Genomic DNA, 56,467 nt, shown 5'->3' with positions numbered 1-56,467 from the left:
TCGGCGGCAGCGACGCGCTCGAGAGGCACTTTCGTGCGGCTGAACCAAGCCTTTCCGCCCGCGATCCCCAATCAGGAGCATGACGATGCTGGCGATGGATTATCGCGGGCCCTATCGGGTTCGCCTCACCGAAAAGCCGATGCCCGAGATACTGCACCCCCAGGATGCGATCGTGCGCGTGACTCGATCCTGCATCTGCGGATCGGACCTCCATCTCTATCACGGGCTGGTGCCCGACACGCGCGTGGGCATGACTTTCGGCCATGAATTCTGCGGGATCATCGAACAGGTCGGGCCCGAGGTCGAAAATCTGAAGCCCGGCGATCATGTGCTGGTGCCGTTCAACATCGCCTGCGGGCAGTGCCATTTTTGCAAACAGGGGCTCTTCGGCAATTGCCATGAGTCGAACGCCCAGGCGACGGCGGTGGGCGCCATCTTCGGCTATTCGCATACGGCAGGTGGCTATGACGGCGGCCAGGCCGAATATGTGCGCGTGCCCTATGCAGATGTGGGGCCGACGATCATCCCAGACTGGATGGATCCCGACGATGCGGTGCTGCTGACGGACGTAGTGCCCACCGGATATCAGGCGGCGGAAATGGGGGGCATCCAGAAAGGCGACACGGTTGTCGTGTTCGGTGCGGGGCCGGTCGGGATCATGTCTGCGCGCTGCGCCTGGCTGTTTGGCGCGGGGCGCGTGATCGTGTTCGACATGCACGATTACCGGCTGGAGTTCGTCCGCAAATACGCGCCGGCGGAGGTCTATAACTTCAAGGAGATCGACGATGTGGTCGTCTTCATGAAGAAGACCACCGACGGCTTGGGCGCCGATGTAGTGATCGATGCGGTCGGCGGGGACGCCAAGGGCAATTTCTTCCAGACGGTGCTCGGTGTGAAGCTCAAGCTGGTGGCGGGCTCGGCGACCCCGCTGCACTGGGCAATCAACTCGGTGAAGAAGGGCGGCGTCGTCTCGATCGTCGGCGTCTATGGGCCGACCGGCAACATCGTGCCCATCGGCAATGTCGTGAACAAGGGGCTGACGATCCGGGCCAATCAGGCATCGGTAAAGCGGCTCTTGCCGCGACTGATCGAGCATGTCCGCGCGGGCCATATCGATCCCAAGGCGATGATCACGCACCGGATCCCCCTGGAGGACGTGGCGGACGCTTATCATATGTTCGCCGCCAAGCTGGATGGCTGCATCAAGCCGGTGCTGGTGCCCCATGGCGCATGATCAGGAGCGGACGATGAACCTGCCCGTGAAGACCCGGAGCCCGCATCTGGTGGACACCTCCACGATCCCCGGCTGGGGTGTCGATGCCGACCCTGAAAACGATCCGACCTATCCGATCAGGGATCAGTCGCAGGATCGCGGGCTGACGCGGAACTGGGACCGCCCGCTGGTGCAAAACCTGGACGTCGAGGTTCTCCAATCGGTCGAGCATGTCCGCCAGCCCGCGGTCGTCGGGACCTCGACTCCGCCCAGCGGCGTCAGCGGGCTGATGCGGCGCGCGGCGTTCCGGTGGAGTGAGTCCAACTGGCTGCACTGGCTGATCCTGATGGGCGCGGATCGCGTCAATGTAGTCGAGGGGGTGGTCGATGATCTGGCGCATGCCCGAATCCCAAACATCCCGGGCGAGATGGGTATCCGGTCCGAGCTGAAGTTCAACAAGCGCGGTTTCGCCAGGAAGGCCGCGGTTGTGGGGCTGGTCTCCGCGATTGCGGTCGGGCTGGCCGCTCGCCGGCGCGCCGCCAAGCCGGGCCGGATCGAAGGGCAACGCTAGTGCGTACTCATAATCCGGCGTACACACACTAAAATCGTCGCAACCTGTGTTAGCCGGCGCAACCTTGGCCAGCGCGACACATTCAGGCAGCATGGCCCGGTATTTCTTCCATCTTTACAATGACGAAGTCACGCTCGACGAGGAAGGTTCCGAGCTTCCGGACGACAGCGCGGCGATCGAATGGGCGAAGCGGGAAGTTCGTTTCGAGGCGAGCGAATCTATCAAGCGCCATGCGCACCTCGTCCGCAGCCATCATATCGTCGTGGAAGACCAGACGCGACGGGAAGTCGGCACGGTTGGATTCGGCGACGTCATCAGCGTGCGGGACTGAGCCATGCCCACTATCTTCTATGTCCTGATCGCCCTCGTGCTGGTGCTGATGATCATCGGAGGCATCGCCGCCGCGCGCCGCCGGGCAGCGGCGGAGGCTGTGCAGCAGGGGCCGCTGCAGCCGCCACCGCCCGAGGACCGGCCGGATCTTTGAGCGCCGCCAGGCTCAACAGATTTTCTGCACGAGCGGCTCGATCCGCAGCGTGACGACATCCACCCCAGGTCCGCGCGTCGCGGCGAACAGGATGGCTTCGGCGACTTCGACGGGGGGCAGCATCCTATAGGCTTGGACCTCGCGTTCGCGCTCATCGGCCGAATAGGGCTGCATCGCCGATCCGATCGCACCCGGTTCGATCAGCGTGAGGCGGATGCTCTCGGGAATCAGTTCCTTGCGCAGCGTCTCGGCGAAGGAGGCGACGCCGCCCTTCGAGGCATTGTAAACGCTTTCGCCTACTGCCTTGATGTGTACGCTGATCGAGCCGACCAGGATGATCATGCCGTCCTTCACGCCCGCCGCCTTGATGCGATCGATCGCGCCCTTGGTGCATGCGACATAGCTGACGAGATTGCTCTCGATCACATAGCGCCAGTCCGTATCGTCCATTTCCATAAGGGGGCCCGAGCCTACGCCCGCGCAAGCGACGAGGATATCCAGCCCGCCGAGCCAGCTATCGACTCGCTCGAACATCCGTTCGAGTCCTCGGGCGCCGGAGAGATCGGCGGTGACAGCCTCGATAGCGCCGGTCGAGCCGAGGCTCTCGACAACGCTGCGCAATTCCAGCTCGCCGCGATCGGCGATCAGCACGCGCGCGCCGTTCGCCACCATCCGCTCGGCGACCGCACGGCCGACGCCGCCCGCGCCACCGGTGATCAATACGCGTTTTCCGGCGAGATTGGACATGGCCGCTCCTTTGTCTTTTTATCAATGCGTGAAGAGGAATGCAGGTCCCGGAACGGTCACCTCGGCGCATTGCGACGGCACGCCATTCGCCTCGACCTTAAAGATCGTGACGCTGTTTCCTTCCTCATTGGCGACGAGCATGCGGCCCTGGCCCTCCAGCAACAGGAAGAAGCGCGGAGACGCGCCGCCGGAAGGCGTGTGGCTTAGCAAGGACGGGCTTCCGGTCTGGTCCAGCGCGAAGGTGGCGATGCTATCGTGCCCGCGGTTCGTGACGTAAAGACGTTTGCCCGCCGCGTTGATGCCGATATGGCCGCCCAGGCTCTCCCCGTCGAACTCCGGAGGCAGCGTGGATACCGACCGCACCGGCGAGAGAGCGCCGTCCGCCGCATCCAGGACCGTCAGTGTGCTCGCCAATTCGCTGATCAAATAGGCAAGCGGGAGATGCGGGTGGAAGATCAAGTGGCGTGGGCCCGAACCGGCGGGCGCGGCAAACGCTACTTCGGGATCGCGCGCCAACCCTCGCAGAGAGTCCAACGCGAAGGCCAGCACTTGATCGGTGCCCAGGTCGGCCTGGTAGAGCCACTGCCCGTCCGGGCTGAACGCGGCGCAATGGGCGTGCGGTCCTTCCTGCCGGTCCGTGACTGGGCCATGGCCCTTGTTCGTGCGGATTAGCGACTCGCCGGGCAGCCCCGTTTCCCCATCGAGCGGGAACAGGGCCAAGCTGCCGGAGCCGTAATTGGCGATCGCAAGCCACGCCTCGCCGGGGCTCAATGCTACATAGCAGGGGTGGGCACCCCGCGTCGGCAAACGCGCCAGCGCCTCCCAGCCTGTCTTTTGCCGGCGGAGGACGCGGAGCATGCCCTGATCGCGCTCATCGACAAGGTAATGGAGATCGAAGCGCGGCGAATAAGCCCCGAAAGAGGCATTCGGCGCGGCCTCATACGCCTCCCCAACAAGCCAGTGATCAGGCATCTGGTGATACAGTGCGTATAGCCCCGCGCCCCCGGCTTCGGAGTAAGTGCCGACATGGACCAGCGCGGATTGCTCCGCCATCAGATCGATATCGCCACGAAGGTTGCGCCGGTCTCTTCCTTCGCCGCCGCGGCTTCGAAGGCTTCGTTGATCTGGCCCAGGCCGAAACGGTGGGTAATCAGCTTGCTGGCGTTGATCTTGCCCTTCGAAAGCAATTCGAGCGCCATTCCCTGTTCGGCGTCGAGCCCGTGGAACGAGAAGCTGGCGCTGGGGATCAGCTGGATTTCGGACATCTGGATGCGCTGCCACTCCAGGCCGATATCGATGACGCCCTTGTCGAAGCCGCCGACGATCACGACCTTGCCGCCGCGCCGCGCCATCCCTGTGGCCTGGGGCAAGGTTGTCGGCATGTTCTCGCCGCCGCAACATTCGAAGGCTATATCGACGCCGCGCCCGCCGGTGAACGCCTTGGCCGCGGCCACGGAATCCTCGCGGTGGCTGTTGAGCACCACATCGGCGCCGAGCTCCAGCGCGAGTTCGAGTGCGCTATCCACAACGTCGGTGATCAGCACGTCGGCGCCGCTCGCCTTGGCGAGCATCAGCTGGCCCAGGCCGATCGGACCTGCGCCGATGATCGCAACCTTGTCGTTGATCGACAGCCCGGATTTATGCTGGGCATGCAGGCATACCGAAAAAGTGTCGATCAGCGCCGCTTCCTCGAAGCTGACATGATCGGGCAATTTGTAGAATTTCCTGGCCGGCCCGGTGACGAATTCGCCATAAGCGCGCGACACGCATTTGGTGCGCACTTCATACAGGTTCGGGCAGAGATTATATTGCTGAACGCGGCACCATTCGCACTCGCCGTCTCCCATCACGCTCTCGATCACGACGCGGTCGCCCGGCGCGACGTTCGCGACCGCCGCGCCAACCTCGACGACTTCGCCAGCTAGCTCGTGCCCGGTGATGTGATGCTCCAGATCCGGTTCGTGCTTGCCCCAGTGCCGGACATCGGTGCCGCAAATCCCCGCGACGCGGACGCGCGCCAAGACCCAATCGGCATTCGGGATCTGCGGCTGGGGGACCTGGGTGATTTCGAACCTGCCCTCGGCCGTCTTCAACGCCGCTTTCATCAGCATTTCGATGCGACCCTCCTGTCAGCTAGTCTTCTGGATCAGCGGCTCGATGCGCAGGTTGACCACGTCGCTCGCGGCGGAACGGGTGAGCACGAACAGGATCGCCTCGGCGATTTCTTCGGCATGGAGCATCTTCTGCTCTTCCACTGCCTCGCGCTTCTCGTCCGCGGTGCATTCCTGCATGTCGGTATCGACCGATCCGGGCTGGACCACGCTCACCTTGATGTTCTTGTCGGCGATTTCCTTGCGCAGCGTCTCGGCAAAGGCCTGGATGCCCGCCTTGGTCGCGGCATAGACGCTCTCCCCCTCAGCCTTGATCTCGGTGCTGATCGACCCGACGAACAGCAGGTGTCCGCCGCCACTGCGTTCCATGCGCTTGATCGATGCGCGGGCGCAGGCGAGCGTGCCGATCAGATTGGTCTCGATGACATAGCGCCATCCATCATCGTCCATCTCGTGGATGGGATCGGCGCCCAGCGCCGCGCAGGTCACCAGCATGTCGATGCCGCCCAGCTTGTGGTCCACTTCGTCGAAGACCCGCGCAATGCCTTCGCGGGTGGCGACGTCGGTCGTCACGCCGATCGCACCCTTTGCATAATCGAGCGCGGTATCCAGCGCCTCCCGGTCACGCCCGAAAGTGAGCACCCGTGCGCCTTCTTCTACGAGCAGTTTGATCGTCTCGCGCCCGATGCCGGTGGTGCCGCCGCTTACGAGGATGCGCTTGCCGCGCAATTCGGTTCGGTTAGGCATGGTCATTCCCAGCTCAGCACGACGCGGCCGCTGGCGGGCACGCGGAAATCGATTCGGTCGTCGGAGGTGGCGGACGCGCGCAACACGTCGCCATCGGTGGTGGTGACGCGCGGCTTGGTAAGCTTGCGGCGTTTCAGGCGGACCAGGCTAAGCCCCGCGCTGCAGGTCTCGCCGCCGTCGAAGGTGATCGTCAGCGCGCGATCGCCGGTGCGCTCCATCGCCCGCACGAAGTGATCGCAGTAAAGCCGGAACGGAGCGCCTTCGACATGATGAAAAGCCCGCGTCGCGAAGATGAAGGCCGCGCCTGCGCCATATACTTCCTGCCCGACCTGGCCCGCCTGCTGGCCATCCGGATAGAGATCCTCCACCGGAAAGGAGAGCTTGCGGTCGATGTGCCCGTTGGTCTCGCGCTGTTCGGGGGAAAGCGCCTCGGGGGGCAGCGTATCGGGATAATAATACCAGGCGCGATCGAGCGCATATTTGCAATATTCGGAAATGAGCATTCGAGCCGCCGGCTCCAGGTCCGGCCCGCTATCGTTCATATAGCGCTCGAACGCCGTAAAGGAATCGAAGCATTCGTAGATCGCCATATAAGGCGCATCCTGAAGGCAAGTGACCCCCAGGAAATTCCTGTAATGTGCCGCAAGCTCGATCTCGCTCTCCCAGATTTCGCAATTGTGGAAGAAGCTGCCGAGATAGACGTAGCTCTGGTCGAGATAGACCTTCTCGTTGGTGATCCGCCACAGCCGCATGCACGCCGCCGCACCCCAGGCAGTCAGGTTGGCCTGATAGTTGATGTCGAAACGCAGCCCCATCGCTGCGTCGATCGCCGCGCGCGCCTCATCGAGGAAGCGCTTGTCGCCGGTCAACTCGAACGCCTGGAGCATCACCCAGGCATAAATCCCGCCGACATCGGTCTGGCCTCGGCCGTCTGCTCCCGCAGTTTCGGTGATGACCGAAAAGTCGGTGACCTTGTACTGGATCGGCCATTTATACTCGAAATGGCGCGCGGCCTTGATGCCGTAATCGACGGACTTGAGCAGCAGTTCGCGAGCCTGCTTGTCACCGTCGAGCGCGAGCAGCCCCAGATTGAGCATCGGATGGTAAAGATACCAGCTATCGACTGCGTCCGCGTCCTTGTCTTCGCCGACATTCGGCAGATAGCGGCGCAGCGTCTTAAGCTTGGGGTCGTAGAATTTCTCCAGGCCCGCCTTGAATTCGGCTTCGAGCGGATGCGGCTGGCCCAGCCATTTGCCCCAGTCATGGATCGCCGCGATCAGCGACATCTGTACCATGATGTCCGGATATTCGGCGTTGGTGTAGGGGTGGACATAGCGATGGCCGTAATGCTCGATCGTCGCTTCGGGCGCTTTATCGAGATCGCGCAGCGTCCATTCCGACCGCCGCACCCAGTCGCGATACTCGGTGCGCGGCAGCTCGATGAGCTTATAGGCCACGCCGAGCATCTGGAGGAACTGCCGCGCCGATTCACGTTCGTCCGGGCGCGCGTCATGACGAAAGACCAGGATAGCGTCGGATAGCGTGACTTCGACCCCAGCCTGAAGCGCGCCGGTCTCCGGCGTGCCGGTTTGCTCGGGCGTCGGCAGCAGATGCCCGAGCTCGGGCCACGTGCCGCCCACCGCCTCCTCAGGCTTGGTCTGGGTCGCCCGATAATAATCGTTCATCGCGGTCAAGTTCTGGAAATAAAGCACATTGCCGAAGCTCGGCTCGTCGAGGCGGAAATAAAGGATCCCGGCGTTCAGCCCGCGTTGGGCCGCCTCGATCGTGCCCTTGGCCGCAAGCGGATCGTCATTGGCGTCGAGCGGATACAGGTCGCGCGGCATGAACGGGATGAGCATCGGAGCGCGCGGCGTGAAACGGACGGTCATCCGCAAATGCTCGAGCGCCTCGCCGCCCACCTGGAAAACTACCACATGTTCACCAAGCGCACTCGAAACCCCCAGGCGGGCGGCCTCGCCTGGTTTCGGCTTGAGCTTGGTGCATTCGAACTGGCCGGCGAGATAGACCGCGCGCAAGGCAAGTCCGCCTTCACCATCGCGCCGGATCAGCGCCCAGAGCGAGTCCGCTCCCGCGCGCACCTCCACGCGTAAGTCCCCAGTCTGGAAAGTGGCAATCGCCTTGCCCGCGCCGTCCTGGAGCGCCTGGCGCAACGTCAGGACATAGGGACTGACGCCGGCAAGTTCGCGATTCAGTGCTAATGTTTCCATCCGGCTCCCTCCGGGGGTGGCGATATCGAAGCGCAAACAGGCCTAAGGCGAGTGAGGTTCCCGACGCGAGGAGCTGGATTCACCTAGGTTATGATGAATTCGGGAAGATTGAGGGAGGGCCTTCGCGGTGCCAGACGGCCCACGGCCGCGCCCCGGGGCTGCGTAGGGCCGAGGCCCGCCCAACCTGAATAATCGAGATGCTGGTGCTGCCGGTGAGGATTGAACTCACGACCTCAGCCTTACCAAGGTGCTTTTTACTTGCGCCATACTATCCATTCCTACGATTTCTGCCATTTTCACTTGACGTAACTTGCCTTCAATACGACAATCCGACCCATAGTTTTCATCCGTTAGCTTCCGTGGCGCTTCCAGTTTCCCGGGCCGCGGAGCAAGGCTGAGGTCGCAGACGATGACGGAAGCACGTGTACGCTTAACCAAGCGCCTAGTGGACAAGCTTGGGCCGGACGGCAGGGATCGCGTCGTCTGGGACCTCGATGTCCATGGTTTTGGCCTACGAATCTCCCCCGGCGGGGCGCTCACATATGTCCTCCAGTACCGCTTCGAAGGCAGGCAGCGCAGGTTCAAGATCGGTTCGCACGGATCGCCCTGGACGCCCGAAGCGGCTCGGCAGGAAGCTCAAGTACTCCTAGGTAAAATAATCGCCGGAGCCGATCCGCAGCAGGAAAAGATAGAAGAACGCAAGCAACTTGCCGTTGCAGAACTTTGCGACCTGTATCTCGCGGAAGCACTTTTTGCAGCGAAACCGACATCAATCAAGGCGGCCACCAACAATATCGAGAACCACATCAAGCCGCTTATCGGCATGCGCAGGGCGTCGAAAATTTTGCGTTCGGATGTCGAGCAGATGCTGCGCGACATTGCTGCTGGCAAAACTGCCGCGAAGAGGAAGACCGGGCATCGTGGCCTCTCGCGTGTACGCGGCGGCAAGGGAGCCGCGAACCAGGCAGTAACGACGCTGAGCGCGGTACTGGGCTTTGGGGTCGAGAGGGGTATCAGGCTCGCCAATCCAGCGATCGGTGCACGCAAGTTTCCGGCGAGGAAGCTGGAGCGCTTCCTGTCTCCCGCCGAGCTCGCTCGGCTCGGGGAAACCCTCTCTGCGGCGGCGTCGCTTGGCGTCGAGAGTCCGTACGCGATCGCGGCGCTTCGCTTGCTCGTGCTCACCGGGTGCCGGAAGAGCGAGATCCTCACACTCAAGCGGGTCCATATCGACACGTTTCACCGGTGCCTGCGTCTTCCCGACAGCAAGACTGGCGCGAAGGTCGTGCACCTAGGCGCCCCGGCGATCCGCGTCATCGCGACGATTCCGGAAGTGGTCGGCAATCCCTATCTGCTGCCCGGCAAGAAGGAAGGCACCCATGTTACCGACCTGCAGGCATGCTGGGTACGTATCCGCAAGGCGGCAGGGCTGGAGGACGTTCGCATTCACGACCTGAGGCACAGCTTCGCCTCGATCGGGGCCTCGACCGGCGACAGCATGCTGATTATCGGCGCACTCCTCGGGCACCGCAGCGCCAAGACCACCGAGCGCTACACTCACCTTTCGGATCATCCGCTCAAGTCGGCAGCGGAACGCATCTCGGATGCAATCGCGAGGCACCTTGGCGAGACGTTGGCACTGCCTGCCGCCAATGACACCATGGAAGCCGATCCCTTCGAAACCTTCTGGGCCGCCGAGCCGGAAGCGGAGGCTCCTCCCTCCGATCCGGTGCTCGGCGCGATCATTCGCACCGAGTGGCTCGACACACGAGCGGCCGCCACAAGGCTGGGGTTCACGGTCGGCACGATGCAGACCTATCGCTGGATGGGCACCGGGCCGGCATTTCGAAAGGTCGGGCGGCGGGTGGTATATTCGACGCAGGCGCTCAACGCCTGGCAGGCCGCGCAGAGCGGCGGTCAGGAGCCATCCTCGAAGGCCGCGTGATCCGCCAAGAACCCTGAGTGGCACTACGAGCGGCTTGCAAAATCTACCTCTAAGGTGTATTTGACGATGGCGATCAAGCGGCGTGCGCATCACGATCTGGCGATGGTCCGGGCAAAGTTTGCCCGGCCCGATGACCTGGAGATCACGCGCAGCGCCGTCGAGAGTGCCCGGGCCTTGGGGTACGGGTTGGAGGACGTGGTTGAGGCGGTACAGGCACTGGAGCCCGGCGATTTCATCAAGTCGGAGACGGCGCACAGTCCGCCCAAATCCAAAGTGTGGCACGATACCTACAATATGCCGTGGGATGATCGGTGGCTGTATCTGAAGTTCGCGGGCGAGACATTGATCGATGTCCGCCTCACATCGTTCAAAGAGGTTGGCAGTGACTGAGACGCGCGTTCACCCCGAGACCGGCAAGACGCTTCGCCGTGGCGTTCGCGCGCAGACGGTCACGTTCGGGTCGCTAAGTCGATCGGTCGAGGTGCCCGGCTGGTATCCGGACGATGACAGCGACTCCATCCATAGCGGTGCAGAGTTGGCCGAGTCCGATCGCGTGTTCAGCGAACTGAAGGCGGAATATGGTGCGCACGTGCGCAAGGTGCGCAAGCAGCTGAGGCTGACTCAAAAAGAGGCCGGCCGCGTTATCGGTGGCGGCCCCAGTGCTTTCCAGAAATATGAAAGCGGCGCGACGCCGCCTAGCGAAGCGGCAATCGGTCTGATCGAGATACTGCGCCGACATCCCGAGGAGGTGGAGTTCCTCAAGTCGATCCGGGCGGGCGCCTAGTTGTCCACGGGGTAATCTGCGTCTTTAGATCTGACGTATACATCGCCGCTTCGCCGGGCGTCCAACAAGGAGCTTCTTCGTCGGCCTAGGGGCCCGCGATCACGTGAAGCTTGAAAACACTGCCGTTGTCAGTACCCAAGACGGCCGCCGGGGGGCGTGTCGGAGCTTTAGCGTGCCTGAAGATCGCAACCTCGGCCCCCATGAAGGACACGCTTCCGGAGCTGGAACGGGAAAAGACAAACCCGGCGCGGCAAGCGAGGCGCTGTATCAGTTCCTGGACCGGCTCGGGCAGGAGGCGGCTCGGTCGTCAGATGCCGAGGAGGTCATGTCCATCACAACGCGGCTGACCGCGGAACATCTGGCGCTGTCGAACTGTGCCTATGCGGACATGGATGACGACGAAGACGGCTTCACCATCCGGGGCAACTGGCATGCACCCGGGTCGCCTTCGATCGTGGGCCATTACAGCCTGGCGGACTTCGGATCGCTCGCGGTCCGGGAGCTCAAGGCCGGCCGGCCCCTGATCATCAACGACAACATCCAGGAGATCGAGCCGCAGGAAGCAAAGACGTTCCAGGATATCGGCATCGCTGCGACGATCTGCATGCCCCTCGTCCAAGACGGCCGGCTGCGCGCCCTGATGGCGATCCACGACCGGGTTCCGCACTATTGGAGCGAGTATGAGCTGAAGGTCATTCGCGAGGTAACCGATCGCTCCTGGGCGCATGTCCAGCGCGTGCGCGCGCAATCCGAGCTTCTGACGAGCACGGAGCGCTTCCGTGCGGCAGTTCGCGCGACCCGCGGCGTGCTTTGGACCAATGATGCCCATGGGCGAATGGCCGGCGAACAACCGGCATGGGCGGCGCTCACCGGCCAAAGCTACGACGAATATCAGGGCTATGGATGGGCGAGGGCAGTCCACGCGGAGGACGCACAACCCACGCTCGACGCATGGAATCGCGCGGTGGAAGCACGCAAGACGTTCATTTTCGAACATCGAGTCCGTCGGTTCGACGGCGATTGGCGGCTCTGTTCGATTCGCGCGGTCCCGGTGATCGGCTCAGGCGGCGAGGTCGTCGAATGGGTCGGCGTCCATACCGACATCACGGAGGAGCGCGCCGCCGACGAGGCGCTACGAGAGAGCGAAGCCCGGTTTCGCCTCGTACTCGATGCGTCGCCGGGTGGTCTCTACGCCGTCGATCTTGAAGGAAACACGACGCTCGTCAGCCGTGGTTTCCTCAAGATGATGGGCTTCGCCGATGAATCGGAGGTCCTCGGCAGAAAGCTGCACGACGTCATCCACCACACCCGCCCCGACCGCTCATCCTATCCGGTCCAGGAATGCCCCATCTACCTCTGCTCCTCGACCGGGGCGGCCGCTCATGTCGAGGACGAGGTCTTCTTTCGCACCGACGGCCAGGCGCTGCCGGTCGAATATTGGGCTTCGCCGATCATCCTGAACGGTGAGCGGATCGGCGCCAGTTGCACCATCGTCGAACTGACCGAGCGCAAGACCGCCGAAGCGGCGCTGCTCGAAGAATCCCGGACGCTCGAAACGCTCAACCGGACCGGTGCGGCGCTCGCCGCGGAGCTCGATCATGAGCGGCTGGTCCAAATGGTGACGGACGCCGGGGTTGAGCTGACCGGGGCGCAGTTCGGCGCGTTTTTTTACAATGTCCTGACCGAGGAGGGCGGCAGCTACATGCTCTATGCGCTGTCCGGAGCGAAGCCGTCGCAATTCGATTTCGGCATGCCGCGGGCAACGGCCATCTTCCACCCTACCTTCGCCGGCGAAGGCGTAATCCGGTCGGATGACATCACCCAGGACGTGCGATACGGGAAAAGCGAGCCGCATTTCGGGATGCCCAAGGGCCATCTACCGGTGGTGTCCTATCTCGCCGTCCCGGTGATCAGCCGAAACGGCGAAGTCCTCGGCGGGCTATTCTTCGGCCATCCCAAGCCCGGGAGATTCTCCGAGCGGCACGAGCGCCTGATGCTGGGGATCGCTGCCCAGGCAGCGGTCGGGATCGACAATGCCCGGCTCTACCAGGCGGCGCAAAAGGAACTCGCCGAGCGCATGCGCGCCGAGGCTGCGCTCCGCGAATTCAACGAGACGCTCGAGGCCCGGGTTCAAGAGGAGATCGATCGTCGGTCCGAAGCCGAGGAGGCGCTCCGGCAATCCCAGAAGATGGAGACGGTCGGACAACTGACCGGCGGGATCGCGCACGACTTCAACAATCTGCTGCAGATCGTCAGCGGCAATCTGGGCCTCCTACGCCAGAAGATCCCCGATGGGTCGGCACAGTTGCGGCGATATGCGGATCGGGCCATCGTGGGGGCCGAGCGGGCAACGACGCTGACACAGCGCTTGCTTGCGTTTTCGCGCCGGCAGCCGCTGGCCCCCAAGCCGATCGACGTCAACAAGCTCGTCGCCGGCATGTCCGAGCTGCTTCACCGCACGCTCGGCGAGACCATCGAGCTGGAGGCAGTTCTGGGTTCGCGCCTGTGGCCGGTGGAAGCCGATCCCAACCAGCTGGAGAATGCGATCCTCAACCTCGCCATCAACGCGCGCGATGCGATGGCCGACGGCGGGAAGCTCACGATCGAGACCCAGAACACGTATCTAGACGACAGCTATGCTGCGCAACATCCGGAAGTCGCGCGCGGTCAATATGTGGTGATGTGCGTCTCCGACACGGGAGCCGGGATGGACGCCGACACCATCGGCCGCGCGATCGAGCCCTTCTTCACCACCAAGGAGGTGGGAAAGGGCACCGGGCTCGGCCTGTCGATGGTCTACGGCTACCTCAAGCAGAGCGGCGGCCACCTGAAAATCTATTCGGAGCCGGGCGAAGGCACGACTGTGAAGATCTATTTGCCGAGGCTTGTCGGCGAAATCGTCGACGAAGCCTCGCATTCACCGCCCCCGGTCGCCGAAGCGACGGGACAGGAGACGATCCTGGTGTGCGAGGACGATGAGGACGTCCGCGCTTTTTCGGTCGAGGTGCTCACCGACCTTGGATATCGGGTCCTGGAGGCAGGGGACGGTCCTTCGGCGTTACGCTTGCTTCGCGAGCATGCGGACACGGTGGACCTCCTCTTCACCGATGTTGTCCTCCCCGGCGGTATGACCGGCGCGGTGCTGGCCAAAGAGGCGCTGGCGATCCGGCCCGGGCTGAAGACTCTGTTCACGACCGGCTATGCGCGCAATGCGATCGTGCACCACGGCCGGTTGGACCAGGGGGTCGAGCTGCTGACCAAGCCTTTCAGCTTCGGTGATCTCGCCGTTCGTGTGCGCGACATTCTGGATCTCGTGAGGAAAGAGCCGCCGCCGGGATAACGGCCAGTCGGGCCGCATGGGAGGTCGCTGCATTCGCTACGTCGCTGAGCCTCAGCTCGAGCCAGAGCCAGAAATGGTCAGCGGCGGAGCTTGGCCGCGTTCAACTCTATCCTGATCTCGAGGCCGGTCGGTTTCCAGTCATAGAAGATCGAACCGCCAAACTGCCGCTCTACCGTCATGGCGATAAGTGATGTTCCGAACCCGCTCTGGGAAGGCTCGCTGGATATCCACGGGCCATCGCGCTCCAGCCATTGGAGCGTCATTTGAGTTCCATCGAGCTCCCAGGAGATATCGACCCGTCCGCCGGGTACGCTGAGTGCCCCGTACTTGGCCGCGTTCGTCGCGAGTTCGTGAACGACCAGTGCCACTGCGTTGGTCGCGTGATCGCCGCAGGGAATGGCTGGACCGCGCGTCGCTATCCGGTTGGGTGCGTCGACTGCGCGTTCATGCACCTTTACGACTGCCGATATCAGCTCGGCCAGATCGAAGCTTCGGTCGGAGCCGATGGCGACCACCTGCCGCTGAACCAGCGAATGCGCGTCAGCCAAAGCATGCAGCCGCCCGGACAGGGCGGTCGCGAAATCCCCCACGGTTTCGGCAGTGCGCGCGCTCCCGTGAATCATGCCGTCGGTCATCGCGAACAGATTCTTCAGCCGGTGGCTCATCTCCCTGGCGAGCAATTCCTGTTCGGTAAGCGCGGTGCGGAGGCGCTCCTCCTCGCGGATCATCTTCAGCGCGAGTCCCGCGAAGCTCGCGAGTTCGGCCGCCGTGTCGGCATGCCCGCGGTGAAAATGCCCTTCCCGTTCCGAGACGACCCACAGCGTCCCAAGCGGCTCATCGCTGCCGATGTAGAGCGGGACGAGCAACACTTCCGGAATGACCAGATTTTCCGCCGTGATCCAGTCGTAGACCAGTTCGGGGTGCCTCGACAGCGTGGGGCGGTTGCGGTCAAGCGTGACGCCGCATGGACTATCGTTGCGCGGCGTCGTGGCATTTTCGAATGCGGCCAGCAGACCATGGAGATGGCGCCAGCGAAACACTCCGGGTTCCGGCTCTGGCTCATATAAGCTGAGCCCCGCCGAGACTGCTTCGGTCAGTGTCATCGCCAACTCGACGAACCTCGGCAGGACATCCGCGGGTGCCTTCGCCATCGCTGCGGCCAGCACGTGGAGGGCCTGCTTTTCGTCCGAAAGGTTGCCGCTAGCCACGGCGCGGGTTTCCAGCGCCTCGTTGATGTAGACGATGGACGCAGCCTTACTGGCTTCCAAGATCACGTTTTGCCCCACGCGACAAAGGTACCGCTATTTTACGAGCGAGGCGAGTCCGCACTGGCCTCCCTTGGCCAGCCGCCGGGATGCCAAAGAAAAGCCAAGGCACGGCAAGGGAGCACGAACCGAACCTCGCCGGAAACGCTGGCCGGGATGGTGAAGCAGTCGGGCGATCCCGATTCGAATGCCCGGTCCAGGACATGGCGTCGTCGGTGGTCAACTTGATGGTGTCGAGGACGTCCGACAGGCGACCCCGACGCTGTCGAGATGCAAAAAGCTCGATGGATGGGATCGCACCTGCCGATCCTCTTCTCGTCGAACCGACCCGCCTTGTCCAAGTCAAACGACTGACGGAAGGCGAACGCGCGCCTTGGGGGCGACGCGAGTGCACCGCGGCAACGAAATGACGTCGCGCTCGTTGTGTTCGTATCGTCGGCATTTTGCCTGGCCTCGGCGACTGAGCGCGCGCACGTTCCCCCGTACGCAGGAGCGGCGTCATGGCACGATACTATTTCAACTTGCATGACGGAATGGAGTTTCCCGATAATCAGGGAAGAGAGTTCGCCAACCTCCAGGAAGCGCGAAACGCGGCCCTTGAATATGCCTGCGAAATGATGCGCGCTTCGGGAGAAGCTTGGGAGGGTGAAGAAGCCTTGTTGCAAGTGACCGACGAGCGAGGAACCCCGCTCTTCACCCTCGCCTTCTCCGGCACCGACATATTTACTCTAGCCGATTAGGCACCCGCGATGATTGAGCCAGCATAGCCTGGATCGTCGCTTGGCCGTGCTGTATTTGATTAGATGTGTTAACCGGACAGTGCTACGCTTGATCTATCACCTGATCCGACTCCAAGCGTTCCGGTGACTGAGAGATGCCATTTCCTCCCGCTTGTCACCGGAGGAATCACGTGAGCACCAAGCCCCGTCCGCTATCGTCAATTGATACCCACGAAGTGCCGACTCAAGAGTGTGAGGCGCGGGTGGAGGAATTGCAGGGACTGGTCGCGCATCTGTCAACTGTGGGCACCGAGGGCGCGGCTGTGTCCATGGCGATCCACGAAGTGGCGCAGCCCGTGACCGCCGCGACCAATTTTCTCGCGGCTGCAGAGGAACTCCTGTCCAGTGCCGACCCGGCTGCGAACGACCGTGGCCTCGAAGCAGTTCACTTCGCTCAGGAATGCCTGACGCGTACAAGCGAAGTGATGGCGACGGTCAAGGACGCTGCAGAAATGAAGGCCCTCGATGCTAGCCCGCAGGCAATCCGGAGCATCGTGAATGAGGCAATCCGGATGTTTGAATTCGAGGCGGCCTTCGTGCCTCTGATCAACATACCTTCTGCGGCCTCCCAAATCATGGGAGACCGCGTGCAGCTCAGGCAGGTCATAGCAAACCTGATACGGAACGCGATGGAGGCGAGCGAAGGTCAGGTAGTTCGCGTGCTGAGGATCGGTTCGCGGATCGCCAATGATGGATTGGTCGAAATCCGGATTGAAGACAACGGGCCGGGAATTTCTGACAAAATGCGAGGTCTTCTCTTTTCGCCATTTTCCAGCACCAAGACAGACGGAGCGGGGGTCGGGCTATCAATCTGCCGCACAATCATCGAGCAGCACGGGGGCCGCATCTGGGCAGCCGCTTTGCCGGAAGGGACGGCGTTCTGCTTTACCGTCCCGGTCTGTGACGCCTCGGTGAAGCTACCGCGCAGGGCCGGGCCCAGGGATCCGCAGCTCAAAAACTCAAGTAGGCGCCTTCGAGATGTCGTGGGTCTGGTCATCGACCCCGCACAAGCCGCATAGCGCACCCCTCACGTCGCCCGGGAGTCCTCGGCGATGATGCTGACTGCGGCGCTGAACGGCAGCGTGTACACGATCTGTCCGGCCGCATTTTCCGCGTCGATACGATAGCGAAAATCGATAATCCCGTTGCGAAGATCTGCGCACATCACGTCGCGAGCAGCCTCGACAACGGCCCTCTTCAAAACGTCCACGTTCTCGAAGTCCAAGCCCTCTGGATCCAGAACTTCGTCCACGTGGTCGCGGAGGTGCAAGAAATATTGAGTCATAAGTGCTCCAAGAATGGGGGGAGCACATGTGTCTCTCAGCCGCCGTCGGCCAGATTAACGACGATGGGGACTGCATATCACTCTAGTAATATTTATCCAAGTTAATTGACATTGTCAGACATTTATTAAGACGTGATAGCCGCCACGTGTTAAGGCAACTCCATCGTCAAAAGACTATCTGGGTTTTGACGGCTGAGAGATTCTTACGCTCCCGCCCTTCTAAAGCGGGAATTTGCAATGCGCTCGAACGAAGAACCCTTGGCGCTGCTGGTGCGTAATCTCCAATTGCGCTCAGAGCTAAGCGACGAGGATCGCGCGGCGATACTGACGCTTCCGACCTCTGTCAGGACGCTTGAAGCGGGAACATATCTCATCCGGGAAGCCGAGCCGGTTGAACATTGCGTTGTCCTGATCTCCGGCTTTGCATACCGGCATAAGCTGACGGGCGACGGCACTCGCCAGATCGTATCCCTCCACATCCCCGGCGACGCGCTCGATTTTCAGCACCTGTTTCTCGACGTGTCGGATCACAACGTCCAGATGCTGACGCGCGGCGACGTAGCCTATATTCCTCGGGGCCGTGTCCAACAGCTTACGCGTTCGAACCCGTCCATTGGTCACGCCGTATTGGTCAAGATCCTGGTAGAGGCCTCGGTGTTCCGCGAATGGGTCTTAAATGTGGGGCGTCGCGACGCCAGAACGCGGGTTGCCCATTTGCTCTGCGAGCTTGGGGTGCGCCTTGACGCGCGAGGGCTGGCAGCAGAATATGGTTATGAGCTGCCGATGACGCAGGAACAGCTAGGCGACGCGGTGGGCCTAACGTCGGTGCACGTGAACCGGACACTCAAGGCTTTAGAAAGGGAGGGGCTGATCTCCCGAACGAAGCGCAGTGTACGCTTTCCCGATTGGGCGGAACTGCGAAGCGCCGGCGACTTCAATCAGCGGTATTTGCACCTTGACCCGCAGCGATCGGGTCAAAAGGTCTGAGGTCGTACATGAGGCGATGATTGAACCTTCGGAGGGCGTGCAGGAGCCACAGCTCCGCGCCGAGCGATAACATACTCGACCCAATGCGGTGGCTTCGACTGTAGAAGCGTGAGGCGGCGTATCCTTGCTTGCCCCCCGCACCCCGCCTCGCCGGGAAGGGAGCAGTGCGACGCAATGTCTTCGATGAAGAGGATCAGCTCCTAGAGCCCGGCAGGTTTGGATCCTATGCCCGCCTCGGCGTCGCCGAGGGCATAGCGCGCGGCGGCTTCCAGCACCGCTTCCGGATTGGACTGACGCTGGGGATCATGGGCCGCAGTTCATCTAGCGAGCGGCGGTGACCCGCGCGTGCAGCGCGGCCGAGGCGCAATCCTGCTCGTAACCGCCTTCGCGCGCATAGGGCCTGAAGCGCGAGCCCGCGCGTCGGGCCACAGGCGCAGATGCGCGGCAGCGCCGCTAGCACTTCTAACGCCGCCGCGAGCTGTTCGCCAACCACGAGGGCATTCAGCCGGTCGATCTGGCTGAATGCTTTGGTCGCCGGCGGATTGCGCCGGCTGGATTGCGATCATGTCCTTGCCTCTCAGAACACCAGCTCGGCCTGGACCGCGAGGGGCGCGCGCGGGGCGATCTCGTCGACCCTGAAGCTTCGTGCCGGGAGCGGGCGAAGCAGTTCGGTCTCGGCGACCTTCAGATCCAGCCAATCCATGTTCTGCCGACGCAGGAGCACCGAGCCCTGCCGCTCCTGGTAGAAGAACACGTCGGGATTGGCCGAGATAGTCACCACGGCGAAGCTGAGCGGCCAGTCGGGAGACGCCGGCCGCCAGACGCCAGCCAAGTAGAAGAAATTGCCGTCCTCGAGCGTCACGCGGAAGCGCCGGTCGCCATTCCTGATATGGAATTCGCTTGCCGGGATCAGGCAGCGATGGGTCGGGAAAGTCTTTCCTTCCGATCGGATGAACTTGAATGGCTTGCTGCCAGGGGCTTCCCATGGCTGAAGCCCCCAGCCGGCTTCGACCATTTCGATCTCTTGAACGTTGTCCGGGTTCCGCCTGATGATAGGGCGGCGGCTGCCAAGCGGGGCTTCCGACTCGAAGGGACTCGTCTTCATGGTGAGAACATAATGCGAACGAACGTGCGGTGCAAATCGGAGAATGTCGATGTGCAATGACTACCGGCTCGAGGTCGATATCGCCTCGATCATGGAGGACTTCGACGACCTCAAGATCAAGGTCGACCTGCCCGAAGGCACGCCAAACGTCGCGGCACGCGAGGACATCAAGATCACCGACATCGCCCCGATCCTGCGCACCGCGGCGGGCGGCGGCGAACTGGTCAACCGGCGCTGGAGCTGGCCCAGCCAGGGCTTGAAGGGCAAGCCGGTCTATAATTTTCGCGCGGAGGGACGGGCCTTCGATTCCAATCGCTGCCTGATCCTTGCCGACGGCTTCTATGAATTCACCGATCCCGAGGATCCGAAGCAGAAGCGCCTCGACAAGTGGCTCTTCACCATGGCCGGCCATCGCTGGTTCTGCATTGCCGGCATCTGGCGCGAGAGCCCGGTTGGCGAGGCCTTCACCATGCTGACCATCGAGCCGGGCGAGGATGTCGCTCCCTACCACTCGCGCCAGATCGTCCCGCTTCCGCGCGACCGTTGGGCGGCCTGGCTCGATCCGCAGGTCCCCGCCGGCGACGTGCTTGGCGCACTGCCCAAGGGCAGCCTGGAAGTGACGCGGGTGTTTCCGCTCGCGCCCGCCCAGCCGGCGCTGCTGTGACGGCGGCGGATCCAGACTCACTGGACCGCTTCGTCGAAGCGCAGGCGCCGGTCTATGCAACGGCACTCGCCGAAATCAGGCGCGGCGCCAAGCGTTCGCACTGGATGTGGTTCATCTTCCCGCAGCTGGCGGGGCTGGGCCGTAGCGAGACTGCCAGGTTCTTCGGTATCCGCTCGCTTGATGAGGCGCGGGCCTATCTTGCGCACCCGCTTCTGGGGAAACGCTATTTCGAATGCGTAGCGACGTTGCAGGATCTCGTCGCGAGCGATCCCGTCGCCGTGTTCGGCGAAGTCGATGCCGTCAAGCTGCGATCGTCGCTGACCCTGTTCGAAGCGGCCGAGCCGGGCGCGCTCTTGGCGGCGGCGCTCGATCGCTGGTTCGCGCGGCAGCGTGATATGGGCACCCTTAGAATGCTGGAGTGCTGACCCGGCTTTAGATCACGACTACTTTTTGGGCCGCTAGCTGCCAGGCCGATATAGGGTGCAGGCGGCTCGAAAGCGGACCGGCGGCTAACGACGCAATTGCGGACGTTCGCTAAAAAGTGCCGGGCTGAAACAATCTGGAAACTTAAGTTAGTGTGAGGAACGATGGCTGGCGTTAGCGAGTTGAATTGTGGAAGCGGGAAATTCGTTGCCATCACATTCGTCTCCACCACCCAGCGTGGCGCTGCCACCACGCAAGGCGACCATCCTAGTTGTGGAAGACGAGTTCCTCGTGCGCCTGCTCGTCAGTGAGGAACTGCGCACCGCCGAATTCCATGTAATAGAGGCTCTGGACGCCGAGGAAGCCATTGCCGTCCTGAACTCAGGTGTTCGAGTAGATTTGATCTTGAGTGACGTGCGCATGCCGGGTGCAATGGACGGCTTAGGTCTTCTTGCGTTTGTTCGGCGGAGCCATCCCACAATCCCGGTGATAATCACGTCGGGCCACCTACAGCGTGACACAGCGTTCGATGACAACACGCAGTTCCTGCCCAAGCCCTACACCTTCCCGCAGGTAATCAAGCTAATCGGGGCCACACTGGGAGGCGACAAATGAGCCCAACGGCTCCCGCCCCCGGCATCGTCCCTTCCATTCTGATCGTCGATGGCGACATCATCTCCAGACATGCCATCGCGGATTACCTTCGCCACTGCGGTTACGCTGTGGTGGAGGCGGCAAATACGGACGAGGCAATATTGGCCATCAAGGAGCCTTCGTTATCCGTCGATGTAATCTTGTGCGACGTGGGCGCAATCGGAACTGAAAGCGCGTTCGGACTGGCTACCTGGGTGCGCCAGAACAGGGCTGAGCTTGAGGTGAAAATGGCGGGCAGTTTGGAAGGCGTCGTCCAGACGGCGGCGGAACTCTGTGAAAGCGGGCCTCAGCTCGCGCGACCTTACGAACCTGAGGCTGTGGTCGATTACGTCAAGCGGCTGAGAGGAACTCGCGACAGGGCCTGAGCGGCATGTCTGTTAACCATCCATAGCGGCCGTCAGGCAATCCGGCACGCGACAGACCTTCCGCTTAGAGGCGAGAACCGCGCGCCTGCGAATGTCTGAAACTGGGCGCGTTGCTGACATTCCTAGCAGTCCTCCTCCTCGATTCAACGCCTTGACGAAAAGGCAGATGGGTCGGAACATAAAGGGAACGTGCGAGTCGTGATTCCCTTATGCAAACCGTTGCCGCCCTTGCCGAGACCGATCGGGCACGCCTGCTCGCCGAGCTCAAGGCGCGCATCGCCCCGCCTGTGGCGCGCAACGCCCCGCTGCTGCCGTTCGGTATCGACGGTATCGACGCCCGCCTAGGCAATGGCGGGCTCGACGGTGGGGGCCTGCACGAGGTCGCGGCGGCTTCTCCCACGCTCGGTGACGATGCTGCCGCGACACTCTTCGTCGCTGGCGCCGCAGCGCGCTTCGCCGCTGAACCTTCCGCGTCCGTTGCCTGGACGCTGACGCGGTTCGATCTCTACGCGCCGGGGCTCGAGCAGGCGGGGCTGCCCCCGGACAAGCTCCTCTACTGCGAAGGCCGGGACGAGGTCATGGCGCTCGCCCTGGCTGAGGACTGCCTGCGCGACGGCGGCTTCGCCGCCGTCGTGGCGGAAGTGAAGAATGCCGACCAGACTGCCATGCGGCGTCTTCAGCTCGCCGCCGCGGATGGGCACACGCCGATGCTGCTGCTGCGGCGCTGGGCGCGCGCCGCGCGCGATCCGCTGGAAAAGGCGTCGCCCGCCTGCACGCGCTGGCGGGTCGGCTGCGCGCCTTCGGTTCCCTTGTCGCATCCCGGCGTCGGGCGAAGCTGCTGGTCGGTCGAGCTTGTCCGCCAGCGTGGCGGCAATCCCTTTTCTCTCATTGTCGAGGCTTGCGATGGCAAGGGTCGCCTCGCTCTACCTGCCCCAGCTCGCGATAGAGCGACTGCGGCGGGCCGAGCGTCCCGCCGCGCCGCCTGAGCGGCCCTGGTCCATTGCGCCGGTCCTGCCGCCGGGTATTGACGCGGCTGCGCCGCCTGGCGCTTGCTCGGTCCCGCGCGGCGGCGGCTGGCGCCCCGGCGCGCGGTGGGCGCAGGGCGATGCGCTCGGCCGGAAAGCGGAAGCGGAGCATATCGCGCGGCTACCGGCGCATCGGCGCCCGCCGATGCGCGAGCTGGGCCGGCGCTCCGAGACAGCCGATCATCCGTTCCGGGCGATGCCGCCCGACGAGGGCGGGCGGGCGCGAGTGCCGGCGCCGCAATTGGCGCCAGCCCATCCTTCATGGGGACGGCCGACCATCCTTATCGAACGGGTCGGTCAGCGCGAGGTCGTGACCGCCGCCTGCCCGATCGCGCTGTCGCTGGACCTGGTTCCCGGTATGGCAGCCGCGCATGCACGGGCGCTGGTTGGCGATCTCGATGTCCATGATGCCGACCCCGAGGGCGACGCGGCCTGGCTCGACCGTTTGGCGCTCCATGCCGTCGCGCGCTGGACGCCCGTCGCCAGTCCATCGCGGACCGACGGCATCTGGCTCGACCTGACAGGCACCAGCCATTTGTTCGGCGGCGAGGCTCGGTTCTGCCGGCGCGTCCTTCATTTTCTGGCTAAGCTCGGCTTCACCGGACGCATTGCCGTCGCCGGCACGCCGGGCGCAGCCCATGCGCTGGCCCGCTATGGTGGCGAAGCTGTTGTGATCCTGCCGCCCGGCCAGGAAGCGGCGGCGCTTGCGGGGCTTCCGCTCGCGGCGCTTCGGTTCGAGCCTTCCGCATTGGCGGCGGCGGCTCGCTTCGGCCTTGAGCGCGTCGGCGACCTCTATCCGATGCCGCGCGGGCCCGTGGCCAAGCGGCTCGGGCTGGCCAGCGTCAACCGGCTCGACCAGGCGCTCGGTCGCGCCGCCGAGCCGATCGTCCCGGTGGTGCCGTTCGAAGCACCCGAGGTCTCGCGCCGGCTGCTCGAGCCGATCGCGACGCCCGAGGCGATCGCCCGGGTCATCGCCGATCTGGTCGATGATCTGGTGCTGGTGCTGCAGGGACGCGGGCTCGGCGTGCGCGCGGCGCGTATCGTCGCCGAACGCGTGGATGGCGCGGACCAGCATCTGGCCATTGGCGCATCGCGGGCTACGCGCGATCCCAGGCACCTGGTGCGGATGTTCACGCTCAGGATCGACCGGCTCGAGCCCGGCCTCGGCATCGAAGCGATGCATCTGATCGTGCCGCACAGCGAGCCGCTCGGCGCGCGTATTGCGGGCGCACTCATCCCCGATGGCAACGCCCCGCCGGATCTCGCGCCCGCGATCGATCAACTCGCCGGCCGCGCCGGGGAGGATGCGATGTTTCGCATGGGGCTGGAGCCGAGCGACGTGCCCGAGCGAGCGGTTCGGCGGCTGGGGCCGCTGGTCGATCCTGTGGGATGGCCTGCCTGGAAACGGCCGGTTCGGATCCTGCCCCGGCCCGAGCTGCTGACTCATGTCGTCGCTTTGCTTCCCGACCATCCGCCGCGGCGCTTCACCTGGCGCGGGCGCGTCTATCCTGTCGTCGCGGGCGACGGCCCCGAGCGCATCCATGGCGAATGGTGGCGGACCGACCGCGAGCTCTGGGCGGTGCGCGACTATTTCCGGGTCGAGGTCGAGGGCGGCCAGCGCTTCTGGCTGTTCCGGCGCGGCGACGGGGTCGTTCCGGAGACCGGCGATCTCAGCTGGCACCTGCACGGCTTCTTCGGGTGATGGCGACCCCAGCAGTCAGCTATGTCGAGCTGCAGGTCACCAGCCATTTTTCGTTTCTGCGCGGGTCGAGCGCGCCGGAGGAATTGTTCGCGGCGGCGGGCCTGCTCGGACATACCGCATTGGGCCTGGCCGACTGGAGCAGCGTCGCGGGGGTCGTGCGCGGCTGGGACGGGCAGAAGGCGACCGGCGTCCGGATGATCCCCGGCGCGCGCGTCGACCTGACCGATGGGCGGGCGCTGCTTCTCTATCCCACGGATCGCGCGGCCTGGTCGCAGCTCACCCGCTTGCTCACGACGGGCAAGGCGCGCGGCGGCAAGGGCCGCTGCATCCTCGGCTGGAGCGATGTGCTCCAATATGCGCAAGGGGTGGTCGCCATCCTCGTGCCCGACCTTGCCGACGCGGTCACGGCCGGGCACCTCGCCGAGCTTGCCGCCGCATTCGGCGCGCGCGCTTACCTCGCATTGTCCTTCCGGCGCCGGCCCGACGATGTCGAGCGGCTGTACGCGCTCGACGCTCTGGCGCGGGCCGCCGGCGTCCGCGCGGTCGCGACCGGCGACGTGCTTTACCATTCGCCCGAGGCGCGTCCGCTCCAGGACGTGGTGACGGCGATCCGCGAGAAGACCACCGTCGATGCGCTAGGGTTCAGGCGCGAGCGCTTCATGGACCGGCACCTCAAATCGCCCGACGAGATGGAGCGCCGCTTCGCCGCCTTCCCGGATGCGATCGCCGCGAGCGCCGAAATCGCGCGGACATGCCCTTTCGACCTTGGCGAGATCCGCTATCAATACCCTTACGAGCAGGTGATCGCCGGCAAGACCGCGCAGCAAGCACTGGCGATGCTGACCGAAGAAGCGGCGGCGGCGAAGTTTCCGGAGGGGGTGCCCAAGCCCTATGCCGACCAGATCGCGCATGAGCTGCGGCTGATCGGCGAGCTCGGCTATGCGCCCTATTTCCTGACCGTTCGCGCGATCGTCGAGGAAAGCCGGCGCCGCGGCATCCTGTGCCAGGGGCGCGGGTCGGCGGCCAACAGCTGCGTCTGTTATCTGCTCGGCATCACTTCGATCGATCCGATCCAGCACGAATTGCTGTTCGAGCGCTTCGTCTCCGGCGAGCGCAAGGAGCCGCCCGATATCGACGTCGATTTCGAGCATGAGCGCCGCGAAGAGATCATCCAGTGGATCTACGAGACCTATGGGCGCAGCCATGCCGCGCTGACCGCGGTGGTGACCCGCTACCGCACCCGCGGCGCAGTCGCCGAGGCCGGCAAGGCGCTGGGGCTGCCGCGCGATCTCACCAAGATGCTAACCGGCCTGGTCTGGGGCTGGTCGATGGACGGCATCTCGGATGAGCAGATCGCCAGCCTCAACCTCAATTCGAACGATCATCGCCTCAAGCTCACCCTGCGGCTGGCCCGCCAGCTGATCGGAACGCCGCGGCATCTGTCGCAGCATCCCGGCGGGTTCGTGCTGACCCAGGACCGCTTGGACGATCTCGTGCCGATCGAGCCGGCGCGCATGGAAGACCGCCAGATCATCGAATGGGACAAGGACGATATCGACGCACTGCGCTTCATGAAGGTCGATGTGCTGGGTCTCGGCATGCTCGGCTGCATGAACCGCGCCTTCAACCTGCTCGAGTCCGAGAAGGGGATCCGGATCGGCATGGCGGACCTCCAGGACGATGATCCCGAGGTCTACAAGATGATCCAGAAGGCCGACACGCTCGGGGTCTTCCAGATCGAGAGCCGCGCGCAGATGTCGATGCTGCCGCGGATGAAGCCGACCCGCTTCTACGACCTGGTCATCGAAGTCGCGATCGTCCGGCCAGGGCCGATCCAGGGCGATATGGTTCATCCCTATCTCCGCCGACGCGAGGGCAAGGAGAAGCCCGAATATCCCAGGCCCGAGCTGCGCGCCGTGCTCGAAAAGACCCTGGGCGTGCCGTTGTTCCAGGAGCAGGCGATGAAGGTCGCGATCGTCGGCGCGGGCTTCACGCCCGCCGAGGCAGATCAGTTGCGTCGCGCGATGGCGACGTTCAAGCTCACCGGCGGGGTCAGCCATTTCTACGACAAGCTGGTCGGCGGCATGATCGCAAGGGGATATCCCAAGGATTTCGCCGAGCGCACCTTCAAGCAGATCGAGGGGTTCGGGAGCTACGGTTTTCCCGAGAGCCACGCGGCCTCGTTCGCCAAGATCGCCTATGCGTCCTGCTGGGTGAAGCATCATCACCCGGACATATTCTGCGCGGCCTTGCTGAACGCCCAGCCGATGGGATTCTACGCGCCCGCCCAGATCGTACAGGACGCGCAGCGGCACGGCGTGGAGGTCCGGCCGGTCGCGATCAATGACAGTCATTGGGACTGCACGCTTGAGAAGACCGATGGTCGACACCTCGCGGTGCGGCTCGGGTTCCGGCAGGTGCGCGGGCTCGCCAACGTCCATGGCGCGGCGATCGCGGTGGCGCGAGGCCAGGCGCTCTATGAGAGCGTCGAGGAAGTGTGGCGCCGCGCCGGGGTTCCGCGCGTCGCGATCGAACGGCTCGCCGAGGCCGATGCGTTTCACTGCATCGCGGAGGACCGGCGGCAGGGGCTGTGGAAGGTCAAGGGCCTGGGGGAGGCGCCGCTGCCCTTGTTCGCGGCGGCCGATGCACGCGAGGGTGGGTTCAGTCCGGAGGGGCACGAGCCGCGCGTGACGCTCCAGCCGCTCACCGATGGGCGCGAGGTAGTCGAGGATTACCGCACCTTGGCGCTATCGCTGCGCGCGCACCCGCTACAGTTCCTGCGCGAGCAGCTTGCTGCCGAAGGGCTGGTGCGCTGTGGCGACTTGGCAGGCATCCGCGACGGGCGCCATGTCGAGGTGGCGGGGGTGATCCTGGTCCGCCAGCGTCCGGGCTCGGCGCGCGGCGTGCTGTTCATCACCATCGAGGACGAGACCGGCGTCGCCAACGGCATTCTGTGGCCCGACCGGTTCGAGAAGCAGCGCCGCGTGGTGATGTCGGCATCGATGGTGTCGCTGCGCGGGCGGCTACAGAAGGAGGGGCAGGTGATCCATGTCATCGTCGATCGCGTCGTGCCGCGCGACGACATGCTGCGCTCGGTCGGGCGCATGGATATGCCGGTCACGTTCGGCCGCGGTGATGGTGCGACCCATGCCGGCAGTCCCGACCGCGGCGAAGCCGGCTGGCGGCCGGGACCGCGCGATCTCTACTCGCCGCCTTTTCCGAACGGCGTCGATCCAGAGGATCTGATCAAGGTGCGCAGTCACGACTTTCACTAGGCAACCACAGGCCCACGAAGGCGACAGGCGCACGACGCCGGGGCGGATACCTCGATCGGCTTCGCCGGACATCCGCTCTCCGGCGACCGTGCGTCGATGTCAGCCCTTCAGATGCGCCTCGACCGCGTCGGCACCGTTGCCGACGGCGTCGACTGCTTGCTGAAGACGCTCGCGGCTGACTCCGAACTTGTCCGTCCAATATTGAACTTCGTAATCGTCTCCCATCGCGATCCGCGACGAGTCCTGAGGTCCGCGCAGCGTCTTGTCGTCGCTCATCATCTCTCTCCTTCAGCTGCGTGAATCGTTCAGAGTCGGCGAGGTTCCCTGAGGCAAACGGAAGGGGAAGGCCTTCCCCTGACGGCCAGCCGCGTCTGGCCGTACCCCTTCTGCGGGCGCTTCGCCCCGCAACGCCCCGGAGAGAGGGAGAGTGCGGCCGTTCGGCCGTGACGGGTCAGGGTCGAGAGAGAGTCTCTCGGCGCCCGTCGCGGAGAAATTCCATGGCGACTGTCCTCAACCATACATCCGCCCCGCTACCGCGTTCCGGCGCCTATAAGGTCGATATCTCGCGAGGGTCCCGAATCGGGCACGTCTCGTCCGAATGGTTCTCGCGGCCCGACGACGAGCGCTTCCTGTCCCTGACCGAGCTCCATGCCGCGGTGAAGGCGCGGGCTGCGCGCGCTACCACGCGCACCGTCGAGACGCGCGAGGTCCGGGTCGAGGCGAGCCGCGACAATGCGGAGCGGCTTGCCTTGATCGTGCCCGGCCGCGACGAGCCCGTCGCGCCGACCCATTGGTCGTTCGGCCAGCTCGCCGGCCTGGTCGGCGCGCCTTCGGGCTATCTGCGCCAGCTTCCAGCGCCGCTTGCCGGCATCAATCTCCAGCACGGCCTGCTGACCCATCGCGGCGAGCTGATGAAGACCCTCGAGACCGAGGACGGACGCACCGAGCTTCGCGCCGTGACCGGTCCCGACTATGGCCGGATCTGGGACCATGAGCTGGTCGAAGCAGTGATGAAGATCGCCGGCAACGGCACCGGCGACACGCGCTGGAAGGTGCCCGGCCTGCTCGACTGGTCGATCATGACCCACAATCCGCATGTCGAGGTGACCAGGGACACCACGACGCTCTACGCGAGCGACCGCGATGTCTTCTTGTTCCTGGTCGACGACGCGCATCCAATCGAGGCCGGCCGGCTTCCCAACGGCGACCCGGACCTGTTCTTCCGCGGCTTCTACTGCTGGAACAGCGAGGTCGGTGCGAAGACGCTCGGCATGGCCAGCTTCTACCTTCGCGCGGTCTGCATGAACCGCAATATCTGGGGCGCCGAAGGCTTCGAGGAGATCAGCATCCGGCACTCGAAGTTCGCGGCCAACCGCTTCGCCCACGAGGCGGCGCCCGCGCTCGAGAACTTCGCGACTTCCTCGCCTCAGCCCTTCATGACCGGCATCATGGCGGCTCGGCAGCGGATCGTCGCCCGGACCGATGAGGACCGGCAGGATTTCCTGCGCAAGCGCGGCTTCTCCAAGGCGGAGACCGTGAAGGTCATCGCCACCGTGCTCGACGAGGAGGGGCATCCGCCGGCGTCGATCTTCGACTTCGTCCAGGGGATCACCGCGCTCGCGCGTGACAAGCCGCACCAGGATGCGCGGCTCGAACTCGAGGCCAAAGCCTCGAAGCTCCTGGCGGCGGCGGGGTGATCTCGGTCCAGGCGGCCCGTTCGGTGGCGCAGTCCTCTCCTCCTTAGAGGTAGAGGGCTGCGCCGGCTCCATGACGGGTTGAGGGTCGAGAGAGAGTCTCCCGGCTGCCCGTCATGGAGACTAGACATGACCAAGCATATGAAGATCGCGCTCAGCGCGTCGCGGGACATTCCGTTCAACCTGCTGGTGCTGAGCCAGTCGAACGTTCGGCGCGTGAAGGCCGGCGTCTCGATCGACGCGCTTGCCGCCGACATCGCGCGGCGCGGGCTGCTGCAGAGCCTGACCGTTCGCGCCGAGAGCGACGCGGAGGGCAATCTCACCGGCAAATTCGAAGTGCCGGCCGGTGGCCGCCGCTTCCGCGCGCTCCAGCAGCTCGTCAAGGCCAAGCGTCTCGCCCGAACCGCGCCGGTCCCGTGCATCGTGCGCGAGGACGACGAGATCTCGGCCGAGGAGGATTCGCTCGCCGAGAACGTCCACCGCGAAGCGCTCCACCCGCTCGACCAGTTCCGCGCGATGCACCAGCTCGCCGGGCAGGGCACCGATGTCGAGACGATCGCGGCGACCTTCATGACTACGCCGGCGGTGGTGAAGCAGCGCCTGCGCCTCGCGTCGGTCTCGCCCAAGCTTCACGACGTCTATGCCGAGGACGGCATGACGCTCGAGCAGCTGATGGCCTTTTCGGTGTCCGAGGACCATGCGCGCCAGGAGCAGGTCTGGGAGCAGCTGCAGTCGGGCTACAACAAGCAACCCTATATGATCCGCAGCAAGCTGACCGAGCAGGCGGTGCGCGCGACCGACAAGCGCGTGCGCTTCGTCGGCCTCGACACCTATGTCGAGGCAGGCGGCTATGTGCTCCGCGACCTGTTCGAGGACGATGACGGCGGTTGGCTGCAGGATGTCGGCCTGCTCGAGACCCTGGTCGCCGACAAGCTTGGCGCCGAGGCCGAACGCGTCGGCATGGAGGGCTGGAAATGGGTCAGTGCGGCGGTCGACCTGCCTTACCGTTACGACGACGGCATGCGTCCGATCGAAGGCGCGCAGCCGGAGTTGACCGACGAGCAGGAAGCACGGCTGGCCGCGCTTCGCGAGGAGGCCGATGCGCTCGAGGCCGAATGGGCCGAGGCACGCGACGTGCCCGACGAGGTACATGCCCGGGTGAATGCGATCGACGAGGAGATCGCCGGTATCGTGCAGCGGCCGCTCGCCTATGACCCCGAGGAAATGGCGCGCGCGGGCGTGTTCGTCATGATCGACCATCTCGGCAACCTCGACGTCGATCGCGGCTATGTCCGTCCCGAGGATGAGCCCGTCGTCCCCGACCAAGGCGATCAGGAGGGCGGCGCGGGCGAGATCGGGCAAGCGCCGGGCGAGGAAGATGGGCGCGATGGCACGCTCGCGAGTGGGGTCGAAGTCGCGGAGGAGGACGAAGACCCGGACGATCTGCTCAAGCCGCTTCCCGACCGCCTCGTCACCGAGCTCACCACCTATCGGACGCTGGCGCTACGCAACGCGGTCGCGCTCAGCCCGCAGGTGGCGTTCGCCGCGGTGCTGCATGCGATCACGCTCGACACCTTCTATGCCTATTCGAGCACCGAGAGCTGCGTCGGCATTTCGCTTCGTGGCGGCAGCCTTGGCACCCAGGCGCCGGGCCTTGCCGACTGCCCCTCGGCGCGGGTGATCGACCAACGGCACGAAGCTTGGTCGGAGCGGCTGCCCGACGATCCGGACCAGCTCTGGGGCGTGCTCGCCAGCCTCAGCGCCGACGATCAGGCATTGCTGTTCGCGCACTGCGCCGCGTTCGGCATCAACGCGGTCTGGGAGCCCGCCAACCGCTACAATGAGAGCCGCGTGTCGGCGCGGGCGGTCGCCGGCCGGATCGAGCATTCGCACATCCTCGCGCGCGCGGCCGGGCTCGACCTGGTCGCGGCGGGCTGGTCGGCGACCGTCGACAATTATCTCGGCCGCGTGACCAAGGCGCGCATTCTCGCCGCGGTCGAGGAAGCGAAGGGCGCCGAGACTTCGGCGCGCCTGACCGGCTTCAAGAAGCCGGACATGGCACGCGAAGCCGAGACGCTGCTTGCGAGCAGCGGGTGGCTCGCCGAGCCGCTCCGCACGCCCGCGGAGTCCGAGCCGGTCCCGCCGGTCGGGCCCGCGGAAGCGGGTCCGGGCAGCGAACCGTCCGTGGAGACCGAGGACGAGCCGCTCGCCATCGCCGCCGAATAGCCCGGCCGACCTGGGGACCCGCCGCGCGCGGCGGGTCCCCTTTCTTTTGCAGGAGCCCGTCATGGCCTGTGCTTCGGACCTGTCCCGGCAGCTCGCGCGCAGCGCCGAAGCCGTCTGCCGGCACTATCTCCCCGCCGGACATCGTGATGGCCGCTACTGGATCGTTGGCGACGTTCACGGCTCCAAAGGGCAAAGCCTCTTTGTCCGGCTGAAAGGCCCCGATCGGGGCAAGGGCGCTGCGGGCAAATGGACCGATGCCGCGACCGGCGAGCATGGCGACCTGCTCGACCTGATCGGTGCCCATTGCAGTCACCTCGCTTTGGCCGACACGCTCGCGGAGGCGCGCCGCTTCCTGTCCTTGCCGCAGCACCTTGCGGCATTCGAGGATACCGAGCCCGCGCCGCGCGGCTCGCCCCAGGCGGCTCAACGCCTGTTCGCGGCTTCCCGGGCGATCGGCGCGACGATCGCCGAGCGCTATCTGCTGACTCGCGGTATTCACGGAGTGCGCACCGAACGCTGGCTCCGCTTCCACCCACGCTGCTGGCATCGCCGCGACCGGGACGACGCCGCTGACACACCTTCGGCATTGCCGGCGCTGATCGCGGCGGTAACCGACGAGGACGGCATCGTCACCGGCCTGCAGCGAACCTGGCTCGATCCCGACGATTGCACCAAGGCCCGGCTTCATCGGCCGCGACGCGCGATGGGCAGTCTGCTCGGCAACGGCGTCCGCTTCGGCGCGGCTGGCCCCGTGATGGTCTTCGGCGAGGGCGTGGAGACGATGCTCTCGCTCCGCATGGTCCTGCCGCGCATGCCGATGATCGCGGGACTGTCGGCCAATCATCTCGCCGCCCTCAATTTGCCCGCGGCGCTTCGGCGCCTCTATGTCGCACGCGAATCCGACGCTTCGGGGACAATGGCGTTTGCCGCACTTTCCGAGCGTGCCGCGGCTTCCGGTGTCGAGCTGCTGGCGCTCGTTTCCCGGCTCGACGACTTCAACAGCGACTTATGCGCATACGGAGCCGACGAGCTTGCCCGGCATCTGCACTCGCAGCTCGTGCCCGAGGACGCAGCGCACCTGCCCTGACCCCGGCTCACGATCATGCTCCATTCCATTCCTTCCGTCTGCGAAAGCCGCGCCCGGCCTTCGAGAGGGCGACGGGTCGGCAGGCGGCGCGGGCGCGCAACGCCTTCGCCCGGCTATTTTCCGCCGCGGGCTTAGGCGCCCGCTTTGCATCGCGAGGCAAAATAGCCGGCTACGCCGTCCTCCGCTCCGCTTCGGCCTCCCCGGCTGTGCCGGCCGCTTCGCTGGAGGTGCGCGCCCGCTCCTCCCGCCGCCTCTTGTCGCCGGAAGGCCGCGAGGGCGCGGTCGCAGATAGGAGACAGGCCATGGCCGACGATGACCGCGAGGAGCCGCAAGGCTCGCAATTCGCTGAGTTGCTTCAGGAACTCGAATTGTATGGGCGCAGGCCGTTTGACGACGAGCTCGATCCCCGGCCACTGCCCGAAGGTCGGCTGGTCGAAGGGGTCGCGGCCGACACGTTCGATGCAATGATCGCCTGTCTCGGCGACACCCGGCTCGAGCCCGACATGGAGGATCTGCTCTGGGGGTTCACTAACGTCTTCCATCGCGCGGTCGAACGGATCGAACGCGACCTCGACGGCAACGAGCTCGCCCAGCGCCGCCTCCAGCGCGAGCAGGACGGTTCGGAGGTCAAGTCGGTCGAGCTGGAAACCGCGATCGCCGAAGGTCGCACCATGATCGAGCGCCGCGACGCGATGGAGGCGTTTCGCGAAGCCTTTGCCGATCAGTTCCGCCACCATCTTCGCAAAGCCTGGCTGCCGCGCAGCGGCTCGGTGCTCAACCGGCGCGCGATGACGGCCGCCGTCATCGAGAGCCGCGAATTCACCAACGGTCGCCGCTGGGCCGATGCGCAGCTTCTCCTGCCTCCCGGCGAGCGCATCTACGTCAGCGGCGGCTCGGACTATAACGACCATCGCAGGATCTGGCAGGTGCTCGACGACGTGCACGGGCGGCACCCGCAGATGGTGCTGCTGCATGGCGGATCGCGTACCGGCGCCGAGCGCATCGCAGCACTGTGGGCAGCCGAGCGCAAGGTGCCCCAGGTCGCATTCGCACCCGACTTCGCGAAGCACAGCCGGGCGGCGGCACCGTTCAAGCGCAACGACCGGGTGCTTGGGATCATGCCCCGCGGAATCATCATCTTCCCCGGCGGCGGCATCCAGGACAATCTATTCGACAAGGCGCGAGCTGCCGGAATCGCGGTGCTCGATCATCGTCGGCGATGATGATCACTTTGCAACAGGCAAAGCCGGGCGAGCCCGTCCTGGGCCCGCGCCGGCGGGCCGCAACTTGGGGCCCAGGCCCCAAGTCCTCCACTGCGTTTCGGCCCCAGGGTGCGGCCCACCTCCGAGCGCGGACCCTGTCGGTCTCCGTCGCCCGGCTTTGCCGGCATGCAATGGAGAAGACCATGGACCCCGAACTTCGAAGACTTCGCCGCGCGCTGGATACGATGCCCGAGGCCGAACGCCAGGTGTTCGACCGGGCGCGCTATCGCGATCGGGATTACATCCAAATCGCGACCGAGCTCGACATCCCCGTTACGGAGGTCGAACGGCTCATGGCCGGCGCAATGCGGCACCTGATGGCAAGTGACAAATGACCGCGGGAACATTGAGGAAACGCCCCGCCGCGGCTAGGAATTGAACATGCGCGTCGATCTCGACCATCTCCCCGAAGTCCAACAGGCGGAGCTCGCGCGCGTGCGCGACACGCTGATGGCCGAATTCACGCAGGCGATCTCGACCGCGACCCAGCCGTGGAAGCGTACCGGCAAGATTCTCAAGATCATCCTGTTCGGCAGCTACGCCCGCAACGACTGGGTCGACGAGCCCGAGAACGGGTACCAGTCCGACTTCGACCTACTGGTAATCGTCAGCCACGAGGACCTGACCGACATCGCCGGCTACTGGTACATCGCCGAGGACAAGATCCTCCACGATCCCGCTGTCCGGCGCCCGGTCAACATCATCGTTCACACGCTCGATGAGGTGAACAAGGCGCTTCAGCGCGGCGAGTATTTCTGGGTCGATATCGTTCGCGATGGTGTCCTGCTTTACGAGCTGCCCCAACATGCGCTCGCCACTCCGCAGCCGTTGACGCCTGCTGACGCGCTCGCGATGGCGCAGGAGTATTTCGATCATTGGCTTGGCAGGATCGATAGCGCGATCAACGGCGCCGACTTTTACCGTGCCGCAGGCGAGGTGAACGACGCTGTCTTCACGCTCCACCAAGCCACCGAGCGCGCGTACATATGTTATCTGCTCGTTTGGACCCTATATTTTCCTCGCTCTCACAACATCAAATTTCTTCGGTCCCTTTCGGAGGACAAGGAACCGCGATTGGTAGACGCGTGGCCTCGCAGCACTCGGACCGACCGTCGCCGTTTCGAGTTGCTCAAGCGCGCTTACGTCGAGGCCCGCTATTCGCCGAGCTACGCGATCAGTGCGGAAGATCTTGGGACATTGGCAACCTCCGTGAAGCGGCTGCGCGATATTGTTGAGGGCCTCTGTCGTGATCGCCTTTCGGCACTTCAGTCTTAGGCAGCGTTCCGAAGGGAAAGACGGCACGATTTGACGACGCTGCCCACTCGGCTGCCGTCATTGGCCCTCCGGGTACTCGGTCCCGAACTGGTCATTAGCTCTGGCTCCCGCCAATCGGTTGAGTGCAAAGGGCAATAGGCCACACGCCCCCCGCTTGCATTATCGCGCGCACCAGGAAGATGCCGCCACATCTCTCCTTCGTTACGCACTAAGCAACTGACGCGGAGGCGGCAGACGCTGTCGTCTTGAAAGCAGTCCCGGCGGGGTTGCCCTCAGCCTTCACGGCCCGGATAAGGATCCTTGAATGCGGTCCAATCTGGTGTATCGGCTTTGAACAAAATGGGAACGCTATTCGACAACGAAGAGCGTTAGAAGGCGATCGTGAATGAGCGTAGTACGGGATGACGAGTTAGGGGCCGAGCTTGCAAGGCTCGATCGCGACGACCTCGAGAGAATGGTCCGAGGTTTGCTCTCGCACGGCGTTGCGCTCAGTTTTTTTGGCAAGCGAACCGCCCTTGAAATTTATCGCCGCGTTCGCCCGAGAGTGACCCGTCGCGAACCCAAATTACACGTCGGTCCTACCGCCGATCAGGCACGCAATCTGCTTATCGAAGGTGAGAACCTTCAGGCCATGGTCACCCTCCACAAATACCGAGGGGAGGTGGATCTGATCCTCACGGATCCGCCTTATAATACCGGCGGCAATTTCCGGTATAACGATCGCTGGGACAGCGATCCCAATGACCCAGAACTCGGAACGTTGGTAAGCAAAGAGGACGGTTCGCGGCACACGAAATGGATCAAGGCACTGATGCCGCGGCTTCAGGTCATGAAGGCCATGCTCAAGCCCTCCGGTGTTCTGGCAATCTGCATCGACGATAACGAGCTTTTCCATCTCGGCATGATGCTCGACGAAGTTTTCGGTGAAGAGAATCGGCTCGGGATCATCAATTGGCAAAAGGCCTATTCGCCCAAGAACGATGCCAAGACGGTCGCGAAAACGACTGAATATGTACTCGTGTACGCTAAGGACAAAGTACGTGCACAGACCGGGCGCGTTGATTTTGACCGAGGAACGCCCAAGAATCTCGATGGCGACCCAGACGGCGATTGGCTGCCGGCGGACCCTACGGCGCGGCAGCACCGCGATGCGACCGCATATGCCATCCAATCCCCGGTCACCGGACATTTGCACTATCCAAATGGCGAATATCGCTTTGATGGTGAAATTCCCGAGGCTCGCGCGCATTGGGTCAATTTCACCAAAGCAGAGGCGCGCGAGTATCTCAACGAGTGGGGCTCTCCTTATGTGGAGAAGGATCTCGGTGACGGTCGCGGAAAGGCGCTCGTTCTAAAGGGCTCGGGCGTAGCTTTAACCGGCTATGATCCCGGAGCGGACCCGATTGTGCGCAGCGCAGCCGCCAAGGCGCAAGTGCGTCGAGAACAGGGCAATTGGCCGCATCTCTATTTTCGCGATGACCGGGCGAGACGTCCTGGCCGCGGGCGACCGCGTTTGAAGACCCACGTATTTAAGATCCGCGAAGGTAAAGTCCCGACCACTTTTTGGGATGAGGATCAGTATGAGCAGCCGGTCGATATCGGCTCGGTGACTTGGCCGCACACGGAGTCGGGGCACACCGATTTGGCCAAGCGCGAACTCGACCAGATCGTTGGCCGCGATCACGGCTTTGATACCGTGAAACCGCTTCGCCTTCTGCGCAAGATCATCCAGATTTGGTGCCCAGCGGATGGGCTCGTGCTCGACCCTTATGCCGGATCGGGTTCTACGGGGCATGCGGTTTTGGAGCTTAACGCCGAGCAGGAAGCCAATCGCCGGTTCATCTTGATCGAGCAGGGGGCTCCGGAAAATGGTGATAAATATGCTCGGACGCTGACCTGGAAGCGGCTGAAGAACGCCGTCACTGGAGAACGGCCCTCCGGCGCAAAGGTCGAACCACTTGGCGGCGGCTTTGAATATCGTCTTCTCACCAAGACGATCGATGCGAAAACTGTCCTCTCGATGCAGCGAAATGAGCTAATCGACATCGTGCTGACGTCGCACTGGGAAACGCAAAAGCGCAGCGCACCCAATTTAAGTTTTTTCGAAGGAACCGGGTTTCAGTATCTGATCGGAACCGATGAAGCCGGTGAAGGCTATTTTCTGATCTGGGACAATGGCGGCCCGGTGGGTTCGCTCGATCTAGAAACCTACAAAACGGTGGTTACCGAAGCCAAGCGCGCGGGGGTTAAGACCCCATACCATGTGTACGCGCGATATGAGACGTTCCAGTCGCCCAATGTCCGGTTTTGGAAGATTCCCGATCGCATCCTGGCCCATTTGGGACTCGACGAGAACGACGAATACAATTCGCCCGACGGTGATGCTTGATGCAGCTGTTCAAGTTTCAAGAAGCTGCTTCGACGCAAATCGCCGAACGCTATGCGACCTATGCGATTGACCCGCTCCTTGTCGATCGGACGACGAGCGTTCCCTTTTTGCAGACATTGGTCTCCATAACCGGCAGCGGAAAAACGCTGATCCTGGCAGACGCGATCTCGCAGATTCGTGACCGGATGTCGGTCCCGCCCGTGGTTTTGTGGATGTCCAAAGGGCGCATCGTCGTCTCCCAAGCCTACGCCAATCTGTCCGCCGGAAAATATGCCGACAATTTGGCTGGCTTCACCGTGAAGCCGCTCTTGCAAGTAGCGCCATCAGACCTCGATGATGGTGCGACCCCGCTTCTGCTCGTCGTCACAGTCGGCAAATTCGCAGTCGAAGATGATGCAGGCGGCGATCGCAAGGTGTTTCAGGCCCAGCTTGATCTGGCCTCGGAATCCTTGTGGGATCTCTTGCGCAAGCGCCGCACACAAAGCGGTCTGCGACGCCCCTTGGTTGTGGTCTATGACGAAGGTCATAACCTTTCCGATCTGCAAACACGCCGGCTCCTCGAGCTGTCCCCCGACGCGATCATCTCCGCGAGCGCAACCATGGCTTTGCCAGAGCGCCTCGAATCGACGATCAATCGCTTGCGGAACGATCGTGGTTGGCAGACCGCGGACTTCACGACCTCGGTTGCCAGCACGGAGGTCGTAGAAGCGGCGTTGGTCAAAGAACGCATCGCGATCGGCGGTTATGTCACTCCGATGGAAACTGCCGTCGACGCCCTGTTGGCGGATATGGCGGACGCTCAAGCGGCAGCCGCAACGCTGGCCGAGCCGTTCAGACCGAAGGCAATCTACGTCTGCAGCACCAACACGGTCGATGGCGCTCCCATCAGCGAAGATCTTAAGCGGCCCTATACCGAACGCCAGGCGCGCCCCATCCTGATCTGGCGGCATTTGGTCGAAAACGCCGGCATCGATCCGTCAAAGATCGTAATCTACTCGCAGCTCAAATTTACAAAGAATTTTCCCGCGCCACGCACAATGCGGATCCTCTCCGGCGGGGACAAGGACTACACCAGCTTTCTGCAGGGAGGTTTCGAACATATCATCTTCAATCTCGGTTTGCAGGAGGGCTGGGACGACCCGACCTGTGGGTTCGCCTATATCGATAAGGAAATGGCGTCGGCCCGGCAGATTACACAGGTTATTGGCCGCGTACTGCGACAGCCCGGTGCGGAGCACTATAGCGACCCGGTCCTAAATACGGCGCACTTTTACATCCGGAGCGACGAGAAGGGCGTTTTCGACGATATTCTGGAGGATGTGAGGCAGCAGCTCGGCAGCGCCCATCCAGACATCGAACTCGTCATAAAGAAGTCGGCCTCGGGCCGCGTGATGGAGAAGGTAGAGCCCAATCCCCCGCGAACTGTGCCAACAGTCGGAATCCATTCCGAGAGTGCGAAGAAGCCGATCGCCGAGGCGGTCGCCAAAATGCTCGACTTCACCAGTGGCGGCGAAAACACGGTCGGCCAAGGCAGTCGCATGCTCGTACTCCAGGAGGTGGGCACAGGTGCGGAGGCGAACTACGAATGGGTCGAGATCGAACACAGCAACCGTGTTACCGCTCGAGCGATTTTCCGGCGTGAGCTGCAAAGGCTGTATTCAGGCGCGCTTCGCCGAGCCGGTGGCCCCATCAACCTGGTCGATATCGAAATCCCCAAGTTCGACGCACTGATCGAATTGACCAGTCCGGCCGCGGATCATGTGCGCGAGGTCGCGAGAAAGGTCGTTGAAGCCTACGTCGCGCACTCGCGCATATTTCAAAATGACTTTGACGCGCCGCATTCTGTCGGTCCGGTACTAGTTGATCCGTCCGACGCCCAGACCTTCACCAAGGCACTGCACAAACGCTATTCAGGCCTGAACGGCCTCGAACTCAAGTTCGCGCGCGCGCTCGATCGAACCCAGCGGGTGTGGGCGCGCAATCCACGCGGAAGCGGCTTCTACGTCCCATTACTCGAGCTCGGGACCGCCTCGACCTATTGGCCGGACTTCTTGGTGTGGGTGGATAGGGCAGTCATCGCGATCGACACAAAGGGCGATCATCTGCTTCTGGAGGCCGGCGCTTCCAAGCTGTTTGATATCGATACGCTTGGGGAGCCGGCGAAGGTCGTGTTGAGGCTGATCTCCGAAGGGGAGACCATCGCAACCGCGTCCGGCCAGCTGAACCATGTAAGCAAGGTCGGCTACACGGTTTGGAGCTGGAAGAATGGCAAACTTCACGGCGTCCATGCTGCCGACGAGCGCGAAGCGGTAAAGCTGGCAGTGGCTTTTCCATGACGCCGCATTCTTGACTGCTCACGGCCACCATGGTCGCTGGCAGTTCCAGGACGCAGCGGAACGCGGGGATCAATGGTGCGTGCTCTGGCGGACTGCTGCGCAGCCGCCAGGGTCCGCATGCTCTTGTTTTCCGCGTGACGCACTCGCGCGGCCGGAGGTCAGGGCGGCGGCTGGCCCACAGGCCCGCGCGCACGCCGCCCTGCCGGCCGGCCTCTCGCGAGAGCGCAGCCGTTTGCGGCCGCCTGCGGCGGCGGTCGATGCTCTGCATCGAACACTTCCACCGTTCGACGATGCTCCCACGCCGGAAGCCCATCCTTCCCTTGCTACCACCATGGCGGCCACTAGGATTTCCGATCTCCTCGCGATGCAACGCGAGCTGGAGAGGAAGGGAATTCGATGAGGGACGGCTCGCTCGACGACGTGGTTGCGGCCTGGATGGGCCGGGTCGTCGAAGAACATGCCGGGCGAACGCCGGGCGAGAGCGATGCTCTGGTCTACTTCACCATTCTCAAGGCGGCGGCGGAAGGACTGCTGGAGGCCCACGCCCAGTGGAAGCCCCCTACCGATTATCGGGCCTTGGTCGGGGCGATGCTCACGATCGTCCATGAGGGACTCGGCGCGCTGGAGGAGGGCGGGGATTTGGAGCCGGAATGGCCCAAGCCCGAGTTCGAGACGCTCTTAGCCGACTCGGAAGGACCCCCGCAGCCACCGGAAGGCAAGCACGCCCGCTATTGGGAAAGCCATTCCTGGCGGAAGGACTTCTACACGGCCTTCAGTCGCTGGTTCTGGGACATGAAGGATTACGCCATTCCCGCCGGTCGCCGGAAAATGGACTTCCTTTGGGATGTCGGCGAGGTCTGGATCGCGACCGGAGCGTCCGCACTGGTGCAATATGCCGAGGACGATCGACCTCGCTGGAAGGCCGTCGCCGACATGTTGCGCGAATGCGCAGACCTGGTCGAACGCGATGGGCTGCGGTCGCTCCCGTGGGGACGGTGGGGCCGGTACAAGCCGGCCAACCATGAGCCCAAGGCGTGACGTCACTTTTTCTTCGCCATCAGGCCGGTAATGAAGGCCAGATCCTGCTCGCTTTGGCAGCGATCGATCGGGCGGCTGCCGCCCAGTCGCGGGTGCCCTGAATTGAGGAACAACTCGGCGAGCTGCGAGGTGGGAAAGGCGCGTTTCGCGGCCTCTGACAGTTGTCCCCGCAATTGGGCGTGGCGGCGCTCGGTCGCGATCCAGTGCTGCCGGGTGTCGCTGTCCTGCGCTAACCGGCGTTCGAGCTGCGCAAGCGCCGCTTCGCTTTCGCCGGCATGGTCGAGGAGGCTCATGTCGGTTCCTTCAATCCGCCGTGCGAGCCACTCGGCCGCCTCGCCTTCCAGCAGCGCATAGGCGCGTGAGCGGATCGACGCGACACGACCGGCGGCCGCTTGCTGAAGCGAGGCAAGCCTCTTCGCCTCCTCGGCGGCGATTGCTGCCTCGTTGCGGTCCTGGATCGCTTCCAGTGGAAGGTTGCATAGATCGTCGACCACCTTCGGAGTGTAGCCCGAAACCATCGTCTCGAGCCTAGCGAGCCGCGAGACGAGGTCGCGATAATCCTCGCCACCGCTTTGTGCGAGGTCGGCGGGCGTTCCACCGCCCGCCCTAAAGCTTCTCGCCCAGGCTCGATAGGCGCGCTCGCAGTCCTGGATCTCGGCTGCTCGCAGCAGGCGGGTCACAATACGGTGCAGTTCAACGCGCCGATGCAGCATGCCGTGGAACTCCTGCTCGACATAGAAGCACTGGTCTTCCCGGCTCCAGAAAACCGACCGGCCCATCGAAGCAAGATTCGCGAAATAGACCCATACTGCGCTGTGCGCACTACCATAGGCCTCGCGGCTGAACCCTGCCTCGCCCAGGCGCTTCGCGCCATAGTCGCTGAGATCGGTGCGGATCATCCATCTGGGCAGTTTCGACGAGAGGTCGCGCTCGTTCGGAAACTCGCCCTTCACTTCGAGGCACCTGCCGCCGGGCGTGTAGAGCTCGCACGGCTTGATAATGTGGCGGTATAATGCCTCGGCCTGCCAGAAGCGGTCGGAAACGGTGAACCAATGGCGGCCTTCCGCCTCCAGACCAAGGTGGGATTCGAGCTCCGCCCGCCGAACGGCGGGCATTGCCTCATCCTTCCAATCCTGCGGGACGGGGGCGCGCCGCTTGCGTAGGATATGGCCTCTGAGCTTGGCTCCGCGCTCGGCGAGCTTCGCCGCCACCGCGCTGTCGAGGCGCCCTTGCGCAGCCGCCGACTTGCGGTGGTGGATCCATTTGCGCGGCGCCGTATGTAGGATCGCCGAGTCGAGTTCGTCGGCGTCCATCGTTCCGGCGTTCACTCCGGACAGGTCGATCTCGACCATGGAAATGTCGCGCTCGCGCACCTTGGCGCGCTTCTCGGCGTCTACCGCGTGATTGACGAGGAACTCGACGGCGAGATCCACGCCGCGATAGCGCACGACCGCATCTGGCTGGAAGCTGTTCATCCGATACTCGGGATGAACTTCATCGAAGTCATATCTGCCCGCGTCGAAGACGCTGACCATGACGCCTTCCTTGTGCAGGACCAGCGCCGGCAGCGTGAGGCGCCTGCGAAGCGCCAGCAGCTCCTTCGCATAGCGGTGCAGCGCCGTCTCTCCGGTGCAGTGGGAATCGGGTCGATGCGCGAAGTGCCGGCGTTTGTTGACCGGCTGCCTCAACGTCAGCCGCTCTTCGCAGCCGAGGCAATGAAAGGGGCCTTGGGCGCGACCGGTGACCACCGAAACATGCCGCGCAATGCCGTCGCCGCAGCGTGCGAACGGCACCTTGAGATCGCCGGCTCCGGCCCGCACCGCGAACCGGCCACCGTCGCACGGGCGTCGCGGCGGCTGCGGAATAGCATCGAACCGGCCCATGTCCGACAAGCTGAAGGGCTCCCTAAAATGCCTGATAATCGCAGGCCTGCGGTGGCCAAATAGTGCGCCGGACGGCGCTCGGTCGCAACGCTGCCCAGCCTTGGACATCCAAAAACCTGTGCAGATCCGTCGAGCGCGGCGAACCGGCAGCTCGGTTGCAAGTGAGCGTGGGATCGGAATCGCAGCCCCGCCGCTGGGGCATCCCCGCTCTTTGAGGCACTTCCTTGGACCGGCCCACGGCCTGACGCCATCAACCCGTAAAGGGTCCGCTATGCTTTGCATGCGGCCGCTACGCCTGCGGCTTCGCGGTGATTGCGGCCATGTGCCGGACACTTCGGGCGCCTGTCGAGCGGGAGCGGTCCCCGCTCCCGGACAGGAGCATCGAAATGCCGCTCAACCTCGCCCAGAGAAACGCATGGAGTCTTGCCCGCACCCTCATGACGATCGTGGTGGTGTTCCGGATCGGCGACAGGAGTTTCGGCGTTGCCGAAGCAAACGACTTCGACGGCGACCCATCGCTGATCATTCGCGAATATGATCCCTTCGCACGCTGACCGCGCGCACTTGGGCGCAGCTCAGATGAGCGGCGGCGCTCCCGCGCCGCGCTCGTACCAGCCGCGCGAACGCTTCACGATGGATACCACCGACAGCATGACCGGAACCTCGACCAGCACGCCGACCACGGTTGCAAGCGCGGCACCCGAGGTAAGTCCGAACAGGCTGATCGCCGCGGCAACCGCTAGCTCGAAGAAGTTGGAGGCGCCGATCAGCGCGGCGGGTGCCGCCACACACCACGCCACGCCGAACCGGCGGCTCAGCCAGTAGGCCAGGCCGGCATTGAAATAGACCTGGATGAGGATCGGCACGGCGATGAGCGCGATCACCAGCGGATGTGCGATGATCGCCTCGCCCTGGAATCCGAACAACAGCACCAGCGTGGTCAGCAGCGCGGCCAGCGACACGGGCCCGAGACGCGCGAGCAGCCGGTCGATCGCCGCCGGGCCGCCCCTCCCGATGATGGCGCGCCGCGCGAGCTGCGCGACGATCACGGGCACGACGATATAAAGCCCGACCGAGATCAGCAGCGTTTCCCATGGCACCGTGATCGACGCGACCCCGAGCAGCAGGGCGACTAGCGGCGCGAACGCGAACACCATGATGAGATCGTTCAACGCGACCTGGCTGAGCGTATAGGCGGGGTCGCCGTCGCAAAGGTTGGACCAGACGAACACCATCGCGGTGCAGGGCGCGGCTGCTAGCAGGATCAGCCCGGCGATGTACGAGCTAATCTCGGCTTCGGGCAGCAACGGCCGGAACAGCCATCCCAGGAACACCGTGCCGAGCAGCGCCATCGAGAAGGGCTTGACCGCCCAGTTGATGAACAGCGTGACCCCGACGCCCTTCCAGTGCTGACGGACCGACCCGAGCGCGCCGAGGTCGATCTTGAGCAGCATGGGGATGATCATCAGCCAGATCAGCACCGCAACCATGAGGTTGACCCGTGCCAGTTCCGCCTTGGCGACGGCGGCGAACACGCCAGGCATCGCATAGCCCAGCGCGATCCCGGCGACGATGCAGAGCGCCACCCAGACGCTCAGATAGCGCTCGAATGTGTTGATGGCCGGCTTGGCCGGCTTGGGCGGCGCGGCGGCGGTCACGCGCCGACCCGCTTGCCGGCGGTGTCGATTACCGGCTCGCCATCTTCCTTGCTGAAAGCGCCCCGCTGCGCGGACGGCAGCAGATCGAGCACTGCTTCCGACGGGCGGCACAGCTTCACGCCGAGCGGGGAGACGACGATCGGCCGGTTGATCAGGACAGGATGCTCCATCATCGCATCGATAAGCTGCTCGTCGCAGAGCGACGGATCGCTGAGACCCAGATCGGCGAAAGGCGTGCCCTTCTCCCGCAGCAGATCGCGGGGCGTGATGCCCATGCGCTCGATGAGCGAAACCAGCATCGGCCGCGAGGGCGGGGTCTTGAGATACTCGACGACGTGCGGCTCGATGCCGGCATTGCGGACCATCGCCAGGGTGTTGCGCGAGGTGCCGCAGGCCGGGTTGTGATAGACGACGATATCGATCACTGCACCGCACCCTGCGGAGGGCAGCATGCCGCCCGGGTCGCGATATCGACCAGCGGCGCGCAGATCTCCGACGAGCCCGCGCAGCAATCTTCCATCAGAAATCCGAGCAGGCCGCTCATCCGCTCATAGTCGGCGGTGTAGATGATCGAGCGGCCCTCGCGGCGCGAGGCGACCAGCCCCGCATGCCCGAGAATGTTGAGGTTGCCCGACAGCGTCTGGGGGACATGACCGGTCGCGCGCGCGATCTCGCCCGAGGCCATCCCGTCCTTGCCGGCCCTGACCAGCAGGCGGAAGACCTCGAGCCTCCCGGCGTGCGCCAGCGCCGAGAGCCCGGAAATCGCTTCGGCCGCCTTCATCAGCAGCACGCCTGTTTGGGTGCGGAAGCGTCGGCAGGACCGCAGCAGGCTGCGGCCAACGGCTCGGGCAATACCTCGTCCTCGCCGTAGCTGGTGGCTTCGCCGAAGGTGAAGAAGGTCTCCCAGCGCACGCCCGCCGGATCGCGGATCCAGCTCTTGTCCGACTTCGCGTAGCAGCAGGTCGTCGCCTCCTGGTCGAACGTATCGGCGCCGGCGGCCTTCAGCCGGTCGGACAGCTCGCCGAGTTCCTCGGCGCTGTCGACCTGGATGCCGATATGATCGACACCCGCCGCACGCGCCCGCTCCGAGATGGCGAAGTTGACCTTCGGATCGTCGAGCATCCACTTGGCATAGTCGTCTTTAACGACGACGGGAGCTGCACCGAACAGTGTCTCGTAGAACTGGATCGACCGGGTGAGATCGGGCACGCTGACGTGCAGATGCATGCGCTTCATGGACTGTCTCCTTACGATTCGATGATAATACGGGTGTATCCGTAATATAGGAGTGTCAAGGCTCGGGATGGTTCAGGGAGAAGTCTGCGCCGTTGTCCGCGAGGCGCGGCGAGGCGCCCCGGTCTCCTGGCCGGGCAGGCAGCACCTTCACCGTTGCGCATGCTGCCTCGCGATGGGCGTCCCGCCGTTCCGGTGGCGCGCTGGCCTCGAATTTCGCTGACTCGGTGCCGGACGATGCACGATGGCAGAGCGCCCCCACCGCCTCTCCGAAGGGATGCTCGAAGCGGCGGTTAGTGGGCGTTCGCTGACGATCGGATGGGCACTTCTCGGCTGATTTTGCTCCCGGGCAGCGATTGGCGCGGCGGCGCTTCGATCATCGTGGAAACCCTCGTCCGTGCGATTGTCGTCCGGAAGGCTCGGACCCACGCCTGACCGCGGGTAATGGCACGCGACCTGCCACGCCGACAGATCTGATGCGCGCGATACGCCAAAGTCCGTCCTGTGACTCCAGGCCCCCCCTGCGGCCTCGTCAATGGCTGTCTGGCCGGGCGACGGCTTCGCCTCGCCTGACTAGCCGCAACTGCGTCGCCGGACTTTCTTCCCCTGGGCTGCGCCCATTCCTCGCGAGGCAAGAAAGTCCGCTTGGGCAGTCCTTCGCTCCGCTGCGGGCAAGCTGCGGCGTCATGCGCACCCGGCCTTCGGACGCCATCGAGGCCGCATGGGGCGGTCCCGAAAATCTGAGGACTACTACCATGGCGAACATCGGCAGCTTCAAGAAGGTCGGCGCGGAATATCAGGGCTCGATCGTGACCCTCAGCGTCCAGGCAAAGGGCGTCCGGATCGTTCCGGACGACAATCGCCCGAACGAGAACGCGCCTACCCACCGGGTCTTTGTCGGCCGCGCGGAAATCGGCGCCGCCTGGGCCAAGACTTCCGCCGAGCAGCGCGACTATCTCTCGGTCAAGCTCGACGATCCCAGCTTCACCCAGCCCATCTTCGCGAACCTCTTCGACGACGAGGGCGGTGAGACCTACAGCCTGATCTGGTCGCGGCCGCGCCGCTCCAGCAACGACTGATCGAGGCCAAGGCGCCCCGCCGGAACCGGCGGGGCGCCTTTCGCCTGCTTGGCGCAGAGGCGCGGTTGTACCCACGCGGGGAGTACGGCCCGACATCTTCGGGCCTTCGAACAGGTCATGCGGTTCGCGAGCCTGGCACCGGGAATAGTCCCGAGCCGGAGCGTCCGCAGTCTCCATCCGTCCGCCATTTCCGGCGCATGCCGAACGGCTCGCGAAGCACGATCGCGCCGATTTCGCGCAGGAGTTCCTGCGGCGAAATCCCGCCTACCGCGGGGCCTGGGCGGCTTCGCGTGATACTTTGCCGGCGCTGGAGCGAACGGAAATCGTGCACGCCGAAGCCCGCCGCTGGGGGCTGGTGCGGCTGTTCGATCCCGACCGTTCGGTGCGATCGGCGCCTGCGATCTGGCGCGCCGACTGCGCTTCGCAGATCGTCTCGCTGGCGCCTGCCCACGCCGGCTATTCGGGCGCTGCGACGCTTCCCGATGTCGCACCTTTGGCCGAGTTTATTGCCGGAGACGGGCGTCACCTTGTGTTCGATGTCGCCGGGGTGCGGCATCGCCTGCACGTCCTGACGGGCGCGCCGCGCGCGCCGCTGGCCATCCTCTTGCCGCCGCTCGGCCGCCCGCTGCGCGTCGCCGCATGCGACGCAGCGCGCCGGATGTTCGCGGGTTTGACCATGGCCGAACCGGCGTCGGTAATGCGGCCGAGCGCCTTGCAGCGGCAGCGCCTGGCGCTGCTCCTGCGCGTCCTCGACGCGTCGCTGGCTGGCGCCAGCAATCGCGAGATTGGCCTTGGCATCGTCTATCCCTGGCTCGGCGGGATCGACGCGCTCGCTTGGAAGGCGACGAGCGAACGCCGGCGGGTGCAGCGGCTCGTCGCGGATGCCGGCAATCTTGCCGCATCCGGCTATCGCGACCTGCTCAGAGGCTAGGGGCGACATATTCCGGGGAGCGGTTTTGGCCGCTCCCTCAGGGCCGCCATCTGCCGCCAATGGAAGCCCGTGATTGGAACGGGCCCTCAGCACTTGCCGGGCCAACGCCCGGAGATCCTGAATGACCACCCAGCCTGCGCAACGCCTGCTGCGAACGCCTGACGCCGCGATCCTGCTCGGCCTTTCGGCGCGCACGCTCGAAAAGCACCGCTGCTACGGAACCGGGCCTGCCTATCGCAAGCTCGGCGGCCGCGTCGTCTACTCGGTAGACGACCTGCTCAGCTGGGCCGACCAGGGCGTTCGCCGCTCGACCTCGGACACCACCGCCAGCGTCGTTCATCCCGCCAAGCGGATCGACACGAGCGTGCTCGAGCGCAAAGGCGCGGTGCGGCGATGAGCGCCGTCATCGCTTCGCCCAAGGCCGGCGAAGCTGTCCCGCCAAGCGGACAGCGCTCTCCCGTCGCGGGGATAACCACGGTCGAATTGACCTGGGTCGAGCAGGCGACCGAGCGCTGGATTCGCTTCGGCGCGCCCATCCTCGACCAGGTCCTCGACCGGCGCCGCCGCTTGCTGTCCTTCACGGCGGATAGCCTGTTCGCGTTCGTCCGCTGGGCCTCGAACGACTATGGAACAGTGCTCTCGCGGCTCGATATCATTCGCGCCGTCGCGCCCGGAGAGGCCTATTCGACCTTGCCGTGTGTTGCGCCCGGCGGTGAGTTGCTCCTGCATCTGGGCGGCTGGCCGAAGGTGCGTTTGGGCCTGGCGCTGATCGACGCCGTCGAAGACCTCGGCGTCGATCCTTGCGCCGTCGCGCCCGATTATTGGCGTCACGCGCATAATCGGTTGGTCGCGGGGCATCGCCCGCGCGCCTATTCGCTCGCGCGCCATCGCGCATGGCTGCTCCGCCGCGAGTTGGCCGCATGAACCGCTTCGGCATCCTGCTCACCGGCTATTGCGCGATCGGCGCCGTGGTTATTCCGGCGTTCGTGCGACCGGCGCCGCGCCTGGTCTGGAACGCCAGCGCCAGCCTGCCGATCGGTCTCTATTCCGCGCGGGCCGGATCCAGCGCCAGGCTCGGCGATCTCGTCGCGGCGCACGCGCCTGCGCCGGTCGCCCGGCTGATGGCCGAACGCGGCTATCTGCCCTTGCGCGTTCCCATGCTGAAGCATGTCGCAGCCGTAGCCGGGCAGACCGTCTGCCGCTCCGGCGTCGCCATATTGATCGACGCGAAGCGCGTTGCCGAAGCTCGACTCCATGATCGCATCGGTCGCGCGCTGCCGAGCTGGAGCGGCTGCCGGACGCTGCGCGCCGGCGAGGTATTTCTGCTCAATCCCGCCTCCGCCGGCAGCTTCGACGGACGATATTTCGGACCGGTACCGGCGCGCGGAATCGTCGCGGTGCTCGATCCGCTTTGGCTTCCCGGGGGCGGTGAGACTGCGCCGGCAAGCGCGCCTGCCGGGCGAAATCTCTCCACTGAACCGAAGACCAAGGAGCCAGGTGATGATCAATATCGGTGAATTCCACGAGCGCGGCGACGGCTTTTCCGGGCGCCTCGAGACCCTTGCGATCGGGGCGGCGCTGACGATCGTTCCCGCGACGCGGAGCGATATCAGGAACGCGCCCGACTATCGCGTTCATTTGGGGGAAGACGGCGACGGGCCCGAGGTCGGCGCCGGCTGGAAGCGCACCGGCGAACGCGCCGGTGCCTATATCGCCATCGTCATTGACGACCCGCAATTCCCCCGCGCGATCCGCGCCAACCTGTTCCGGCCAACGATCGAAGGCCAGCCGCATCTGCTCTTCTGGCAGCGCAATCAGCGCCGCCGCGAGCCCGAGCAGCAGTGATGCGCGCGATCGGCCGTCGGCGCTACCGCCTTCTGGCGGTGCTGGCCTGCCTGTGCGCGGCGGCGGCTAGCGTGCAGGCACGGCCCGCATCGGCGGCGTGTTCGTCGATCGTGACGCTCGACGAGCCGATCGCACGCGCCGCCCAGCGCTTTGCCATGCCGGACACCCTCATTCGCGCGGTGATCGCGGTCGAGAGCAATGGCGCGGTCTTCGCGGTGTCGCCCAAGGGCGCGATGGGATTGATGCAGTTGATGCCCGGAACGTGGCGGGAATTGCGCCTGCGCTACGCGCTCGGCACCGATCCATTCGACCCGTGCGACAACATCTTCGCCGGCACTGCTTATCTTCGCGAGTTGCTCGACCGCTACGGCGATCCGGGCTTTCTCGCAGCCTATAATGCCGGCCCGGGGCGCTACGAAGCGTATCTCGGCGGACGTCCGTTGCCTCCCGAAACCATCGCCTATGTCGCCAAATTGTCGGGGCGGATGATGGGCGGCAATGCTCCGGTGCCCGTTCGCGCATTGCCTGATCCCGATGCCTGGCGGCATGGCGGGCTGTTCGTCGGTGCGTCGGAAATCGCGGCCGAGGACATCGATCAACCGCGCGAATCTTCGTCTCCCGAGCCGCAAAGCAAACCTGAATCACGCCCGTCCGAAACTCCCCGGGAGTCCCTCTTCGTGCCTCGGACGGGAGTTCCGAAATGACTGGATCTGCTTCGGCTGTGCTTTCTCTTTCTCCATTGGAACTATGGGCGAGAGGCTCGGTGTGGGAGACGGCAGGAGGGGGTAGTCGGGGATGGCGAGATAAAAGCACCGCTGTCTGCGGGCATGCAAATGGTTGTGGCGACTGGCGAATTTGCGCCGTCGCTTTCGATGACCTGCCGTCGCTTGCCCCAATTCTACCAACGATTTCAATGCTTCGGGCGCCGGCAATGGCGCCGGAACTACGATCATGAGCGGCGATGATGATTTCCGCGTTCGACCCGGAAAGGGGAAGAGCCGGGGGTCTGGGAGCGTGCGTCCGCTCGGGCTCGCTGCCCAGGTCAAGCGGGCCGCGGCCCGCGCCGGCTACGCACGCCGGCCGGGACGGCGCGGCGGCGGGACCGGGAGGCTGGGGCGAGGGAGCGGCGCCGCGCTGGCGGGCCGGCGATCGTCCGCATCGCGCCGTGTGGTGATCAAGGCGAGGATCGTCCGGCACACCGGGGCGCGTTTTCGCGCCGCGCCGCTCGCCCGGCACATCGCCTATCTCGAACGCGACGGCGTCACGCGCGACGGCCGCGACGCCTCGGTGTTCGATGCCCGAGTCGAGCGCGCCGATGGTGACGGCTTTGCCGCACGCTGCGCCGATGACCGGCACCATTTCCGCTTCATCGTGTCGCCTGAGGATGCAGCCGAGCTTGCCGACCTCAAGGCCTTCACGCGTGAGTTGATGGGTGACATGGCGCGGGACCTCGGGACACCGCTCGACTGGGTCGCGGTCGATCACTGGAATACCGACAACCCGCACGTCCATGTGCTGGTCCGCGGGGTCGCCGGCGACGGCGCCGATCTGGTGATCGATCGGGCCTATATGTCGCATGGGCTTCGTGGTCGTGCCGAGGCGCGAGTGACCCTCGAACTGGGACCGCGGAGCGCCAGGGAAATCGAGCAGGCGCTGAACCGCGAAGTCGAGGCGGACCGATGGACCAGCCTGGACCGAAATTTACACGGCCGGGCCAGCGATGAAGGCGTGATCGACCTGCGGCCCGTGCCCGGCGCCAAGACCTCGCACCGCGAGCTACTGCTTACGGGCCGCGCGCAGAAACTCGAGCGCCTGGGCCTCGCCGCACCTGCGAGCACCGCGCGCTGGACACTGAAGCCTGACTTCGAGGCCAGTCTCCGCGAACTCGGCGACCGCGGCGACATCATCAAGACGATGCACCGCGCGATGCGCGAGGCCGGGCTTGCTTTACGCGAAGGATCGCTCGCGATTCATGCGCCAGGCGCGTCCGAGACGATCGTCGGCCGCCTGGTGGCCCGCGGGCTGCAGGACGAATTGGCCGGCAGCGCCTATGCGATCGTCGACGGCCTCGACGGCCGTCACCATCACCTCCGCTTCGCCGACCTCGAGCTGACCGGCGATGCGAGTCCCGGCGCGATCGTCGAGCTGCGGCACTGGCAGGACCGGGGCGGCACATCCCGCGCGGCACTGGCAGTGCGCAGCGACCTCACCCTCGACCAGCAGGTCAAGGCGCGCGGCGCGACCTGGCTCGACCGGCAGTTGCTGGCGCGGGACTTCGCTCCGGCAAACCAGGGGTTCGGCGGCGAGGTTCATGCCGCGCTTGCCGCTCGCGAGGAGCATCTCATCTCCGAGGGGCTGGCCAGCCGCCGCGGTGGCCGTGTCACTCTGGCCCCGAACCTCATCGAGACGCTGCGGTCCGCCGAACTGCACGAAGCCACCGAGCGGATCGCTCAGCGCACCGGGCTCACCCCATACGAACCTGCTCCCGGATCGACGATCGCCGGCACCTATCGCGAGCGCGTGACGCTCGCCTCGGGTCGTTTCGCGATGATCGACGATGGGCTCGGCTTCCAGCTCGTGCCCTGGCGGCCCGCGCTCGACCGCCAGCTTGGGGCAACCGTCACCGGCATGATGACGCCGGGAGGCGTGGACTGGACACTCGGCCGCAGCCGCGGCCTCGGCATCTAGGAGGCTCCGCTTATGCAATCTTCGAAGATCCTCTGGGGGCAAGTGAGCGTCGTGCTGCTGATCATACTCGGCACCGTATGGGGCGCGACGCAGTGGACGGCGCAAGCGCTCGGCTACCAGAGCCAGCTCGGGCCGCCATGGTTCGAGATCCGTGGCTACCCGGTTTACCCGCCACCTGCCTTTTTCTGGTGGTGGTTCAGCTACGACGCCTACGCGCCTGCCATCTTCGTCCGCGGCGCGTTCATTGCGGCCTCGGGCGGCATCGCGGCGTTCGCTGTCGCGATCGCGATGTCGGTGTGGCGCGCCCGCGAGCGCAGGGTGGCGGAGACGTACGGCTCGGCGCGCTGGGCCAGTCCGCGCGAAGTGCGGCAGGCCGGTTTGCTCGGTGAGGACGGCGTCGTGCTCGGCCAGCTCGATCGCACTTATCTTCGGCACGACGGGCCCGAGCATGTGCTTTGCTTCGCGCCGACCCGCTCGGGCAAAGGCGTGGGTCTTGTCATCCCGTCGCTGCTGACCTGGCACGGCTCGGCGATCGTCCACGACATCAAGGGCGAGAACTGGACGCTGACCGCGGGCTTTCGCGCGCGCATGGGCAGGGTGCTGCTGTTCGACCCCACCAATCCGGCATCGGCCGCCTACAATCCGCTGCTTGAAGTCCGAAAGGGCGAGTGGGAAGTGCGCGACGTCCAGAACGTCGCCGACGTGCTGGTCGATCCCGAAGGGTCGCTCGAACGGCGCAACCATTGGGAGAAGACCAGCCACGCGCTTCTGGTCGGCGCGATCCTCCATGTCCTCTATGCCGAGCCCGACAAGACTCTCGCCGGGGTCGCTGCCTTCCTCTCCGATCCGCAGCGGCCGATCGAGGCCACGCTCGCGGCAATGATGTCGACCCGCCACCTCGGCGACGCAGGTGTTCATCCGGTGGTCGCATCGGCCGCGCGCGAGCTGCTCAACAAGTCCGAGAATGAGCGCTCGGGCGTGCTCTCCACCGCCATGTCTTTCCTCGGGCTTTATCGCGACCCGGTGGTCGCGCGGGTGACGAGCAAATCCGAGTGGCGGATCGCCGACCTGGTCGAGGCCGATCGGCCGGCCACGCTCTATTTGGTCGTGCCCCCATCGGACATCAGCCGGACCAAGCCGCTGATCCGCCTCCTGCTCAATCAGATCGGACGGCGGCTGACCGAAGAGCTGAAGCCGAGGGCAGGGCGGCACAGGGTGTTGCTGATGCTCGACGAATTTCCCGCGCTCGGCCGCCTCGACTTCTTCGAATCCGCACTCGCCTTCATGGCCGGCTATGGGCTCAAGGCCTTCCTGATCGCCCAGTCGCTCAACCAGATCGAGAAGGCCTATGGGCCGAACAACGCGATCCTCGACAATTGCCATGTCCGCGTCAGCTTCGCGACCAACGACGAGCGCACCGCCAAGCGGATCTCCGATGCCCTCGGCACTGCGACCGAGATGCGCGCGATGAAGAACTATGCCGGCCACAGGCTTTCCCCGTGGCTCGGCCACTTGATGGTATCGCGGACCGAGACCGCCCGCGCGCTTCTGACGCCCGGTGAAGTCATGCAGCTGCCACCCGACGACGAGATCGTGATGGTGGCGGGCGTCCATCCGATCCGCGCGCGCAAGGTCCGATACTATACCGATCAGCGCCTTGCCTCCCGGGTCCTGAACCCGCCTCCGCCCATGAGCTTGCCGGCACGCGCAAATGACTGGTCGACCTTGCCGGTCCCGGACCGAGCAAATGCGAAGGGAAGCCCGCCCTCGGAATCAGATGATTCCGCCAATGGAGGAATCCGGCGCGAGCCCGAGTTGCCGGAAGAGCAGGAGGTCGTCCCGCCTCCGGCGCCGCGGATCGGCGAGTTCGAGTTCGAGGAGGGAGCGAGCGAGGAGGAGATCGCGGCGCGACGGCTGAATGAGCGGATGCGCGGATCCGCAAGGCAGGCCTCGCTCGATCCTGACGACGGGATCGTCCTGTGAGCGCGCTCCGCATCAAGCACACCTTCCGGTTGCCGCCGGACCTGTCGGCGCAGCTGGCCGACTATGCTGGGCGCAAGCGGGTGACCCAGGCGCTGGTGGTCGAGACCGCACTCGCATCGTTCCTGTCGGGAGACAGCGCCGAGCATCTCGAGGCGGCGCTCAGCAGGCGGCTCGACCGGATAACGCGGCAGGCCGACAAGCTCGCCTGGCATGTCGAGCTTACCAACGAGACACTGGCCCTGTTCGTGCGGTTCTGGCTCGTGAACAATCCGCCGCTTCCCGACACGGCGCTCGCCGCGGCGCAGGCGATGGGCAAGGAGCGCTGGGAGCGGTTCGTCGAGACGCTCAATCGTCGGATGGAATTCGGCCCGCGGCTCAAGAACGAGATTTCCGACGATATCGATGCACCGGCCGGGATTTCATAGTTCAGGCAGCATGAAGGGGGCCGAAAAGCTGCTCGATCAGCGTTGCTTCTTCGTCGTGGTCGCGGGTGAAGTCTGGATCCTTCTTTGCCACCCAGTCGACAAATTTTCGAATGTTCGGATTGTCCAGGAGACCTGCCACATCCATCCCGTGGCGCTGCAATTCGGAATTGGTGAAGTTGGCGATCAGCGTCTGCTGGCAGATAGGGTGCATGGGGACGACATCACGTCCGCCCCTGCTTTTCGGCACGGGATGGTGCCAGACAATGGTCTTGCCCGTCGGGCGGCCACACAGCCAGCAGACCACGACCGCCGCCGGAGCTTCCTCCTCGCGGTGCAAGCCTCCATAGGGCTCATGTTTCGAATGCTTGCGTGCCATATGTCCGTCCGGATGCCTAATCTGGGACTGCCCGGCTATAGCGACGTGCCCGGCAATACCACTACGCCATCTCTATCATGGGCAGGTGGCGAAATCTGAAGCGCCGAAATCGCAAGTCGATTTTCGCGTGCGCATCCGGTTTCGCTCGTAGTTGCCGATTGCGTCGGCAGCGCGCCCCGCTATGGAACACACAGGGAACATGCCAGGCGCTTCCCAATTCGAGGAAGGTGCAGCAAATGATCGATCAAGTGGAACCCGACGCCGTAAATGGCTTGTCGTTTGGGCGCTGGCTTCTGACACAGCGCGACCGCGGTGATTGGATAGACGGAATCGCCGATGCCGCACGTGCAGACCGCACTTTCCCCAAGGATGGCAATCCCGAGGCGGTGCGGGCGCATCTCCGCAAGCAGCAGGCCGACGGCGACGCCTTTCAGGCTATCGATGATGCCGAGGCCGACTGGCAAAACGCCTGACAACCCACACCGAGGTTGGTGATGTCGACAAACCTAGAACCGTCGCGCTCATCGGCCCAACGGCCGACCAATCTTGAACCGGACGCTGGGGCGAGGCATCGGATCAGTCCCCAGCAGGCGACCCGGGAAGACGTTCGGCGAGAACGGAAATGCCTTCCCCGCTGAACGACGTGGCAGATACGCCATCGATCTGCACCGGGCGCTCCGCCGTCAACGTCGCTGCGGCCTTGTGCTCGGGATCCAGTTCGATCCAGGCCCGCACTGCGCCCTCGAGGCTGGTGACCTCGGCAAGATCTCCATCGCCACGCGGCACGTCCTCAAGAGCCGCGCTCATGCGCCAGTCGATGTCGGGGGTCTTGGTGTCTTCGCCCCAGGTTGCTTCCGCCATGGCTCTTCAATTCCTCCAGGCGCCGAGCGCGCGCTTCGGCTCCAGCTGCAGTTGATCGGTCTGAGCACACAAGCCCGGAAGCACGGGTTTGTTCATTGCGCAAAGTCGCTTCGGATCACCGCTTAGCTGGCGAGGCGGCGGTCAACCAAAAGAATAAGAATCGCTACCTGCGCAACCGACGCAACGTGGCGAGCCACCGGTACACGTCACGGTATCATGGCCGAGTCGGGAGCAAGAGCCGCCAACGATGACTTGACGGCACAAGTGGGCGCCAAGCGCATCGCCGGATCTTTCCATTCGTTCGCCACGTTGCGACGAGTCTAAGTAGCTGTTGCAAGGAGCAATTTTCGTACCTCCTTAGTCACCCCTGTCGCCGGAGCAGCTCGCGCCGGCTTGAAAACAGGGTGCCGGTCAGTGAGTGCAGCTCCAGTCCGTTCAGAAGCTTCGCGCCGCGGTGCGCGCATGCTGCGGACCGCGCTCGGCGCGTCGATCGCTGCTTGGC

The 56,467-nt window shown here is 64.5% G+C and carries 56 protein-coding genes and 2 pseudogenes (2 of these 58 running past the window's edge); 42 read left to right on the top strand and 16 right to left on the bottom strand.

What is annotated here, in order from left to right:
• From VF617_RS00560 to VF617_RS00540, 5 genes are all read left to right on the top strand, one after another.
• Positions 1–83, top strand: the 3' portion of a protein-coding gene (locus tag VF617_RS00560) for a glutaredoxin domain-containing protein (RefSeq protein WP_331012903.1). The gene continues 220 nt to the left of window position 1, outside the view; 83 of the gene's 303 nt are visible here — the last part of the coding sequence; the start codon falls outside the window, past its left edge; its stop codon occupies positions 81–83.
• Between the two features lie 2 nt (positions 84–85).
• A complete protein-coding gene (locus VF617_RS00555; RefSeq protein ID WP_331012902.1) occupies positions 86–1,234 on the top strand; it encodes a zinc-dependent alcohol dehydrogenase in 1,149 nt (382 codons plus the stop codon).
• 13 nt (positions 1,235–1,247) lie between these two features.
• Complete coding sequence (locus VF617_RS00550) at positions 1,248–1,784, top strand: hypothetical protein (RefSeq protein WP_331012901.1); 537 nt, start codon at positions 1,248–1,250, stop codon at positions 1,782–1,784.
• Between the two features lie 91 nt (positions 1,785–1,875).
• Positions 1,876–2,115 (top strand): DUF6894 family protein, encoded by a 240-nt coding sequence (locus tag VF617_RS00545; RefSeq protein ID WP_331012900.1) that lies wholly within the window; start codon positions 1,876–1,878, stop codon positions 2,113–2,115.
• A 3-nt stretch (positions 2,116–2,118) separates the two neighbouring features.
• Entirely contained in the window at positions 2,119–2,268 is a 150-nt protein-coding gene (locus tag VF617_RS00540; RefSeq protein ID WP_331012899.1) for a hypothetical protein, read from the top strand.
• Positions 2,269–2,280: 12 nt separating this feature from the next.
• On the opposite strand, the gene VF617_RS00535 is transcribed toward VF617_RS00540, so the two are convergent.
• Genes VF617_RS00535 through VF617_RS00515 form a run of 5 tightly spaced genes read right to left on the bottom strand, consistent with a single transcriptional unit; the run spans position 2,281 to position 8,101 of the window.
• Positions 2,281–3,015, bottom strand: a complete 735-nt coding sequence (locus tag VF617_RS00535) for an SDR family oxidoreductase (RefSeq protein ID WP_331012898.1) — start codon at positions 3,013–3,015, stop codon at positions 2,281–2,283.
• A gap of 21 nt (positions 3,016–3,036) precedes the next feature.
• Entirely contained in the window at positions 3,037–4,068 is a 1,032-nt protein-coding gene (locus tag VF617_RS00530; RefSeq protein ID WP_331012897.1) for a lactonase family protein, read from the bottom strand.
• The gene (locus VF617_RS00525) at positions 4,068–5,126 is read right to left on the bottom strand and encodes a zinc-dependent alcohol dehydrogenase (protein ID WP_331012896.1); all 1,059 of its coding nucleotides are present in this window, start codon (positions 5,124–5,126) and stop codon (positions 4,068–4,070) included. The genes VF617_RS00530 and VF617_RS00525 overlap by 1 nt, the downstream gene beginning before the upstream one ends.
• Positions 5,127–5,144: 18 nt before the next feature.
• Complete coding sequence (locus VF617_RS00520) at positions 5,145–5,873, bottom strand: SDR family oxidoreductase (RefSeq protein ID WP_331012895.1); 729 nt, start codon at positions 5,871–5,873, stop codon at positions 5,145–5,147.
• 2 nt (positions 5,874–5,875) lie between these two features.
• Positions 5,876–8,101, bottom strand: coding sequence for a hypothetical protein (locus VF617_RS00515; protein WP_331012894.1), 2,226 nt, complete (start codon positions 8,099–8,101; stop codon positions 5,876–5,878).
• A 409-nt stretch (positions 8,102–8,510) separates the two neighbouring features.
• Between VF617_RS00515 and VF617_RS00510 the strand changes: the two genes are divergently transcribed.
• The 4 genes and pseudogenes from VF617_RS00510 to VF617_RS00495 all read left to right on the top strand — a co-directional run.
• Positions 8,511–10,043 carry a tyrosine-type recombinase/integrase gene (locus VF617_RS00510; RefSeq protein ID WP_331012893.1) on the top strand — a complete coding sequence of 511 codons (1,533 nt, stop codon included), beginning with the start codon at positions 8,511–8,513 and terminating at the stop codon, positions 10,041–10,043.
• A 66-nt stretch (positions 10,044–10,109) separates the two neighbouring features.
• Positions 10,110–10,433, top strand: a complete 324-nt coding sequence (locus VF617_RS00505; protein WP_331012892.1) for a type II toxin-antitoxin system MqsR family toxin — start codon at positions 10,110–10,112, stop codon at positions 10,431–10,433.
• Entirely contained in the window at positions 10,426–10,827 is a 402-nt protein-coding gene (locus VF617_RS00500; protein WP_331012891.1) for a type II TA system antitoxin MqsA family protein, read from the top strand. The genes VF617_RS00505 and VF617_RS00500 overlap by 8 nt, the downstream gene beginning before the upstream one ends.
• 253 nt (positions 10,828–11,080) lie before the next feature.
• Positions 11,081–14,167: pseudogene (locus VF617_RS00495) on the top strand (GAF domain-containing protein); the annotation flags it as partial.
• A 77-nt stretch (positions 14,168–14,244) separates the two neighbouring features.
• Here the strand turns inward: VF617_RS00495 and VF617_RS00490 are convergent.
• On the bottom strand, positions 14,245–15,441 hold the full coding sequence (locus VF617_RS00490; protein WP_331012889.1) for an HWE histidine kinase domain-containing protein: 1,197 nt from the start codon (positions 15,439–15,441) through the stop codon (positions 14,245–14,247).
• Positions 15,442–15,932: 491 nt separating this feature from the next.
• Here VF617_RS00490 and VF617_RS00485 point away from each other — a divergent pair, with 491 nt between their 5' ends.
• Both VF617_RS00485 and VF617_RS00480 read left to right on the top strand, forming a co-directional pair.
• Positions 15,933–16,172, top strand: a complete 240-nt coding sequence (locus tag VF617_RS00485; RefSeq protein ID WP_331012888.1) for a DUF6894 family protein — start codon at positions 15,933–15,935, stop codon at positions 16,170–16,172.
• A 170-nt stretch (positions 16,173–16,342) separates the two neighbouring features.
• Entirely contained in the window at positions 16,343–17,230 is an 888-nt protein-coding gene (locus VF617_RS00480; protein WP_331012887.1) for a sensor histidine kinase, read from the top strand.
• Positions 17,231–17,238: 8 nt separating this feature from the next.
• Here the strand turns inward: VF617_RS00480 and VF617_RS00475 are convergent, their stop codons facing one another.
• The gene (locus tag VF617_RS00475; protein WP_331012886.1) at positions 17,239–17,496 is read right to left on the bottom strand and encodes a DUF6894 family protein; all 258 of its coding nucleotides are present in this window, start codon (positions 17,494–17,496) and stop codon (positions 17,239–17,241) included.
• Positions 17,497–17,733: 237 nt separating this feature from the next.
• Here VF617_RS00475 and VF617_RS00470 point away from each other — a divergent pair, with 237 nt between their 5' ends.
• Positions 17,734–18,483: a Crp/Fnr family transcriptional regulator gene (locus tag VF617_RS00470; RefSeq protein WP_331012885.1), complete on the top strand. Its 750-nt coding sequence runs from the start codon at positions 17,734–17,736 to the stop codon at positions 18,481–18,483.
• A gap of 164 nt (positions 18,484–18,647) precedes the next feature.
• Positions 18,648–18,821 carry a hypothetical protein gene (locus VF617_RS00465; RefSeq protein WP_331012884.1) on the top strand — a complete coding sequence of 58 codons (174 nt, stop codon included), beginning with the start codon at positions 18,648–18,650 and terminating at the stop codon, positions 18,819–18,821.
• A gap of 239 nt (positions 18,822–19,060) precedes the next feature.
• Here VF617_RS00465 and VF617_RS00460 read toward each other — a convergent pair whose 3' ends face one another.
• Positions 19,061–19,498, bottom strand: a complete 438-nt coding sequence (locus tag VF617_RS00460) for an SOS response-associated peptidase family protein (RefSeq protein ID WP_331012883.1) — start codon at positions 19,496–19,498, stop codon at positions 19,061–19,063.
• 139 nt (positions 19,499–19,637) lie between these two features.
• Between VF617_RS00460 and VF617_RS00455 the strand changes: the two genes are divergently transcribed.
• From VF617_RS00455 to VF617_RS00425, 7 genes are all read left to right on the top strand, one after another.
• A complete protein-coding gene (locus VF617_RS00455; protein ID WP_331012882.1) occupies positions 19,638–20,252 on the top strand; it encodes an SOS response-associated peptidase in 615 nt (204 codons plus the stop codon).
• The gene (locus tag VF617_RS00450; RefSeq protein WP_331012881.1) at positions 20,249–20,677 is read left to right on the top strand and encodes a DUF1810 domain-containing protein; all 429 of its coding nucleotides are present in this window, start codon (positions 20,249–20,251) and stop codon (positions 20,675–20,677) included. Before VF617_RS00455 ends, VF617_RS00450 begins: the two co-directional genes overlap by 4 nt.
• 271 nt (positions 20,678–20,948) lie before the next feature.
• Positions 20,949–21,290 carry a response regulator gene (locus tag VF617_RS00445; RefSeq protein ID WP_331012880.1) on the top strand — a complete coding sequence of 114 codons (342 nt, stop codon included), beginning with the start codon at positions 20,949–20,951 and terminating at the stop codon, positions 21,288–21,290.
• Positions 21,287–21,694, top strand: coding sequence for a response regulator (locus tag VF617_RS00440; protein WP_331012879.1), 408 nt, complete (start codon positions 21,287–21,289; stop codon positions 21,692–21,694). The genes VF617_RS00445 and VF617_RS00440 overlap by 4 nt, the downstream gene beginning before the upstream one ends.
• 209 nt (positions 21,695–21,903) lie before the next feature.
• On the top strand, positions 21,904–22,680 hold the full coding sequence (locus tag VF617_RS00435) for a protein ImuA (protein WP_331012878.1): 777 nt from the start codon (positions 21,904–21,906) through the stop codon (positions 22,678–22,680).
• On the top strand, positions 22,598–24,421 hold the full coding sequence (locus VF617_RS00430; RefSeq protein ID WP_331012877.1) for a DUF6504 family protein: 1,824 nt from the start codon (positions 22,598–22,600) through the stop codon (positions 24,419–24,421). The genes VF617_RS00435 and VF617_RS00430 overlap by 83 nt, the downstream gene beginning before the upstream one ends.
• The gene (locus tag VF617_RS00425; protein ID WP_331012876.1) at positions 24,421–27,696 is read left to right on the top strand and encodes an error-prone DNA polymerase; all 3,276 of its coding nucleotides are present in this window, start codon (positions 24,421–24,423) and stop codon (positions 27,694–27,696) included. Before VF617_RS00430 ends, VF617_RS00425 begins: the two co-directional genes overlap by 1 nt.
• A 99-nt stretch (positions 27,697–27,795) precedes the next feature.
• Here the strand turns inward: VF617_RS00425 and VF617_RS00420 are convergent, their stop codons facing one another.
• Positions 27,796–27,972: a DUF3606 domain-containing protein gene (locus VF617_RS00420; RefSeq protein ID WP_331012875.1), complete on the bottom strand. Its 177-nt coding sequence runs from the start codon at positions 27,970–27,972 to the stop codon at positions 27,796–27,798.
• Between the two features lie 221 nt (positions 27,973–28,193).
• Between VF617_RS00420 and VF617_RS00415 the strand changes: the two genes are divergently transcribed.
• From VF617_RS00415 to VF617_RS00375, 9 genes are all read left to right on the top strand, one after another.
• Positions 28,194–29,393: a DUF932 domain-containing protein gene (locus tag VF617_RS00415; RefSeq protein ID WP_331012874.1), complete on the top strand. Its 1,200-nt coding sequence runs from the start codon at positions 28,194–28,196 to the stop codon at positions 29,391–29,393.
• Positions 29,394–29,519: 126 nt separating this feature from the next.
• Entirely contained in the window at positions 29,520–31,616 is a 2,097-nt protein-coding gene (locus VF617_RS00410; RefSeq protein WP_331012873.1) for a ParB/RepB/Spo0J family partition protein, read from the top strand.
• 61 nt (positions 31,617–31,677) lie between these two features.
• Positions 31,678–32,703, top strand: a complete 1,026-nt coding sequence (locus VF617_RS00405; protein ID WP_331012872.1) for a DUF7146 domain-containing protein — start codon at positions 31,678–31,680, stop codon at positions 32,701–32,703.
• Between the two features lie 302 nt (positions 32,704–33,005).
• A complete protein-coding gene (locus VF617_RS00400) occupies positions 33,006–33,926 on the top strand; it encodes a DUF2493 domain-containing protein (protein WP_331012871.1) in 921 nt (306 codons plus the stop codon).
• Positions 33,927–34,108: 182 nt separating this feature from the next.
• Positions 34,109–34,300, top strand: coding sequence for a sigma factor-like helix-turn-helix DNA-binding protein (locus VF617_RS00395; RefSeq protein WP_331012870.1), 192 nt, complete (start codon positions 34,109–34,111; stop codon positions 34,298–34,300).
• A 46-nt stretch (positions 34,301–34,346) separates the two neighbouring features.
• On the top strand, positions 34,347–35,240 hold the full coding sequence (locus VF617_RS00390; protein WP_331012869.1) for a HEPN domain-containing protein: 894 nt from the start codon (positions 34,347–34,349) through the stop codon (positions 35,238–35,240).
• A 385-nt stretch (positions 35,241–35,625) separates the two neighbouring features.
• Entirely contained in the window at positions 35,626–37,629 is a 2,004-nt protein-coding gene (locus VF617_RS00385) for a site-specific DNA-methyltransferase (RefSeq protein WP_331012868.1), read from the top strand.
• The gene (locus tag VF617_RS00380; RefSeq protein WP_331012867.1) at positions 37,629–39,965 is read left to right on the top strand and encodes a DEAD/DEAH box helicase family protein; all 2,337 of its coding nucleotides are present in this window, start codon (positions 37,629–37,631) and stop codon (positions 39,963–39,965) included. The genes VF617_RS00385 and VF617_RS00380 overlap by 1 nt, the downstream gene beginning before the upstream one ends.
• Positions 39,966–40,361: 396 nt before the next feature.
• Entirely contained in the window at positions 40,362–41,003 is a 642-nt protein-coding gene (locus VF617_RS00375) for a hypothetical protein (protein ID WP_331012866.1), read from the top strand.
• Positions 41,004–41,005: 2 nt separating this feature from the next.
• On the opposite strand, the gene VF617_RS00370 is transcribed toward VF617_RS00375, so the two are convergent.
• Positions 41,006–42,895 (bottom strand): competence protein CoiA family protein, encoded by a 1,890-nt coding sequence (locus VF617_RS00370; protein WP_331012865.1) that lies wholly within the window; start codon positions 42,893–42,895, stop codon positions 41,006–41,008.
• 377 nt (positions 42,896–43,272) lie between these two features.
• Between VF617_RS00370 and VF617_RS00365 the strand changes: the two genes are divergently transcribed.
• Positions 43,273–43,440 (top strand): hypothetical protein, encoded by a 168-nt coding sequence (locus VF617_RS00365; RefSeq protein WP_331012864.1) that lies wholly within the window; start codon positions 43,273–43,275, stop codon positions 43,438–43,440.
• A gap of 21 nt (positions 43,441–43,461) precedes the next feature.
• Here the strand turns inward: VF617_RS00365 and arsB are convergent, their stop codons facing one another.
• From arsB to VF617_RS00345, 4 genes are read right to left on the bottom strand one after another with little or no spacing between them, the layout of a single operon-like run.
• Positions 43,462–44,544: an ACR3 family arsenite efflux transporter gene (arsB, locus tag VF617_RS00360; protein ID WP_331012863.1), complete on the bottom strand. Its 1,083-nt coding sequence runs from the start codon at positions 44,542–44,544 to the stop codon at positions 43,462–43,464.
• Positions 44,541–44,996, bottom strand: coding sequence for an arsenate reductase (glutaredoxin) (gene arsC / locus VF617_RS00355; protein ID WP_331012862.1), 456 nt, complete (start codon positions 44,994–44,996; stop codon positions 44,541–44,543). Before arsC ends, arsB begins: the two co-directional genes overlap by 4 nt.
• A complete protein-coding gene (locus tag VF617_RS00350) occupies positions 44,966–45,325 on the bottom strand; it encodes a helix-turn-helix transcriptional regulator (RefSeq protein ID WP_331012861.1) in 360 nt (119 codons plus the stop codon). The genes arsC and VF617_RS00350 overlap by 31 nt, the downstream gene beginning before the upstream one ends.
• On the bottom strand, positions 45,325–45,780 hold the full coding sequence (locus VF617_RS00345) for an ArsI/CadI family heavy metal resistance metalloenzyme (protein WP_331012860.1): 456 nt from the start codon (positions 45,778–45,780) through the stop codon (positions 45,325–45,327). Before VF617_RS00345 ends, VF617_RS00350 begins: the two co-directional genes overlap by 1 nt.
• Positions 45,781–46,532: 752 nt before the next feature.
• Between VF617_RS00345 and VF617_RS00340 the strand changes: the two genes are divergently transcribed.
• The 10 genes from VF617_RS00340 to VF617_RS00295 all read left to right on the top strand — a co-directional run bounded on the left by VF617_RS00340 (position 46,533) and on the right by VF617_RS00295 (position 54,728).
• On the top strand, positions 46,533–46,856 hold the full coding sequence (locus VF617_RS00340) for a DUF736 domain-containing protein (RefSeq protein ID WP_331012936.1): 324 nt from the start codon (positions 46,533–46,535) through the stop codon (positions 46,854–46,856).
• 175 nt (positions 46,857–47,031) lie between these two features.
• The gene (locus VF617_RS00335) at positions 47,032–47,787 is read left to right on the top strand and encodes a DNA -binding domain-containing protein (protein ID WP_331012935.1); all 756 of its coding nucleotides are present in this window, start codon (positions 47,032–47,034) and stop codon (positions 47,785–47,787) included.
• Between the two features lie 121 nt (positions 47,788–47,908).
• Positions 47,909–48,184: a helix-turn-helix domain-containing protein gene (locus VF617_RS00330; protein ID WP_331012859.1), complete on the top strand. Its 276-nt coding sequence runs from the start codon at positions 47,909–47,911 to the stop codon at positions 48,182–48,184.
• Positions 48,181–48,711, top strand: coding sequence for a DUF2840 domain-containing protein (locus VF617_RS00325; RefSeq protein WP_331012858.1), 531 nt, complete (start codon positions 48,181–48,183; stop codon positions 48,709–48,711). The genes VF617_RS00330 and VF617_RS00325 overlap by 4 nt, the downstream gene beginning before the upstream one ends.
• A complete protein-coding gene (locus tag VF617_RS00320; RefSeq protein ID WP_331012857.1) occupies positions 48,708–49,304 on the top strand; it encodes a S26 family signal peptidase in 597 nt (198 codons plus the stop codon). The genes VF617_RS00325 and VF617_RS00320 overlap by 4 nt, the downstream gene beginning before the upstream one ends.
• Complete coding sequence (locus tag VF617_RS00315; protein ID WP_331012856.1) at positions 49,288–49,632, top strand: DUF736 domain-containing protein; 345 nt, start codon at positions 49,288–49,290, stop codon at positions 49,630–49,632. The genes VF617_RS00320 and VF617_RS00315 overlap by 17 nt, the downstream gene beginning before the upstream one ends.
• Complete coding sequence (locus VF617_RS00310) at positions 49,632–50,336, top strand: lytic transglycosylase domain-containing protein (protein ID WP_331012855.1); 705 nt, start codon at positions 49,632–49,634, stop codon at positions 50,334–50,336. The genes VF617_RS00315 and VF617_RS00310 overlap by 1 nt, the downstream gene beginning before the upstream one ends.
• 247 nt (positions 50,337–50,583) lie before the next feature.
• Positions 50,584–52,320 carry a relaxase/mobilization nuclease domain-containing protein gene (locus VF617_RS00305; protein WP_331012854.1) on the top strand — a complete coding sequence of 579 codons (1,737 nt, stop codon included), beginning with the start codon at positions 50,584–50,586 and terminating at the stop codon, positions 52,318–52,320.
• Between the two features lie 12 nt (positions 52,321–52,332).
• Positions 52,333–54,303, top strand: coding sequence for a conjugal transfer protein TraG (locus VF617_RS00300; RefSeq protein WP_331012853.1), 1,971 nt, complete (start codon positions 52,333–52,335; stop codon positions 54,301–54,303).
• Positions 54,300–54,728 carry a CopG family transcriptional regulator gene (locus VF617_RS00295; RefSeq protein WP_331012852.1) on the top strand — a complete coding sequence of 143 codons (429 nt, stop codon included), beginning with the start codon at positions 54,300–54,302 and terminating at the stop codon, positions 54,726–54,728. Before VF617_RS00300 ends, VF617_RS00295 begins: the two co-directional genes overlap by 4 nt.
• A gap of 36 nt (positions 54,729–54,764) precedes the next feature.
• On the opposite strand, the pseudogene VF617_RS00290 reads toward VF617_RS00295, so the two are convergent.
• Positions 54,765–55,104: pseudogene (locus VF617_RS00290) on the bottom strand (hypothetical protein).
• Between the two features lie 236 nt (positions 55,105–55,340).
• Between VF617_RS00290 and VF617_RS00285 the strand changes: the two are divergent.
• Positions 55,341–55,577 carry a YozE family protein gene (locus VF617_RS00285; RefSeq protein WP_331012851.1) on the top strand — a complete coding sequence of 79 codons (237 nt, stop codon included), beginning with the start codon at positions 55,341–55,343 and terminating at the stop codon, positions 55,575–55,577.
• A gap of 103 nt (positions 55,578–55,680) precedes the next feature.
• On the opposite strand, the gene VF617_RS00280 is transcribed toward VF617_RS00285, so the two are convergent.
• Positions 55,681–55,965 (bottom strand): hypothetical protein, encoded by a 285-nt coding sequence (locus VF617_RS00280; protein WP_331012850.1) that lies wholly within the window; start codon positions 55,963–55,965, stop codon positions 55,681–55,683.
• A gap of 462 nt (positions 55,966–56,427) precedes the next feature.
• Between VF617_RS00280 and trbB the strand changes: the two genes are divergently transcribed.
• Positions 56,428–56,467, top strand: the 5' end (the start) of a protein-coding gene (gene trbB, locus VF617_RS00275) for a P-type conjugative transfer ATPase TrbB (protein WP_414713924.1). It continues 887 nt past the right edge of the window; only the first 40 of its 927 coding nucleotides appear in the window; its start codon is at positions 56,428–56,430; its stop codon lies off the right edge, out of view.

This window comes from Sphingomonas sp. (assembly GCF_036388215.1).
Lineage (GTDB): Bacteria > Pseudomonadota > Alphaproteobacteria > Sphingomonadales > Sphingomonadaceae > Sphingomonas.
Note: the sequence above shows the minus strand (reverse complement) of the source record. Positions and strands in the feature narration are given on the sequence as shown.

Bases quoted from the DNA above. Each gene is read 5' to 3' on its own strand.
- VF617_RS00555 (WP_331012902.1), top strand. From the start codon at position 86: ATGCTGGCGATGGATTATCGCGGGCCCTATCGGGTTCGCCTCACCGAA.
- VF617_RS00550 (WP_331012901.1), top strand. From the start codon at position 1,248: ATGAACCTGCCCGTGAAGACCCGGAGCCCGCATCTGGTGGACACCTCC.
- VF617_RS00545 (WP_331012900.1), top strand. From the start codon at position 1,876: ATGGCCCGGTATTTCTTCCATCTTTACAATGACGAAGTCACGCTCGAC.
- VF617_RS00540 (WP_331012899.1), top strand. From the start codon at position 2,119: ATGCCCACTATCTTCTATGTCCTGATCGCCCTCGTGCTGGTGCTGATG.
- VF617_RS00535 (WP_331012898.1), bottom strand. From the start codon at position 3,015: ATGTCCAATCTCGCCGGAAAACGCGTATTGATCACCGGTGGCGCGGGC.
- VF617_RS00530 (WP_331012897.1), bottom strand. From the start codon at position 4,068: ATGGCGGAGCAATCCGCGCTGGTCCATGTCGGCACTTACTCCGAAGCC.
- VF617_RS00525 (WP_331012896.1), bottom strand. From the start codon at position 5,126: ATGCTGATGAAAGCGGCGTTGAAGACGGCCGAGGGCAGGTTCGAAATC.
- VF617_RS00520 (WP_331012895.1), bottom strand. From the start codon at position 5,873: ATGCCTAACCGAACCGAATTGCGCGGCAAGCGCATCCTCGTAAGCGGC.
- VF617_RS00515 (WP_331012894.1), bottom strand. From the start codon at position 8,101: ATGGAAACATTAGCACTGAATCGCGAACTTGCCGGCGTCAGTCCCTAT.
- VF617_RS00510 (WP_331012893.1), top strand. From the start codon at position 8,511: ATGACGGAAGCACGTGTACGCTTAACCAAGCGCCTAGTGGACAAGCTT.
- VF617_RS00505 (WP_331012892.1), top strand. From the start codon at position 10,110: ATGGCGATCAAGCGGCGTGCGCATCACGATCTGGCGATGGTCCGGGCA.
- VF617_RS00485 (WP_331012888.1), top strand. From the start codon at position 15,933: ATGGCACGATACTATTTCAACTTGCATGACGGAATGGAGTTTCCCGAT.
- VF617_RS00475 (WP_331012886.1), bottom strand. From the start codon at position 17,496: ATGACTCAATATTTCTTGCACCTCCGCGACCACGTGGACGAAGTTCTG.
- VF617_RS00470 (WP_331012885.1), top strand. From the start codon at position 17,734: ATGCGCTCGAACGAAGAACCCTTGGCGCTGCTGGTGCGTAATCTCCAA.
- VF617_RS00460 (WP_331012883.1), bottom strand. From the start codon at position 19,498: ATGGTCGAAGCCGGCTGGGGGCTTCAGCCATGGGAAGCCCCTGGCAGC.
- VF617_RS00455 (WP_331012882.1), top strand. From the start codon at position 19,638: ATGTGCAATGACTACCGGCTCGAGGTCGATATCGCCTCGATCATGGAG.
- VF617_RS00440 (WP_331012879.1), top strand. From the start codon at position 21,287: ATGAGCCCAACGGCTCCCGCCCCCGGCATCGTCCCTTCCATTCTGATC.
- VF617_RS00435 (WP_331012878.1), top strand. From the start codon at position 21,904: ATGCAAACCGTTGCCGCCCTTGCCGAGACCGATCGGGCACGCCTGCTC.
- VF617_RS00430 (WP_331012877.1), top strand. From the start codon at position 22,598: ATGGCAAGGGTCGCCTCGCTCTACCTGCCCCAGCTCGCGATAGAGCGA.
- VF617_RS00425 (WP_331012876.1), top strand. From the start codon at position 24,421: ATGGCGACCCCAGCAGTCAGCTATGTCGAGCTGCAGGTCACCAGCCAT.
- VF617_RS00420 (WP_331012875.1), bottom strand. From the start codon at position 27,972: ATGAGCGACGACAAGACGCTGCGCGGACCTCAGGACTCGTCGCGGATC.
- VF617_RS00415 (WP_331012874.1), top strand. From the start codon at position 28,194: ATGGCGACTGTCCTCAACCATACATCCGCCCCGCTACCGCGTTCCGGC.
- VF617_RS00410 (WP_331012873.1), top strand. From the start codon at position 29,520: ATGACCAAGCATATGAAGATCGCGCTCAGCGCGTCGCGGGACATTCCG.
- VF617_RS00405 (WP_331012872.1), top strand. From the start codon at position 31,678: ATGGCCTGTGCTTCGGACCTGTCCCGGCAGCTCGCGCGCAGCGCCGAA.
- VF617_RS00400 (WP_331012871.1), top strand. From the start codon at position 33,006: ATGGCCGACGATGACCGCGAGGAGCCGCAAGGCTCGCAATTCGCTGAG.
- VF617_RS00395 (WP_331012870.1), top strand. From the start codon at position 34,109: ATGGACCCCGAACTTCGAAGACTTCGCCGCGCGCTGGATACGATGCCC.
- VF617_RS00390 (WP_331012869.1), top strand. From the start codon at position 34,347: ATGCGCGTCGATCTCGACCATCTCCCCGAAGTCCAACAGGCGGAGCTC.
- VF617_RS00385 (WP_331012868.1), top strand. From the start codon at position 35,626: ATGAGCGTAGTACGGGATGACGAGTTAGGGGCCGAGCTTGCAAGGCTC.
- VF617_RS00380 (WP_331012867.1), top strand. From the start codon at position 37,629: ATGCAGCTGTTCAAGTTTCAAGAAGCTGCTTCGACGCAAATCGCCGAA.
- VF617_RS00375 (WP_331012866.1), top strand. From the start codon at position 40,362: ATGAGGGACGGCTCGCTCGACGACGTGGTTGCGGCCTGGATGGGCCGG.
- VF617_RS00365 (WP_331012864.1), top strand. From the start codon at position 43,273: ATGCCGCTCAACCTCGCCCAGAGAAACGCATGGAGTCTTGCCCGCACC.
- arsC (WP_331012862.1), bottom strand. From the start codon at position 44,996: ATGCTGCCCTCCGCAGGGTGCGGTGCAGTGATCGATATCGTCGTCTAT.
- VF617_RS00350 (WP_331012861.1), bottom strand. From the start codon at position 45,325: ATGAAGGCGGCCGAAGCGATTTCCGGGCTCTCGGCGCTGGCGCACGCC.
- VF617_RS00345 (WP_331012860.1), bottom strand. From the start codon at position 45,780: ATGAAGCGCATGCATCTGCACGTCAGCGTGCCCGATCTCACCCGGTCG.
- VF617_RS00340 (WP_331012936.1), top strand. From the start codon at position 46,533: ATGGCGAACATCGGCAGCTTCAAGAAGGTCGGCGCGGAATATCAGGGC.
- VF617_RS00330 (WP_331012859.1), top strand. From the start codon at position 47,909: ATGACCACCCAGCCTGCGCAACGCCTGCTGCGAACGCCTGACGCCGCG.
- VF617_RS00325 (WP_331012858.1), top strand. From the start codon at position 48,181: ATGAGCGCCGTCATCGCTTCGCCCAAGGCCGGCGAAGCTGTCCCGCCA.
- VF617_RS00320 (WP_331012857.1), top strand. From the start codon at position 48,708: ATGAACCGCTTCGGCATCCTGCTCACCGGCTATTGCGCGATCGGCGCC.
- VF617_RS00315 (WP_331012856.1), top strand. From the start codon at position 49,288: ATGATCAATATCGGTGAATTCCACGAGCGCGGCGACGGCTTTTCCGGG.
- VF617_RS00310 (WP_331012855.1), top strand. From the start codon at position 49,632: ATGCGCGCGATCGGCCGTCGGCGCTACCGCCTTCTGGCGGTGCTGGCC.
- VF617_RS00305 (WP_331012854.1), top strand. From the start codon at position 50,584: ATGAGCGGCGATGATGATTTCCGCGTTCGACCCGGAAAGGGGAAGAGC.
- VF617_RS00300 (WP_331012853.1), top strand. From the start codon at position 52,333: ATGCAATCTTCGAAGATCCTCTGGGGGCAAGTGAGCGTCGTGCTGCTG.
- VF617_RS00285 (WP_331012851.1), top strand. From the start codon at position 55,341: ATGATCGATCAAGTGGAACCCGACGCCGTAAATGGCTTGTCGTTTGGG.
- VF617_RS00280 (WP_331012850.1), bottom strand. From the start codon at position 55,965: ATGGCGGAAGCAACCTGGGGCGAAGACACCAAGACCCCCGACATCGAC.